Origin of the sequence: Rhodococcus baikonurensis, from assembly GCF_040489275.1 — a bacterium.
Classification (GTDB): domain Bacteria; phylum Actinomycetota; class Actinomycetes; order Mycobacteriales; family Mycobacteriaceae; genus Rhodococcus_F; species Rhodococcus_F baikonurensis.
Genome location: NZ_JBEUOQ010000016.1, coordinates 1 through 57,671, shown reverse-complemented (window position 1 = coordinate 57,671; position 57,671 = coordinate 1). Strand labels below are relative to the sequence as shown.

At 61.8% G+C, this 57,671-nt stretch carries 52 protein-coding genes and 3 tRNA genes (1 of these 55 running past the window's edge); 28 read left to right on the top strand and 27 right to left on the bottom strand.

Annotated features, from left to right (window positions below):
- The 5 genes from ABWI03_RS27680 to ABWI03_RS27660 all read right to left on the bottom strand — a co-directional run.
- On the bottom strand, nucleotides 1-10 hold the beginning of the coding sequence (locus ABWI03_RS27680; protein WP_007729135.1) for a hypothetical protein. It extends 674 nt beyond the left edge of the window; the window shows 10 of its 684 coding nt (coding positions 1-10); the start codon lies at nucleotides 8-10; its stop codon lies beyond the left edge, outside the window.
- A 255-nt stretch (nucleotides 11-265) separates the two neighbouring features.
- Nucleotides 266-1,306 carry a ParB/RepB/Spo0J family partition protein gene (locus tag ABWI03_RS27675; protein ID WP_124566987.1) on the bottom strand — a complete coding sequence of 347 codons (1,041 nt, stop codon included), beginning with the start codon at nucleotides 1,304-1,306 and terminating at the stop codon, nucleotides 266-268.
- 1 nt (nucleotide 1,307) lies between these two features.
- Complete coding sequence (locus tag ABWI03_RS27670) at nucleotides 1,308-2,309, bottom strand: ParA family protein (protein ID WP_003942510.1); 1,002 nt, start codon at nucleotides 2,307-2,309, stop codon at nucleotides 1,308-1,310.
- An 81-nt stretch (nucleotides 2,310-2,390) separates the two neighbouring features.
- Nucleotides 2,391-3,071 carry a 16S rRNA (guanine(527)-N(7))-methyltransferase RsmG gene (rsmG, locus tag ABWI03_RS27665; protein WP_019746204.1) on the bottom strand — a complete coding sequence of 227 codons (681 nt, stop codon included), beginning with the start codon at nucleotides 3,069-3,071 and terminating at the stop codon, nucleotides 2,391-2,393.
- A 1,031-nt stretch (nucleotides 3,072-4,102) separates the two neighbouring features.
- Nucleotides 4,103-4,285 (bottom strand): hypothetical protein, encoded by a 183-nt coding sequence (locus ABWI03_RS27660; protein WP_298774787.1) that lies wholly within the window; start codon nucleotides 4,283-4,285, stop codon nucleotides 4,103-4,105.
- A 147-nt stretch (nucleotides 4,286-4,432) separates the two neighbouring features.
- Between ABWI03_RS27660 and ABWI03_RS27655 the strand changes: the two genes are divergently transcribed.
- Nucleotides 4,433-4,579 (top strand): hypothetical protein, encoded by a 147-nt coding sequence (locus ABWI03_RS27655; RefSeq protein WP_298774785.1) that lies wholly within the window; start codon nucleotides 4,433-4,435, stop codon nucleotides 4,577-4,579.
- 8 nt (nucleotides 4,580-4,587) lie between these two features.
- Here ABWI03_RS27655 and ABWI03_RS27650 read toward each other — a convergent pair whose 3' ends face one another.
- The 6 genes from ABWI03_RS27650 to rpmH all read right to left on the bottom strand — a co-directional run bounded on the left by ABWI03_RS27650 (nucleotide 4,588) and on the right by rpmH (nucleotide 8,320).
- Nucleotides 4,588-5,520: a GNAT family N-acetyltransferase gene (locus ABWI03_RS27650; protein ID WP_298774783.1), complete on the bottom strand. Its 933-nt coding sequence runs from the start codon at nucleotides 5,518-5,520 to the stop codon at nucleotides 4,588-4,590.
- A gap of 177 nt (nucleotides 5,521-5,697) precedes the next feature.
- Nucleotides 5,698-6,261, bottom strand: a complete 564-nt coding sequence (locus ABWI03_RS27645; RefSeq protein ID WP_003942504.1) for a Jag family protein — start codon at nucleotides 6,259-6,261, stop codon at nucleotides 5,698-5,700.
- A gap of 20 nt (nucleotides 6,262-6,281) precedes the next feature.
- A complete protein-coding gene (yidC, locus tag ABWI03_RS27640) occupies nucleotides 6,282-7,388 on the bottom strand; it encodes a membrane protein insertase YidC (protein WP_003942570.1) in 1,107 nt (368 codons plus the stop codon).
- Between the two features lie 4 nt (nucleotides 7,389-7,392).
- Nucleotides 7,393-7,773 carry a membrane protein insertion efficiency factor YidD gene (gene yidD, locus ABWI03_RS27635; RefSeq protein ID WP_007729147.1) on the bottom strand — a complete coding sequence of 127 codons (381 nt, stop codon included), beginning with the start codon at nucleotides 7,771-7,773 and terminating at the stop codon, nucleotides 7,393-7,395.
- A complete protein-coding gene (gene rnpA, locus ABWI03_RS27630) occupies nucleotides 7,770-8,150 on the bottom strand; it encodes a ribonuclease P protein component (protein WP_003942450.1) in 381 nt (126 codons plus the stop codon). Before rnpA ends, yidD begins: the two co-directional genes overlap by 4 nt.
- Before the next feature lie 26 nt (nucleotides 8,151-8,176).
- On the bottom strand, nucleotides 8,177-8,320 hold the full coding sequence (gene rpmH, locus ABWI03_RS27625) for a 50S ribosomal protein L34 (RefSeq protein WP_003942540.1): 144 nt from the start codon (nucleotides 8,318-8,320) through the stop codon (nucleotides 8,177-8,179).
- Between the two features lie 780 nt (nucleotides 8,321-9,100).
- On the opposite strand from rpmH, the gene dnaA reads away from it, so the two are divergent.
- From dnaA to ABWI03_RS27545, 16 genes are all read left to right on the top strand, one after another.
- Nucleotides 9,101-10,663 (top strand): chromosomal replication initiator protein DnaA, encoded by a 1,563-nt coding sequence (gene dnaA / locus ABWI03_RS27620; RefSeq protein ID WP_003942491.1) that lies wholly within the window; start codon nucleotides 9,101-9,103, stop codon nucleotides 10,661-10,663.
- Nucleotides 10,664-11,247: 584 nt separating this feature from the next.
- Nucleotides 11,248-12,432: a DNA polymerase III subunit beta gene (gene dnaN / locus ABWI03_RS27615; RefSeq protein ID WP_007729165.1), complete on the top strand. Its 1,185-nt coding sequence runs from the start codon at nucleotides 11,248-11,250 to the stop codon at nucleotides 12,430-12,432.
- Between the two features lie 44 nt (nucleotides 12,433-12,476).
- Complete coding sequence (gene gnd, locus ABWI03_RS27610) at nucleotides 12,477-13,385, top strand: phosphogluconate dehydrogenase (NAD(+)-dependent, decarboxylating) (RefSeq protein WP_095969314.1); 909 nt, start codon at nucleotides 12,477-12,479, stop codon at nucleotides 13,383-13,385.
- Nucleotides 13,386-14,615: a DNA replication/repair protein RecF gene (recF, locus tag ABWI03_RS27605; protein ID WP_124566983.1), complete on the top strand. Its 1,230-nt coding sequence runs from the start codon at nucleotides 13,386-13,388 to the stop codon at nucleotides 14,613-14,615. It begins immediately after the preceding gene.
- A complete protein-coding gene (locus ABWI03_RS27600) occupies nucleotides 14,608-15,153 on the top strand; it encodes a DUF721 family protein (RefSeq protein WP_003942471.1) in 546 nt (181 codons plus the stop codon). The genes recF and ABWI03_RS27600 overlap by 8 nt, the downstream gene beginning before the upstream one ends.
- A gap of 124 nt (nucleotides 15,154-15,277) precedes the next feature.
- Nucleotides 15,278-16,189, top strand: a complete 912-nt coding sequence (locus tag ABWI03_RS27595) for a metal-dependent hydrolase (RefSeq protein WP_003942578.1) — start codon at nucleotides 15,278-15,280, stop codon at nucleotides 16,187-16,189.
- The gene (locus ABWI03_RS27590; RefSeq protein WP_095969667.1) at nucleotides 16,189-17,310 is read left to right on the top strand and encodes a PDR/VanB family oxidoreductase; all 1,122 of its coding nucleotides are present in this window, start codon (nucleotides 16,189-16,191) and stop codon (nucleotides 17,308-17,310) included. The genes ABWI03_RS27595 and ABWI03_RS27590 overlap by 1 nt, the downstream gene beginning before the upstream one ends.
- Before the next feature lie 27 nt (nucleotides 17,311-17,337).
- Nucleotides 17,338-18,261 (top strand): alpha/beta fold hydrolase, encoded by a 924-nt coding sequence (locus ABWI03_RS27585; protein WP_298774766.1) that lies wholly within the window; start codon nucleotides 17,338-17,340, stop codon nucleotides 18,259-18,261.
- Nucleotides 18,262-18,458: 197 nt separating this feature from the next.
- Nucleotides 18,459-20,495 carry a DNA topoisomerase (ATP-hydrolyzing) subunit B gene (gene gyrB, locus ABWI03_RS27580; protein WP_054832234.1) on the top strand — a complete coding sequence of 679 codons (2,037 nt, stop codon included), beginning with the start codon at nucleotides 18,459-18,461 and terminating at the stop codon, nucleotides 20,493-20,495.
- 86 nt (nucleotides 20,496-20,581) lie between these two features.
- Nucleotides 20,582-23,113, top strand: a complete 2,532-nt coding sequence (gene gyrA / locus ABWI03_RS27575) for a DNA gyrase subunit A (protein ID WP_095969316.1) — start codon at nucleotides 20,582-20,584, stop codon at nucleotides 23,111-23,113.
- Nucleotides 23,113-24,480 (top strand): DUF3566 domain-containing protein, encoded by a 1,368-nt coding sequence (locus tag ABWI03_RS27570; protein ID WP_298774763.1) that lies wholly within the window; start codon nucleotides 23,113-23,115, stop codon nucleotides 24,478-24,480. The genes gyrA and ABWI03_RS27570 overlap by 1 nt, the downstream gene beginning before the upstream one ends.
- Nucleotides 24,481-24,555: 75 nt before the next feature.
- Nucleotides 24,556-24,629: transfer RNA gene (locus ABWI03_RS27565), tRNA-Ile, on the top strand.
- A 176-nt stretch (nucleotides 24,630-24,805) separates the two neighbouring features.
- Nucleotides 24,806-24,878: transfer RNA gene (locus tag ABWI03_RS27560), tRNA-Ala, on the top strand.
- Nucleotides 24,879-25,159: 281 nt separating this feature from the next.
- A complete protein-coding gene (locus tag ABWI03_RS27555; protein WP_298774760.1) occupies nucleotides 25,160-26,269 on the top strand; it encodes a baeRF11 domain-containing protein in 1,110 nt (369 codons plus the stop codon).
- A gap of 62 nt (nucleotides 26,270-26,331) precedes the next feature.
- A complete protein-coding gene (locus ABWI03_RS27550) occupies nucleotides 26,332-27,996 on the top strand; it encodes an alpha/beta hydrolase (protein ID WP_298774757.1) in 1,665 nt (554 codons plus the stop codon).
- 127 nt (nucleotides 27,997-28,123) lie between these two features.
- The gene (locus ABWI03_RS27545; protein ID WP_298774754.1) at nucleotides 28,124-29,401 is read left to right on the top strand and encodes a lipase family protein; all 1,278 of its coding nucleotides are present in this window, start codon (nucleotides 28,124-28,126) and stop codon (nucleotides 29,399-29,401) included.
- Nucleotides 29,402-29,458: 57 nt separating this feature from the next.
- On the opposite strand, the gene ABWI03_RS27540 is transcribed toward ABWI03_RS27545, so the two are convergent.
- Complete coding sequence (locus ABWI03_RS27540) at nucleotides 29,459-29,911, bottom strand: hypothetical protein (protein WP_206029279.1); 453 nt, start codon at nucleotides 29,909-29,911, stop codon at nucleotides 29,459-29,461.
- A gap of 90 nt (nucleotides 29,912-30,001) precedes the next feature.
- Here ABWI03_RS27540 and ABWI03_RS27535 point away from each other — a divergent pair, with 90 nt between their 5' ends.
- On the top strand, nucleotides 30,002-30,529 hold the full coding sequence (locus ABWI03_RS27535; RefSeq protein ID WP_007729190.1) for a peptidylprolyl isomerase: 528 nt from the start codon (nucleotides 30,002-30,004) through the stop codon (nucleotides 30,527-30,529).
- A gap of 17 nt (nucleotides 30,530-30,546) precedes the next feature.
- Nucleotides 30,547-31,491 (top strand): rhomboid family intramembrane serine protease, encoded by a 945-nt coding sequence (locus tag ABWI03_RS27530; RefSeq protein ID WP_124566976.1) that lies wholly within the window; start codon nucleotides 30,547-30,549, stop codon nucleotides 31,489-31,491.
- A gap of 50 nt (nucleotides 31,492-31,541) precedes the next feature.
- Here ABWI03_RS27530 and ABWI03_RS27525 read toward each other — a convergent pair whose 3' ends face one another.
- On the bottom strand, nucleotides 31,542-32,069 hold the full coding sequence (locus ABWI03_RS27525; protein ID WP_298774750.1) for a lipoprotein LpqH: 528 nt from the start codon (nucleotides 32,067-32,069) through the stop codon (nucleotides 31,542-31,544).
- 304 nt (nucleotides 32,070-32,373) lie between these two features.
- Here ABWI03_RS27525 and ABWI03_RS27520 point away from each other — a divergent pair, with 304 nt between their 5' ends.
- On the top strand, nucleotides 32,374-33,717 hold the full coding sequence (locus ABWI03_RS27520) for an MFS transporter (protein ID WP_298774747.1): 1,344 nt from the start codon (nucleotides 32,374-32,376) through the stop codon (nucleotides 33,715-33,717).
- Here the strand turns inward: ABWI03_RS27520 and ABWI03_RS27515 are convergent.
- Nucleotides 33,708-35,573 carry a helix-turn-helix domain-containing protein gene (locus tag ABWI03_RS27515; protein ID WP_298774745.1) on the bottom strand — a complete coding sequence of 622 codons (1,866 nt, stop codon included), beginning with the start codon at nucleotides 35,571-35,573 and terminating at the stop codon, nucleotides 33,708-33,710. The genes ABWI03_RS27520 and ABWI03_RS27515 overlap by 10 nt on opposite strands.
- A 113-nt stretch (nucleotides 35,574-35,686) precedes the next feature.
- Here ABWI03_RS27515 and ABWI03_RS27510 point away from each other — a divergent pair, with 113 nt between their 5' ends.
- Both ABWI03_RS27510 and ABWI03_RS27505 read left to right on the top strand, forming a co-directional pair.
- A complete protein-coding gene (locus ABWI03_RS27510; protein WP_024487653.1) occupies nucleotides 35,687-37,054 on the top strand; it encodes an FAD-binding oxidoreductase in 1,368 nt (455 codons plus the stop codon).
- Between the two features lie 109 nt (nucleotides 37,055-37,163).
- Entirely contained in the window at nucleotides 37,164-38,012 is an 849-nt protein-coding gene (locus ABWI03_RS27505) for a TauD/TfdA family dioxygenase (protein ID WP_298774742.1), read from the top strand.
- A gap of 7 nt (nucleotides 38,013-38,019) precedes the next feature.
- Here the strand turns inward: ABWI03_RS27505 and ABWI03_RS27500 are convergent, their stop codons facing one another.
- Together ABWI03_RS27500 and crgA are read right to left on the bottom strand one after the other, a co-directional pair.
- Nucleotides 38,020-38,511 (bottom strand): PH domain-containing protein, encoded by a 492-nt coding sequence (locus ABWI03_RS27500; RefSeq protein WP_298774740.1) that lies wholly within the window; start codon nucleotides 38,509-38,511, stop codon nucleotides 38,020-38,022.
- A 107-nt stretch (nucleotides 38,512-38,618) separates the two neighbouring features.
- Nucleotides 38,619-38,882: a cell division protein CrgA gene (gene crgA / locus ABWI03_RS27495; RefSeq protein WP_003942576.1), complete on the bottom strand. Its 264-nt coding sequence runs from the start codon at nucleotides 38,880-38,882 to the stop codon at nucleotides 38,619-38,621.
- A 102-nt stretch (nucleotides 38,883-38,984) separates the two neighbouring features.
- Between crgA and ABWI03_RS27490 the strand changes: the two genes are divergently transcribed.
- Nucleotides 38,985-39,698, top strand: coding sequence for a DUF881 domain-containing protein (locus tag ABWI03_RS27490; protein ID WP_020967993.1), 714 nt, complete (start codon nucleotides 38,985-38,987; stop codon nucleotides 39,696-39,698).
- A gap of 22 nt (nucleotides 39,699-39,720) precedes the next feature.
- A complete protein-coding gene (locus ABWI03_RS27485) occupies nucleotides 39,721-40,386 on the top strand; it encodes an aminodeoxychorismate/anthranilate synthase component II (protein WP_003942537.1) in 666 nt (221 codons plus the stop codon).
- Nucleotides 40,387-40,443: 57 nt separating this feature from the next.
- Here ABWI03_RS27485 and pknB read toward each other — a convergent pair whose 3' ends face one another.
- The 7 genes from pknB to ABWI03_RS27450 all read right to left on the bottom strand — a co-directional run bounded on the left by pknB (nucleotide 40,444) and on the right by ABWI03_RS27450 (nucleotide 50,132).
- Nucleotides 40,444-42,369 (bottom strand): Stk1 family PASTA domain-containing Ser/Thr kinase, encoded by a 1,926-nt coding sequence (pknB, locus tag ABWI03_RS27480; RefSeq protein WP_166810384.1) that lies wholly within the window; start codon nucleotides 42,367-42,369, stop codon nucleotides 40,444-40,446.
- Nucleotides 42,366-43,724, bottom strand: coding sequence for a protein kinase domain-containing protein (locus tag ABWI03_RS27475; protein ID WP_095969327.1), 1,359 nt, complete (start codon nucleotides 43,722-43,724; stop codon nucleotides 42,366-42,368). The genes pknB and ABWI03_RS27475 overlap by 4 nt, the downstream gene beginning before the upstream one ends.
- Nucleotides 43,725-43,727: 3 nt before the next feature.
- Nucleotides 43,728-45,194 (bottom strand): peptidoglycan D,D-transpeptidase FtsI family protein, encoded by a 1,467-nt coding sequence (locus ABWI03_RS27470; protein ID WP_003943415.1) that lies wholly within the window; start codon nucleotides 45,192-45,194, stop codon nucleotides 43,728-43,730.
- Nucleotides 45,191-46,642: an FtsW/RodA/SpoVE family cell cycle protein gene (locus ABWI03_RS27465; RefSeq protein ID WP_007735775.1), complete on the bottom strand. Its 1,452-nt coding sequence runs from the start codon at nucleotides 46,640-46,642 to the stop codon at nucleotides 45,191-45,193. The genes ABWI03_RS27470 and ABWI03_RS27465 overlap by 4 nt, the downstream gene beginning before the upstream one ends.
- The gene (locus ABWI03_RS27460; RefSeq protein WP_298774735.1) at nucleotides 46,642-48,066 is read right to left on the bottom strand and encodes a PP2C family protein-serine/threonine phosphatase; all 1,425 of its coding nucleotides are present in this window, start codon (nucleotides 48,064-48,066) and stop codon (nucleotides 46,642-46,644) included. The genes ABWI03_RS27465 and ABWI03_RS27460 overlap by 1 nt, the downstream gene beginning before the upstream one ends.
- Entirely contained in the window at nucleotides 48,063-48,527 is a 465-nt protein-coding gene (locus tag ABWI03_RS27455) for an FHA domain-containing protein FhaB/FipA (protein ID WP_003943418.1), read from the bottom strand. The genes ABWI03_RS27460 and ABWI03_RS27455 overlap by 4 nt, the downstream gene beginning before the upstream one ends.
- Nucleotides 48,528-48,713: 186 nt before the next feature.
- Entirely contained in the window at nucleotides 48,714-50,132 is a 1,419-nt protein-coding gene (locus ABWI03_RS27450) for an FHA domain-containing protein (protein ID WP_020905627.1), read from the bottom strand.
- 254 nt (nucleotides 50,133-50,386) lie between these two features.
- Here ABWI03_RS27450 and ABWI03_RS27445 point away from each other — a divergent pair.
- A tRNA-Leu gene (locus ABWI03_RS27445) sits at nucleotides 50,387-50,472 on the top strand.
- 53 nt (nucleotides 50,473-50,525) lie between these two features.
- Here ABWI03_RS27445 and ABWI03_RS27440 read toward each other — a convergent pair.
- Together ABWI03_RS27440 and ABWI03_RS27435 are read right to left on the bottom strand one after the other, a co-directional pair.
- Nucleotides 50,526-50,867, bottom strand: coding sequence for a hypothetical protein (locus ABWI03_RS27440; RefSeq protein ID WP_298774731.1), 342 nt, complete (start codon nucleotides 50,865-50,867; stop codon nucleotides 50,526-50,528).
- A gap of 432 nt (nucleotides 50,868-51,299) precedes the next feature.
- A complete protein-coding gene (locus tag ABWI03_RS27435) occupies nucleotides 51,300-51,701 on the bottom strand; it encodes a recombinase family protein (RefSeq protein ID WP_435054155.1) in 402 nt (133 codons plus the stop codon).
- Nucleotides 51,702-51,879: 178 nt separating this feature from the next.
- Between ABWI03_RS27435 and ABWI03_RS27430 the strand changes: the two genes are divergently transcribed.
- Nucleotides 51,880-52,233, top strand: coding sequence for a histone-like nucleoid-structuring protein Lsr2 (locus ABWI03_RS27430; protein WP_298774727.1), 354 nt, complete (start codon nucleotides 51,880-51,882; stop codon nucleotides 52,231-52,233).
- 85 nt (nucleotides 52,234-52,318) lie between these two features.
- Here ABWI03_RS27430 and ABWI03_RS27425 read toward each other — a convergent pair whose 3' ends face one another.
- A complete protein-coding gene (locus ABWI03_RS27425) occupies nucleotides 52,319-52,447 on the bottom strand; it encodes a hypothetical protein (protein ID WP_298774725.1) in 129 nt (42 codons plus the stop codon).
- A gap of 370 nt (nucleotides 52,448-52,817) precedes the next feature.
- Nucleotides 52,818-53,084 carry a hypothetical protein gene (locus ABWI03_RS27420; protein WP_298774722.1) on the bottom strand — a complete coding sequence of 89 codons (267 nt, stop codon included), beginning with the start codon at nucleotides 53,082-53,084 and terminating at the stop codon, nucleotides 52,818-52,820.
- 532 nt (nucleotides 53,085-53,616) lie between these two features.
- On the opposite strand from ABWI03_RS27420, the gene ABWI03_RS27415 reads away from it, so the two are divergent.
- Nucleotides 53,617-56,418, top strand: coding sequence for a DUF1156 domain-containing protein (locus ABWI03_RS27415; protein ID WP_298774720.1), 2,802 nt, complete (start codon nucleotides 53,617-53,619; stop codon nucleotides 56,416-56,418).
- On the top strand, nucleotides 56,415-57,404 hold the full coding sequence (locus ABWI03_RS27410) for a PGN_0703 family putative restriction endonuclease (RefSeq protein ID WP_298774718.1): 990 nt from the start codon (nucleotides 56,415-56,417) through the stop codon (nucleotides 57,402-57,404). Before ABWI03_RS27415 ends, ABWI03_RS27410 begins: the two co-directional genes overlap by 4 nt.
- Nucleotides 57,405-57,671 lie beyond the last annotated feature (267 nt).

Below are 57,671 nucleotides of genomic sequence, written 5' to 3'. Positions count from 1 at the left end.
GAGTCGACACTGACTAACTCACTCTCCGTAGGTCCCCTAAGCGGTTTCGATGCTCGCCCGCCGCTTTTTTCTTCTCCAGGATAGGCCAGCTGTACCGAGTCGGCAGTGGCGCGAGAGTTGATCGCTCTAATGTATTGCTGTTCAACATCTTTCGTCCCGGTTCAAGATTTCGAGAAGCTCGGACCACCTAAATTCGTCACAGTGACGAAAATAGGTGGTGTGCCCGGTCATCGTCATTACGTCACCAAACGGGCGTCCGAGTTCACTACGTCGATTTCTGCGCTTCCATCATTCCGACGATGCGTTGTAGGTCGTCGACCGAGCCGAATTCGACCACAATCTTTCCCTTCCGCTTGCCCAGACTGACAGTCACCCGGGTGTCGAACGAGTCCGACAAACGTTCGGCCACATCCTGCAGACCCGGCATCACGATGGGCTTCCGCTTCTGCGGGGGAGCGATCTCATTGTCCGCCCGGTTGGCAAGAGTGACGGCTTCCTCCGTCGCCCGAACCGACATTCCTTCCGCGACGATGCGCGCCGCCATGACTTCCTGCGCGTCGGCACCCGCCTCGAGGGACAGTAGCGCGCGAGCATGGCCGGCCGAAAGTACGCCGGCCGCCACACGGCGCTGAACCGCCACCGGCAGCTTCAGCAGACGAATCATGTTGGTCACGACGGGACGCGAACGTCCGATCCGATTGGCCAATTCTTCGTGCGTTACTTCGAACTCCTCGAGCAGCTGCTGATACGCCGCTGCCTCCTCGAGGGGGTTCAACTGCACTCGATGGATGTTCTCGAGGAGCGCGTCGCGCAACATCGAGTCGTCATCGGTTTCACGAATGATCGCCGGAATCTTCTCCAGCCCGGCTTCCTGGCTCGCACGCCAGCGACGCTCACCCATGACAAGTTGGTACTTGTCACCGTGACGACGGACCACGATCGGCTGCATCAAGCCGAACTCGCGGATCGAGTGAACCAACTCCGCGAGTGCTTCCTCGTCGAAAACGCTGCGAGGCTGCTTCGGGTTCGTCTCGATCAGGCTCGGTTCGATCTCGAGATAGACCGCGCCGGTCGGCTCGAGTTCGGTCTCCGGCTCCGCTTCGACGGCGGCCTTGGCAGCCGTCGCCTTGGTGGCTTTCGGCGTTTTCGGGGCGGCCTTCGTCGGTGGGGGAGGGGAGGGGTTGCGCTTGTCGACGCCGATTACGACGTCCGCTGCAGCCGATCCCAGACCCGGCGCCGTTGCCGGCCCAGTGGGAATGAGAGCAGCCAAGCCGCGGCCCAATCCACCTTTGCGTGCTTGACTCATCTCACTGCTCCTGGGTCGTCGTGGTGGCAGAGCGGGCGGCAAGTTCGCGTCCGGCGTCGAGGTAACTCATGGCGCCACGTGAACCTGGGTCGTAATCGAGAACTGTCATTCCGTATCCAGGAGCCTCGGAAACCTTCACGCTGCGCGGAATCACTGCGCGCAGGACGGCCTCACCGAAGTGTTTCCGTACTTCTTCGGCGACCTGATCGGCCAGCTTGGTGCGCCCGTCGTACATCGTCAGTAGGACGGTGGAGACATGCAGATCCGGGTTCAGATGAGCCTGGACGAGTTCGATGTTGCGGAGCAGCTGACCGACCCCCTCGAGGGCGTAGTACTCGCACTGGATCGGGATCAGAACTTCCTTGGCAGCGACCATCGCGTTGACGGTCAGCAGTCCCAGCGAGGGTGGGCAGTCGATGAGGACGAAGTCGACGTCGAGCTCTGCGAGCACCTTGTCGTTGAGCGCGCCTTTGAGTCGATTCTCGCGGGCAACCATAGAGACCAATTCGATCTCGGCGCCTGCCAGATCGATCGTCGCGGGAATGCAGAGAAGCCGCTCACTGTGCGGGCTGGTCTGGATCGCCTCTGGGGCCTTCACTTCGCCTATGAGCAACTCGTAGCTCGACGGGGTGCCCGAGGTATGGACGACGCCCAGCGCCGTGCTGGCGTTGCCCTGAGGGTCCAAATCGACTACCAGGACCGTGAGTCCTTGAAGAGCGAGCGCCGACGCAAGGTTCACTGTGGTCGTCGTCTTGCCGACGCCACCCTTCTGGTTCGCGATGGTGATCACGCGACGGAATGCCGGTTTCGGCAGTGTCACCGAATGTGGATGAAGCACCTGGCTCGCTCGATGCGCGGCCGCCCCGATGGGAGTCTCCTCCGAAGAGATCGCCGCGTAGGGGGCGGTGAAATTGTCGTCGTCGTTGACAATCTGATCCGCACCCGCGCTCGTGTGCTGCTTCGGTGTTTCACGTGAAACGGCGGATTCAGATCGACCCGACATTGACTGCTCCTTCGATTGGGAATCGATCACTAGGTGCTCTCATCATCTGTACATTGCTCTCGATTGCATGCGTGTAAATCATCAACGCTGGCGACGCTTCGGGAGACGTTCGGCCTTCACCACTACGGTGGGGGTGCGGAGAATCTTGGCTCCACATTCGAGTATTTCCAACTTACCTGCGCCCAATTTGGTGAGCGCCGTTCGGTCCCGCTCGATCTCCTCGGCGGCGCTCGAGCCCTTGAGTGCCAGCATCCGACCGTGCTCGTGGATGAGCGGAAGGGACCAACGTGCGAGCTTCTCCAGAGGCGCCACGGCCCGCGAGGTGACCACGTCCGCACCGCCTGCTTCCTTCACGACACCCGATTCCTCGGCTCGCCCGCGGACAACCAGTACGTCCAATCCGTTCGACTCGATGAACTCCGCGAGGTACACCGAACGTCGAAGCAATGGTTCGACGAGAGTCACCTTCAGGTCCGGGCGGGCGATCGCGAGAGGGATGCCAGGTAGGCCGGCACCGCTTCCTACGTCCACAACCGACTCACCTTCGGCGATCAGTTCACCGATCACTGCGCAATTGAGAAGGTGGCGCTCCCACAGTCGAGGAACCTCACGGGGACCAATGAGCCCGCGCTCGACACCATCCGTCGCAAGGGATTGGTAGTACCGTTCCGCGATCTCGTATCTGTCACCGAACACTGCGCGCGCAGTCTCTTGTTCGTCCCAGTCAACCGACGCCGCACCATTCTGTTCCACGTGAAACATCCTCCCGCGTAAACCGCGAAATCAACAATCAAGACCGAAATCATTATCCGCTCTGAAGCCGACATGTGTTCGCTTCTGCACACCGACTCGCTGTGAGTCTGCCGACTCGTTCATTCTTTGGGAAGTATTCAGACCAAAATTCAAGCGGGGGAGGGGAGGGGTTCACGTTCCACGTGAAACATCGCGCTGAGAAATCTTGCAATCTGACGAGTTTCACGTGAAACATACTCGGGCGATCGAAGGCAGATAGGAGCGCGATTCTTTGTATCATCACAGTGACGAAACTGCCATGGGTAGTTACATGGATGGAATTCTGACCCAAAATGGGCAATTTTCAACGAAAAAGTGGTTGCAGAAAATCGCGGGCGTCGGGCTGCCGAGCCGACTCGGTCAGTCTGACGCAGTCCATCTTTTGACGCGGATGTTCTTCGGTACCAAGTCTCGGACAGTTCCGATATCTCATCGCCGGTTGCAGCGAGCCATTCATCCGTCGGCTTGACTCGCCCGCTGCGGGGGACCGGAGACTTGGCATCACAAACCGCGAATCAATCCACAGAGCTCCGCAACACATATTGCGCATCGGAGAGTTCACCCTTGCCTCTGGAGTGACAGTGAAAGCACCCGCAACGACGGCCTCGCCCTCGACACCGTCGTAGAGCATCGAGCAACCCGCACTACATAAATTCCTTCATCGAAGCACCGAGCATATGTCGCTGACGAACGCCCGCGACGAGACGCCGACGCAGCGCAAGGGTCCGCATCGATCGACTCACTTGAACTCAGCTACACCGTGCACCGTCGTTCCACGCCGGTTCGACACTGGGTTGAAATCCAACACGAGATCCGCCAGTTGGCATCTCCGAAACCATCGTCGAATCCGGCACACCCGAAGCCATTGCACTCGTGATCGCCATCCAATAGGTATCCATTGCTAACCGGAGGATGGAGATCGAGGGCTCGGGGCAACAACCATCGATCCGGTTTCACGTGAAACGAAGGGCCGACTATTCCGGCTGGGGGAGGGGAGGGGCTCACGTGTAGTACGGCATGTTGTCGATCGAAAATCCGAACATGCACAGTGCGCAGCCGACAGCCAGGAAGGCAATGGTGAAGCTGAGCATGACTGCCCTCCCGGATCCCCATGCCAGTGCAAGTGGAATGAATACGACGGCGACTACTCCCAGCGGCAACAACCACCAGAGCCGATACTCCACACCACCCGGCGGGCAAGAGTCGAATTTCCATTCTCTGCTGCAGTTCGAAGACCACGGGCAAGTAGCTCGGGCACACACGAGCATCCAATGGTTGCACTTCCGCGACCGGGTGAACGGATCTGGAGACCTCCATTTCGTACGACACCGGTGAAGCAGGGTATGTGGGCCGAGTTGGAACCTGGCCGCCCGAATCTCCTGGTACTCGGCGATCTCCGCGTCACCGCTAAACCGTCGGACAAGCTGGACAGAAAGGCCCGCGCCGGCGCGACCGGCGACGGCAGAACCTTCGGTTGACGCCCGACTCAGCCCGCCGGGGCCTCGAACACCATCCTGACCTCGGTCACCTGGTAGTTCGCCCGCTTGAACGCCGCGGCCATGGGCGTGTTGGGCACGTCCGTGGTCGCGGTGATGCAATTGGCGCCATCGGCTGCGTGAACGCGGGTGATCTCGCAGAGGATGTCGTCCACGTAGCGGCACCCGCGCAGCTCGGGCACTACTCCGAGGTATCCGACGTTGCGGTGGTAGGGCGTCGCGGACGGGATCGCGAAACCGACCAGCGTCCCGTCCACGGTCTCCGCCAGCCGCCACCACGACCGTTCGCCGGGGCACGACCGGTAGAACTCGAGATCGTCCCGGGCCTGGCTGACGATGTCCGTGGCCGCGATACCTCGTTGCGTGGCGATGTCCAGGCTGCCGATAGCGACCCGCTGGAACACCGCGAGGAACTCCTCATCGGAGGCTGGACGGAAAATCAGACGTTCGGAGGGGGCGGGCACACCAGCCGCAGGCGTCCACTCGAAACGCAGCCGCTCGATGATCTCGGTCAGTCCGGCCGCCTGGGCCGCCTCCCGACGCCAGGACACGGCGTCTGCGACGGCGGAATCCGCGTCCTGCCCGGCGGTCGGCATGACCAGTACATACTCAGGCTTCGCATGGAACTCGCTGTGCGCCCGCGACATGAGTTCGGCGGCAAGCGCGGCACGATCCGGCACGTCAGCCAGCACGTGTAGGAAATCAAGGGCGAGCGGGTGCTCGCTGTCCTCACGCCCCCACCACAAAGCACGCGCGACGATCCTGGAGCCGTCAACGGCAAACCAGCTCCATTCCGGACGAAGCCGTCCGGCCGCCACCTCTTCCCGGAGCGAGTCGGGGTCGATGAACCCGACCGGATCGTTCACCGCGAACACCACGGGCTCTTCCAGCTCGGCCCGTGTCGCGGGTCGAATCAGCACCATTGCTTCCCTTCATGACGCTTCATTGACGACTGGTTCCGAAATAGAGGTGGGACATGTCGACAACGATAGGCACCCGACCTTCACCGTGCCGAGGGCTTCGGTTTCACGTGAAACACCTCTCGGACACAAAAAGCGGGCCCCGGAATATCCGGGGCCCGCATTCGATCAAGGGGAGTGTCAGTCCTTGAGGACAACCACTCGGCGAGACGGCTCAGCGCCTTCGCTCTCGCTGGAAACACCGGCGACCTTGGCGACGGCGTCGTGCACGATCTTGCGTTCGAACGGCGTCATCGGAGCAAGCTCTTCGCGCTCACCGGTCTCGAGAACACGCTGTGCAGCTTCCGCACCGAGAGCACTGAGTGCCTCGCGGCGGCCCGCACGCCAGCCGGCGATGTCGAGCATCAAGCGGCTACGTTCTCCGGTCGACTGCTGAACGGCCAGACGAGTCAGCTCCTGAAGAGCATCCAGAACCTCACCTTTGCGTCCCACGAGCTTGGTCAGGTCGTCGCCGCCGTCGATGCTCACGATCGCCCGATCGCCCTCGACGTCAAGGTCGATGTCTCCGTCGAAATCGAGAACGTCGAGCAACTGCTCGAGGTAGTCGCCGGCGATCTCGCCCTCTTCGATCAAATCGTCATCGGAATCGTCGATGTCTACATCCACATCGGTAACCGGCGCAGTGGTCTCGGTGCTCACGTCTGCGTTCTCTCCATCCACAACGATGTCAGCTTCACTGGACATTGGTCGTTCTCTTTCCTGGATCAGCGCCGTTTATTGCGCTTGGGGGAGTTGCCGCGGTTGCTCTGTGGCCGGTTCTGTTTCGGTTTCGACGTGGAACCACCACTGGAACCCGAGGGCTTCGGCTGTGGCTTCTTGAGCGAAACTTCCGGGGCATCGCCGTCGTCGTCGGCTGAATCCGCGGTCTTCAGCGCAGCCGGGGATCCCTTCTTCTTACTGGGATCGGGACGGGCACCAGGCTTGGGCGCATTGTCGTTGCGACGGGTGATCGCTTCCTGCTTCTTGGCTTCTTCTTCGGCGTCGATCTTGCGGAAGACGAGGTGCTGCTGACCGTAGGTCCAGATGTTGTTCGACACCCAGTACAGGAGGATCGCGATCGGAAGGAACGGTCCACCGACCAGAACGCCGAGCGGGAAGACGTACAGCGCGAGCTTGTTCATGATCGCGGACTGCGGGTTCGCGGCAGCTGCTTCGCTCTGACGTGCAACCGAAGCGCGGGAGTTGAAGTGCGTCGCGATGCTGGCGATGATCATCAGCGGAGCTGCCACGAGAATGATGTTCAGGCGTGACGGAAGCTCGGGAACATTCTCGGTGACGTAAGCCTGGAGCTGCGCAACCGGCGTCGTGATTGCCGCCGAGATGGGTGCGCCGAACAGACGGGCATCCAGGAACGACTGGACGTCAGTGGCCGAGAAGACGTAGTTCGGGGTGTTGAGGTTGTCCTCGGCGCTCATGCCCAGCTGGCCCATGCCGGTGCCGGTGCGGTTGAACGAGCGCAGGACGTGGAACAGACCGATGAACACCGGTGCCTGAGCCAGGACCGGGAGACAGCCCATGATCGGGTTGAATCCGTGCTCCTTCTGGAGCTTCTGCATCTCGACGGCCTGGCGCTGACGGTCGCCCGAATACTTCTTCTGCAATGCCTTGATCTGCGGCTGCAGTTCCTGCATCTGGCGGGTCGTGCGGACCTGCTTCACGAACGGCTTGTACAGAACCGCACGCAAGGTGAACACCAGGAACACCACGGAAAGCGCCCAGGCTATTCCGTTGTCCGGGCCGAGAATGAACCCGAAGACCTTGTGCCAGACCCACAGAATCGCGGATACCGGATAGTAGATGAAATTGAGCACGGCTCTAAGTACTCCTCTGTTCGTCCGTCGGACTGTGACACGCTGCGCGTGCTTCCGGACAGCTATGGCGGCTACCCGCATCACGGTCACGACGGGCAGGGACAGGGTCCCACCCTCCAGAATGCCAGGGGGCACACTTCGCCAACCGCACCACAGTCAAGAAAAGGCCTTTGATCGCCCCGTGAGTGCGCAGCGCTTCGACTGCGTATTCACTGCAGGTGGGGGTGAACCGGCAGGTCGGCATCCTCAAGGGCGACACATACGTCCGGTACAACTCGATACAGAAGATGAGAACAGTGGCGGGAGCGCGACGCACAGCCTTCAACACCGTGATGACACGGGAGGCTCTGGGAGTCTCGATCTGCTCAGAGAGCGGAGTACTCATGGCTCTTCACTTACCGACACCAATAGGTTCATTTTGGTCAGGCCCCCACGCAACTGCTTGGCCAGTTCAGCTGAACTGGCGGTAGCTGCGCCCGGAAGTGCGCGGATCACCACGTCCGTCTCCGGTGAAACCTGTCCGACGAAATCTGCACAGATATGACGAAGCCGGCGTGCGACTCGATGTCGAATCACCGCCGGCCCGACAGCCTTGCTCACGATCAGCCCGAAACGGGGACCGTGATTTGTTACTACCAGCGCCTCTACTTGCTCGCGATCGAACGCGTGCACGACAAGGTCGCGTCTTCCCATACGACGCCCACGTCGCACCGCCACGGAGAAATCCGCGTGGCGACGCAACCGGAACGGCTCAGGCAACACCCCGAGCTCCTGAACTCGAAATCAGATCAGGCGGTGAGGGAATCGCGGCCCTTACGGCGACGCGCCGAAACGATTGCACGACCCGCACGGGTACGCATACGAAGACGGAAGCCGTGAACACGCGCGCGGCGGCGATTATTCGGCTGGAACGTCCGCTTGCCCTTGGCCACGGTCAACACTCCTCGAAGTTCATTGACGCCTCCCGGCGTCATTCAGTGATCGACGCCTTACGGCGTCTTTGGATCCAACAGGTACAGAACAATCAACTTCACTCGTTGTGGCTTGGAAGACCGATCCGACCTGACACATGTAGCCAGCACGAAGCGATCACCACCAGCGGGTGACCGTTCGAGGTTACTTACCACCGTTGCCAAGGTCAAACCAGCCCGATTCGGAGCCCTTCCGCGGCAACTGCGGCGACACGCCGACACTTCCATTATTCCGCAGATTCCATTCTCGGTGTGCATACGGCCGTGACCTCGAGCGAGGCAGCAAGTGTGACCTTGGCAACAGTTCCGCTACGGACCGCAGGTGGCCTGCAGGCAACCCGGACAGTTCCACCTGCGCGTGCTCTCGACAAGGCCTCATCAGCACATACGGGGATGAGCGCCGGACGCGATCCCGAATCCCGAGTTTCCACATTCATCCACAGGGCTGTGAGTGTTGACGCATCCCCGACACCAAGTGGCGAACGCCTCGAGTTCCAGCAAAGTTGCAGGTAGATCAATTTCTCGATCACTTTGACGAATTTGGTTGACGAAAAAACCGACTCAGTGCAGGTTTGTCCACATCTGTGGATAATTGTGTGGAAACACAGCCCAGGTGGCATATTCGTAGCCTGTTACGGGGTTCTCACCCCGGGTGGTAATCCACCGAATCATTCGACGCCGCAGCCATACGCTCGGCAGCTGCAGCACACCCACTGTCGGCGAAACACGGGAAGGAACCACGTGAACGACGATCCCAACGCGCTCGCACGGGTCTGGGTCGACGTGGTTGCAGAACTCACGAGTGATGACCCCGGAAGTAATCTTCCGGCTTTGAGCAGCAAGCAGAAGGCATTCGTCCGTCTGGTGAGGCCTCTCACACTTGCTCAGGGTTTTGCACTCCTCTCGGTTCCATCGCCATTTGCTCAAGAGACGATCGAGCGCGATCTCCGCGAGCCGATCCTGCAGGCACTCGGACGCCACCTCGGCGGCCAGGTCGAGGGACTCGGTGTCCGCATCGCACTCGAAGACGATGCCGACGCACCCGCCGAACCGGTCGAGGAGCGCACGGGCAGCCGTCAGTTCGAGTCGGTCAACTCATCGGGCGCATACCGTCGGCGCAGATTCACCGAAGGCGACGGCGAACCTTCGGACTCCGAGACTGCCGAGACCGAAGAAGTCGACGACGACCGCGAAGCACTCGCGAGCGTTCACGAATCGTGGCCGTCGTACTTCACGAAGCCGCCCGCTACTCCTTCTGCTTCGGGGTCCGGCGCGAACAGTCTCAACGCGAAGTACACCTTCGACACTTTCGTGATCGGATCGTCCAACCGATTCGCTCATGCCGCTGCGGTCGCGATCGCGGAGGCCCCGGCGCGTGCGTACAACCCGTTGTTCATCTGGGGAGCTTCGGGACTGGGCAAGACCCACCTTCTTCACGCCGCCGGCCACTACGCGCAGCGACTGTTCCCCGGCATGCGGGTCAAGTACGTCTCGACCGAAGAGTTCACCAACGACTTCATCAACAGTCTTCGTGACGACCGCAAGGTCGCGTTCAAGCGTCGATACCGGGAAACGGACGTCCTGTTGGTCGACGACATCCAGTTCATCGAGGGCAAGGAAGGTATCCAGGAGGAGTTCTTCCATACCTTCAACACCTTGCACAACGCGAACAAGCAGATCGTCGTCTCCTCGGACCGTCCGCCAAAGCAGTTGGCAACCCTCGAGGAGCGTCTGCGGACGCGCTTCGAGTGGGGCCTGATCACCGACGTTCAGCCGCCTGAGCTCGAGACGCGCATCGCGATTCTGAGCAAGAAGGCGAGGATGGATCGCCTCGAGGTCCCGCACGACGTCCTCGAGCTGATCGCCAGCCGTATCGAGCGCAACATTCGTGAGCTCGAGGGCGCGTTGATCCGCGTGACGGCTTTTGCCTCGCTCAACCGTCAGCCGTTGGATCTGACGTTGGCCGAGGTGGTCCTGCGAGATCTGATGCCCGATTCGTCGAGCCTCGAGATCAACGCGGCGACGATCATGGCGGTGACGGCCGAATACTTCAACATGTCGATCGACGACCTGTGTGGGCCGGGTAAGGCCAGGCCGCTCGCTCAGGCCCGCCAGATCTCGATGTATCTGTGCCGTGAGCTCACCGATTTGTCATTGCCGAAGATCGGTCAGACGTTCGGCCGTGACCACACGACGGTCATGTACGCCGACAAGAAGATCCGTAAGGAAATGACGGAACGCCGCAAGGTGTACGACCAGGTTCAGGAGTTGACCGCAAGGATCAAGCAGCGCTCCAAGCGTTGACCTGTACTTATTTCGATCGATGCCGCTCGAGGCAAAGGTTTCCCTCGAGCGGCATCGGTGTATTCGAAGGGTTCCACATGCGGTCCCTCGAGGGCGGTTGTCCACCTCGAGGGACGACACGCCGGAGTCGGACACGCCGATGAGAACAAACTCTTCGTTTCTTGTGAAAAGTATTCACATCTGTGGATAACTGTGTTGATAACTCTCAAAGTCTGTGGAGTTCTCGAGGAGGAATCCGAAAACTTTCAGAGAGTGCACAGAGGGGGTCGATTGGTCCTCGAGTCTGTCCTCGAGAAGTGCACAGGCCCTCGAGGGGACCTACCAGCGTCGACAACCGTTGCTCCACAGATTGCACAGGACTTATTACTACTACTGAGAATTTCCTAGGAAAAGCTCTTTGAAAATAGTTCTGGGGACAACTCCTGTTGAGAACCTCGCCTCAGGCTGCGCTCGTCCCGGCTTCGGCTTTCCACTTGCGCCCTCGAGGGCATACGGTGGGCATCGCTTGGTCTGTGTCAGACTTCAAGTGAGCTGATGCAGATCCGCAGCAGACGAACATGCCTACCGAGAGGAATAACCCGGCGATGGAGCTTGGAAGCCTGAAGTTTCGCGTTTCCCGGGAAGAGTTCGCTGATTCAGTAGCGTGGGTTGCTCGTAGCCTGCCCTCGAGGCCGCCTGTGCCGGTTCTCGGCGGAGTTCTTCTCGATGCAACCGAAGCCGGCCTCACCGTTTCCGGGTTCGACTACGAGGTATCTGCGCAGGTCCGCGTCTCGGCAGATGTCACAACTGCAGGTCAGGCACTCGTCTCCGGTCGCCTCCTTGCCGATATCACCAAGTCGCTTCCCAACAAGCCAGTGGATGTGACCCTCGAGGGCACTCGCGTGCTCATCTCGTGCGGAAGCGCCAAGTTCTCCCTGCCCACGATGCCGGTCGAGGACTACCCCCAGCTTCCGACGCTTCCCCAGCAGTCCGGGTCCATTCCCGTCGACCTGTTCTCCGAAGCCATCAGCCAGGTAGCCGTTGCAGCCGGCAAGGACGACACCCTTCCGATGCTCACGGGTATCCGTGTCGAGATCGAACAGAATTCGATCGTCCTCGCCGCTACCGACCGTTTCCGGCTCGCCGTGCGTGAACTCGAGTGGACTCCGGCAAATCCCGACGTCCAAGCAGCTGTTCTCATCCCGGCCAAGACTCTGTCGGAGTCCGCGAAAACGCTTGCCGGCAATGCAAATTCGCCGGTCGAGTTGGCTCTCGGTTCCGGCACGACCATCGGAAACGACGGACTTCTCGGCATCGTCAACGACGGACGCCGCACCACGACGCGTCTCCTCGACGCCGAGTTCCCGAAGTTCCGTCAGCTGCTGCCCGCTCAGCACACCGCGATGGCAACCGTCGAGGTCACGCCTCTCATCGAGGCCATCAAGCGTGTGGCACTCGTCGCCGAGCGTGGTGCACAGGTTCGCATGCAGTTCTCCGCTGACGGCCTGCTCCTCTCCGCTGGTGGCGACGACGCCGGCCGCGCGGAAGAGACGCTCAACGCGTCGTTCCAGGGCGAAGCACTCACCATTGCGTTCAACCCCGGTTACCTGATCGACGGGTTGAACTCGCTTCACAGCGAAAACGTTCTGTTCGGCTTCACCACTCCCAGCCGCCCGGCTGTTCTTCGCCCGGCGGCCGAGGAAGAGCCCACGGCAGACGAGTCCGGTAACTTCGCTGCGCCCTCGAGCGAATACACGTACCTGCTGATGCCGGTTCGCCTTCCGGGCTGAGTGGTACCCCGCACTTCAGTTCGCGCCTGACCAGGGAGAACAGTATGAAGATCGGACTCGTAGGTCTCGGCAAGATGGGCTTCAACATGCGTGAGCGCTTGCGCGCGCATGGCCTCGAGGTGATCGGATACGACCCTCGACCTGAAGTCACCGACGTCGGGTCTCTTGCCGAACTCGCTGCTTCCCTCGAGGGACCTCGAGTCGTGTGGGTGATGGTTCCTGCCGGCGAAATCACTCAGAGCACCATTGCCGAACTGGCGGATGCCCTCGAGGGCGGTGATCTGGTCATCGACGGTGGAAACTCTCGCTTCACCGACGACGCCGTTCATGCCGAGCTGTTGGGCGCCCGTGGGATCGGTTTCCTCGACTGCGGTGTCTCCGGTGGCATCTGGGGCCGTGAGAACGGCTACGGCCTGATGGTGGGCGGATCCGAGCCCGACGTGGCGAAGGCAATGCCGATCTTCGACGCTCTTCGCCCCGACGGCGACGCGGCCGACGGCTTTGTCCACGCCGGCCCGGTCGGTGCTGGTCATTACGCGAAGATGGTGCACAACGGCATCGAATACGGCCTGATGCAGGCGTATGCCGAAGGGTACGAGCTCCTCGAGGCGGAAAGCCTGATCGCGGACGTTCCCGGTGTGCTCCGAGCCTGGTCGAAGGGAACCGTCGTACGTTCGTGGTTGCTCGATCTGCTTGTCGACGCCCTCGAGGAGGATCCGGAGCTTGCGCAGATCACGGGCTATACCGAGGATTCCGGCGAGGGCCGCTGGACCGTCGAGGAAGCCATCAAGCACGCTGTGCCCGCTCCCGTCATCTCCGCTGCTCTGTTCGCGAGATTTGCTTCACGACAGGATGATTCACCGGCCATGAAGGCTGTGTCCGCCTTGCGCAATCAGTTCGGTGGTCACGCGGTAAAGAGCGCTTCGCCCAAGAATTCGGCTTCTGGAAGCTAAGTGTTCGTTCGTAGATTTTCGCTGCGGGACTTCCGATCCTGGGATTCGCTGACGCTTGACCTCACACCGGGAACAACCGTATTCCTCGGTTCGAACGGGCACGGTAAAACGAACGTCCTCGAGTCACTCGGGTATCTGTCGACGCTGTCGTCTCATCGAGTGTCCACGGATGCACCGATGATCCGCAGCGGTTCCGCTAGTGCTTTTGCCGGTGCAACAGTGGTCAACAACGGGCGCGAACTGACCATCGACGTCGAACTGATCGAGGGAAAGTCCAACCGCGCCAGGATAAATCAGTCTCCGACGCGTCGCCCACGCGAAGTGCTGGGGATTTTGCAGTCGGTGATGTTCGCGCCGGAAGATCTGTCGTTGGTACGTGGTGATCCTGGTGATCGTCGACGCTATCTCGACGAGTTGTTGACGTCGCGGATTCCCCGAATGGCTGCTGTCCGTGCGGATTACGACAAAGTTTTACGCCAGCGTTCGGCGCTGCTCAAAACTGCCGGTGCGGCTTTGCGCCGCGGTTCTCGTGGTGGCGAGTCGGACAACGTCCTCTCCACCCTCGAGGTGTGGGACGGGCATCTGGCCGCTCACGGCGCACAATTGTTGGCCGGGCGCCTCGAGTTGGTCCACGATCTGGCGCCGCACCTGGCGGAGTCGTATCGTTCCATCGCACCCGAATCCCGGCCGGCCTCGATTCGATACAAGAGCAGCCTGGGTGCGTCGTTGGATCCCGAATTCACCGACCCTGCAAGGATTTCCGGTATCGACGACGTTGCGTACCTCGAGGAGCGATTCCATCTCGAGTTGGCGCAGATGCGTTCGAAGGAAATTGATCGCGGAGTGTGTCTGGTCGGTCCGCATCGGGACGACCTGGAGCTGATTCTCGGCGACAGTCCGGCGAAAGGCTTTGCCAGTCATGGTGAATCGTGGTCTTTCGCGCTTTCGCTGAGACTGGCAGGTTTCGCCCTGCTACGCGCCGACGGCAGCGACCCGGTATTGATGCTCGACGACGTGTTCGCGGAATTGGACCGTCGTCGGCGTCGTGCGCTCGCCACCGTTGCCGCCACCGCAGAACAGGTGCTGATCACGGCCGCTGTTCCCGAGGACGTGCCGGACGAACTCGAGGCGACCAAGTTCGGCGTCGAAGCTTCCGATACCGGAGACGGTCGGATATCGCGGATAGTGCCCGTAGGCTCGACGGATCAGGAGGTCGAGATCGATGACTGAAGACAGCAGCGCGGCTCCGGAGCCCGAGCTCAAGGGGATCGATCTGGCGCGCCGTGCCCTCGAGGAGGCGCGCGCGACAGCCAAGGCCAACGGCAAGGCCGTCGGGCAGGGGCGTTCTTCGCCCAAATACGGAAGCGGCCGCCCGCGTCGGCGCAGCGGTTGGTCCGGCCCCGGCCCGGATGCGCGGGACCCTCAGCCGTTCGGTGCTCTCACCAGCGCTATCTCCAAGTCGCGTGGGTGGTCCCCCAAGGTGTCCGAGGGCACGGTCCTCGGTCGGTGGCCGCAGGTCGTCGGTGAAGACATCTCCGCGCACGCCGAGCCGATTTCTCTGAAAGAAGGTGTTCTCAGTATCTCCGCCGAGTCGACGGCATGGGCTACTCAGTTGCGCATGATGCAGTCCCAGATCCTGGCCAAGATCGCTGCTGCCGTCGGTGACGGTGTCGTGAAGACGCTGCGCATCACCGGTCCGAGCGCGCCTAGCTGGCGCAAGGGTGAAAGGCATGTGAAAGGCCGCGGACCTCGCGATACGTACGGCTGAGGAAAACTCAACCAGGCCCTGGTTCTACCTATTACTTCGTGTTACAGTTAAAACTCGCTAGTGAGTGAACTGTGTCACAAGGCTGTCGTTCCCTACCGATCGGCAGGCATGAAGGAGTAGCTAGATGTCGCAGAAGATATCGACACCCGCTTCGTCGTTCGCCGAGCCGGATCACATCCTGTTGCAGGCTCGCAATGTCGAGTTCGACTGGTCCGATCTGCCCATGCACTGGATTCCGGGCGATCCGTTCAGCACACACGTTCTCAACGTGCTCCATCTTCTCCTCCCTGCCGGTGAGGAATGGTTTGTCGAGACCTTCAAGGAAGCTCTTCCTCTCATCGAGGACGAGAAACTCCGTGAAGACGTCGTCGGATTCATCGGCCAAGAGGCGATGCACTCCAACGCGCACTCGGGCGTTCTGGTCCATCTCAAGGAAAACGGGCTCGATCCGACGCCGTACACGCAGCAGATGGAGTGGACATTCTCGAAACTGCTCGGACCGCGTCCGATGACAGGACTGCGTGCCGAGAATCATCTGGTGGAGCGCTTGGCGATCATCGCGGCCATCGAACACATCACCGCTTTCCTCGGTGACTGGGTGCTCAACGCCAAAGGACTCGACAAAGCCGGCATGCACCCGACCATGCTCGATCTGCTCCGCTGGCACGGCGCCGAAGAGGTCGAACACCGCTCCGTCGCGTACGACGTGATGCGTTACTTCGACAAGCGCGAGACACGCCGCATCCGAACGCAGATCGTCGTCACGCCGGTACTGGTGTGGCTGTGGATTCGCGGCACCAGGTTCCTCATGCGCAACGATCCCGAACTGGCCGCTCAGGCTCCCAGCCGTCGACGCCCTCACCTGTCCGATTTCATCGCGGCGGGTAAGCGAGGCACAGTTCCCACGTCGTTCGAGCTGGCCAAGCGGATGTCGACCTACTTCAGCAAGTCGTACCACCCCAGTAAAGAGGGCTCGACCGCCCAGGCGGTGCAATACCTCGCGTCGTCACCCGCAGCCCAGGCGGCCGCACGGTGATTTCACTCTCGAGGGTCAAGGACGTCATCTCCGGGCACGACGGGTTGCCGCGTTTTCCGGCGCCACCCGATCTGTCCGGCAAGAGCCGTCCCGACCGTGCCATGCGCATCACGGAATTGTTGGCGGACAAGTACCTTCGGGTGTTGACGGCCTACGACTACAACCCTGAGATCGCGGGCCACAACCCCGACACGGCCATGACCATGGTGGTCACCACGCGTGAGGTGGTGGCCACCGACGAGAACGTCGTTCGCCTGCGTTTCGAATCTGCCGACGGTTCAGCGATCCCGCAGTGGCATCCGGGTTCGCACTTGGACTTCCATCTACCTTCGGGTCTGCGGCGGCAGTACTCGCTGTGCGGCGACCCTGCCGATCGCACGGGATACAGCGTCGCGGTGCGCCGAATCCCCGACGGCGGTGGCGGTTCCATCGAGATGCACGCTCTGCAGCCCGGCGAGCACGTCACTGTTCGCGGCCCTCGTAACGGATTCCCGTTCGTCGGAGAAGGTAGCGCTCTGTTCGTTGCCGGTGGCATCGGCATCACGCCGATCATCGCAATGGTCCGTGCAGCAAGAGAATTGGGAATGGACTGGTACTTCGTGTACTCGGGCCGCTCCCGTGAATCCATGCCGTTCCTCGACGAGATCGCAACCTGGGATCCCGAGCGTGTCTTCGTGCGTCCGGACGACGAGTTCGGATTGCCCACCACCGCAGACCTTCTCGGGCGAGCACCGGTCGGCGGCGCCGTGTACTGCTGTGGCCCGACGCCCATGCTCGACGCCGTCCGCCGCGGTTTCCGCGATACACCATCCACTGCTTTGCATTTCGAGCGGTTCGGGGCTCCGCCGGTGATCGACGGCAAAGAATTCGAAGTGCAGCTGGTCAATTCGGGACAGGTGCTCACCGTGCCCGCCGACGAGTCCGCGCTCGACGTCATCAAGAAGACGTTGCCCGGTGTCGGGTACTCGTGTCAGCAGGGTTTCTGCGGAACCTGTCGCGTGAAGGTGCTCGCGGGTAAACCCGATCACCGCGAAAGGCGTCTGACCGACACCGAACAGGAAACGGAAATGCTCATCTGCGTATCCCGTTCCGACGGTGGACGTCTCGTTCTCGATCTCTAGATATTCCCGACTCCGAAGGGTTCGACAATGTCGAAGCACTCTCCTGTCCATGCCGTGACCGCGCGTCGTGTGACCAACGGTTCCGTCAGCCTGGCCGTGTTCGAGCAGGGCAAAGCGGACGGCGAGACCATCGTCCTGGTGCATGGTTGGCCCGACACCCATGAATTGTGGAACCGCATCGTGCCGTTGCTGGCAGACGATTTCCGCGTCGTCAGCTACGACAGCCGCGGGGCCGGCGAGAGCACGATCCCCTCGAGGGTGCAGGACTACCAACTGAGCGCACTGGCCGGCGATCTGTTTGCCGTCATCGACGCGGTCAGCCCCGGCAAGCCGGTGCACGTCCTGGCGCATGACTGGGGGTCCGTCGAAACCTGGGAAGCGGTCTGCGAGCCGGGCGCCGAGGAGAAGATCGCGTCGTTCTCGTCCATCTCGGGCCCGAATCTCGATCATCTCGGCAAGTGGATCCGGGCGAGCGCGTCCAAGCGTCGTTTCCTCGGCCCGGCGGCGCAGGGAATCGCGTCGGCCTACACCGTTCTGTTCCAGATTCCGGGCCTCTGCACGCTTCCGTTGCGTCTGTGGTTCTCCAAGCACTGGCCGGCATTTCTGGGCTTCTTCGACGGTCTGGACCCCCGTGTGGTCAACACCGCGCCCACCATCGCGGACGACATGGTGAACGGACTCAAGCTCTATCGCGCGAATATCCGGCCGTCTCTCGGCAAGCCGCGGGATCGGTACACGGACGTGCCTGTTCAGCTCATTTTGAACAAGCACGACAAAGCCGTTCGTCCGGTGGGATACGAAGACACCGAAAAATGGGTCTCCGACCTGCAGCGACGTGAAATTGCCGCGGGACACTGGTCACCGTTTTCGCATCCGGGCGAGGTTGCCGAACATGCGCGGGCATTTATCGCGAGCCTGAGAGAGCGTCGCTCGGAGAAGCAAAGTTCCTAGCGTTTCACCTTCAGGGGATCGTAAAAATCTGTCTGCGGCGCAGCCAGGGGTGTCATTGGCCGCTTCTAGTCGGTGCTTACCAGTAAGATGGTCAACGGTAACTAGCGGCAACATTCTCGAACCCGCTCCGACGACACCCGCAAGGGCTTGCTGACGGCTGCGCTCGAGTATTGACGGAGAAGGAGAGCTACCCACCCGTGGCTGCCCAGAAGTCAGATACAAGCACTTCCAGCAAGGACTACAACGCGTCGTCCATCACCGTCCTCGAAGGACTCGAGGCGGTACGTAAGCGTCCAGGCATGTACATCGGTTCCACCGGTGAACGCGGCCTGCACCACCTCATTTGGGAGGTCGTCGACAACTCGGTCGACGAGGCGATGGCCGGACACGCCACCAAGGTCGAGGTCACCCTCCTCGAAGACGGCGGAATCCGCGTCATCGACGACGGCCGTGGCATCCCGGTCGGCATGCACGCCTCCGGAGTCCCCACCGTCGAGGTCGTGCTGACCCAACTGCATGCCGGCGGCAAGTTCGACTCCGACTCCTACGCTGTCTCCGGTGGTCTGCACGGCGTCGGTATCTCGGTGGTCAACGCGCTTTCCACCCGGCTCGACGTCGACATCAAGGTCGACGGCTACCGGTGGCAGCAGACGTACACCGATTCCAAGCCGGGAGAGCTCGTACAGGGCGACCCGACGAAGGAGACCGGCACCACCGTCAGTTTCTGGGCCGATCCCGAGATCTTCGAGACCACCCGCTACAACTTCGAGACCGTTGCGCGTCGTCTGCAGGAAATGGCCTTCCTCAACAAGGGCCTGACCATCACGCTGACCGACGAGCGCGCCGAGGTCATCGACGACGAAGCTGCCGAGGTGGCCGAGGCTCCCAAGTCTGCTGCCGAAGAAGCCGAAGAAGCTGCTCAGGCAGCGCCGCGTAAGTCCAAGACCCGGGTCTACCACTACCCCGGTGGACTCGAGGACTACGTCCGGCACATCAACAAGAGCAAGACCCCGATCCACAACTCGGTCGTGGGCTTCACCGCCAAGGGCACCGGCCACGAGCTCGAGGTCGCAATGCAGTGGAACTCCGGCTACTCGGAGTCCGTGCACACCTTTGCCAACACGATCAACACCCACGAGGGTGGCACCCACGAAGAGGGCTTCCGCGCCGCACTGACCGCAACGGTCAACAAGTACGCGCTCGAGAAGAAGCTGCTCAAGGACAAGGATCCCAAGCTCACCGGTGACGACATCCGTGAGGGACTCGCGGCCATCATCTCGGTGAAGGTCGGTGAACCCCAGTTCGAGGGTCAGACCAAGACCAAGCTCGGCAACACCGAGGTCAAGTCCTTCGTGCAGAAGGCGTGCAACGAGCACCTCGCGCACTGGTTCGAGGCGAACCCCGCCGACGCGAAAACCATTGTGAACAAGGCTGTTTCGTCGGCGCAGGCCCGCGTCGCCGCACGTAAGGCGCGTGAGCTGGTCCGTCGTAAGAGCGCGACCGACCTCGGTGGCCTGCCAGGCAAGCTCGCCGATTGCCGCTCCAACGATCCGGAGAAGTCCGAGATCTACATCGTGGAGGGCGACTCCGCAGGCGGCTCGGCCAAGTCCGGCCGAGACTCGATGTACCAGGCGATCCTCCCGCTTCGCGGAAAGATCATCAACGTCGAGAAGGCGCGTATCGATCGCGTCCTCAAGAACACCGAAGTCCAGTCGATCATCACCGCGTTCGGCACGGGCATCCACGACGAGTTCGACATCGCCAAGCTGCGCTATCACAAGATCGTGCTCATGGCCGACGCCGACGTCGACGGTCAGCACATCGCAACGCTGCTGCTCACGCTGCTGTTCCGCTTCATGCGGCCGCTCGTCGAGCACGGCAAGGTCTACCTCGCGCAGCCGCCGCTGTACAAGCTCAAGTGGCAGAAGGGTGCGCAGCCGGAATTCGCGTACTCCGACCGCGAGCGCGACGCGATGGTCAAGGCAGGCCTCGAGTCCGGCAAGAAGATCAACAAGGACGACGGCATCCAGCGCTACAAAGGCCTCGGCGAGATGAACGCCAAGGAGCTGTGGGAAACCACGATGGACCCGACGGTGCGCGTTCTGCGTCTCGTCACGCTCGACGACGCGGCTGCTGCCGACGAGCTGTTCAGCGTGCTGATGGGCGAAGACGTCGAAGCACGACGCAGCTTCATCACCCGCAATGCCCGGGACGTTCGTTTCCTCGACGTGTAGGCCTGCGGCCCTGTGAGCGGTTTCGGAGTCCCCGGACTCCTTTTCCGCGCACAGGGGCTTGCCCCCTCTTTTAAGAAAGTGAGCTCATGACCGACACCACGTTGCCACCGGACGGTCCGCAACACGACCGGATCGAACCGGTCGACATCCAGCAGGAAATGCAGAACAGCTACATCGACTACGCCATGAGCGTCATCGTCGGTCGCGCTCTGCCGGATGTCCGCGACGGACTGAAGCCGGTGCACCGCCGCGTGCTCTACGCGATGTACGACAACGGATATCGTCCGGACCGCGGATACGTGAAGTCTGCCCGACCGGTCGCCGAGACCATGGGTAACTACCACCCCCACGGCGACTCCTCGATCTACGACACGTTGGTCCGTATGGCCCAGCCGTGGTCGCTGCGTTACCCGCTCGTCGACGGTCAGGGGAACTTCGGCTCCCGCGGCAACGACGGCGCAGCCGCCATGCGTTACACCGAGTGCAGGCTCACGCCGCTCGCGATGGAAATGCTGCGCGAAATCGACCACGAGACAGTCGATTTCACTCCGAACTACGACGGCAAGACGCAGGAACCGACGGTTCTGCCCAGCCGTATCCCGAACCTTCTGATCAACGGTTCCAACGGCATCGCCGTCGGTATGGCCACCAACATTCCGCCGCACAACCTGCGTGAAGTTGCCGAGGCCATCTACTGGGCGCTCGACAACTTCGAAGCGGACGAGGAAGCCACCCTCGCGGCCGTCATGGAGCGCATCAAGGGACCCGACTTCCCGACGCACGGGCTCATCGTCGGTGGACAGGGCATCCAGGACGCCTACACCACCGGCCGTGGCTCCGTTCGTATGCGCGGCGTCGTCGAGATCGAAGAAGATGCCAAGGGCCGCACCACAATCGTCATCACCGAGCTGCCCTACCAGGTCAACCCGGACAACCTGATCACCTCCATCGCCGAGCAGGTTCGTGACGCCAAGATCGGTGGCATCTCCGACATCCACGACGAGTCCTCGGACCGCGTCGGCATGCGCATCGTCGTCACCGTCAAGCGTGACGCCGTTGCCAAGGTCGTGCTGAACAATCTTTACAAGCACACCCAGCTGCAGACCAGCTTCGGCTGCAACATGCTCTCCATCGTCGACGGAGTGCCGCGCACGCTGCGCCTCGACCAGATGATCCGTCTGTACACGGCGCATCAGCTCGAGGTCATCGTTCGTCGTACCAGGTACCTGCTTCGCAAGGCGCAGGAGCGCGCCCACATCCTGCGCGGTCTGGTCAAGGCCCTCGACGCTCTGGACGAGGTCATCGCCTTGATCCGTGCGTCGCAGACCGTCGACATCGCTCGCGCCGGATTGATGGAGCTCCTCGACGTCGACGAGATCCAGGCCGACGCCATCCTCGGCATGCAGTTGCGTCGTCTGGCCGCCCTCGAGCGTCAGAAGATCGTCGACGAGTTGGCCGAGATCGAACTCGAAATCGCGGACCTCGAAGACATTCTGGCTCGCCCGGAGCGTCAGCGCGCGATCGTTCGTGACGAGCTCAAGGAAATCGTCGACAAGTACGGCGACGACCGTCGTACTCGCATCATCGCCGCCGACGGAGACGTCAACGACGAGGATCTGATCGCCCGCGAAGACGTTGTCGTCACGATCACCGAGACCGGCTACGCCAAGCGCACCAAGACCGATCTTTACCGCTCGCAGAAGCGCGGCGGCAAGGGTGTTCAGGGTGCCGGCCTCAAGCAGGACGACATCGTCTCGCACTTCTTCGTCACCTCTACGCACGACTGGCTGCTGTTCTTCACCACGAAGGGCCGCGTCTACCGCGCGAAGGCTTACGAGCTGCCCGAGGCGAGCCGTACCGCTCGCGGCCAGCACGTTGCCAACCTGCTGGCCTTCCAGCCGGACGAGCGCATCCAGTCCGTCATCCAGATCAAGACGTACGAAGACGCGCCTTACCTGGTGCTCGCCACTCGCAACGGCCTGGTCAAGAAGTCCAAGCTCACCGACTTCGACTCCAACCGCAGCGGTGGCATCGTCGCCATCAACCTGCGTGGTGAGGACGAACTGGTCGGCGCTGTTCTCTGCTCCGCCGACGACGACCTGCTCCTGGTCTCGGCACAGGGCCAATCGATCCGCTTCTCTGCCACCGACGAGGCACTGCGTCCGATGGGCCGCGCCACTTCCGGTGTCCAGGGCATGCGTTTCAACGGCGACGACGAGCTGCTTTCGCTCAACGTCGTTCGTGAAGGAACGTTCCTCCTGGTCGCCACCTCGGGCGGTTACTCCAAGCGAACCGGCATGGAGGATTACCCGGTGCAGGGTCGCGGCGGCAAGGGCGTACTCACGATTCAGTACGACAAGAAACGTGGCACTCTGGTCGGTGCGCTCATCGTCGACGACGACGACGAGCTGTACGCGATCACCTCGGGCGGCGGCGTCATCAGGACGGCTGCCAAGCAGGTTCGTAAGGCGGGACGCCAGACCAAGGGCGTGCGTCTGATGAACCTCGGCGAAGGCGACACACTGCTCGCGATTGCGCGCAACGCCGACGAGCCCGAAGAGCTCGCTGCAGAGACCACCGACAACGCAGACAATGCCGATGGAGCTAAGGAGTCCTAGTGAGCACTCCCAACCAGCCGGGCAGTGACCGGAAGAGCGAAAGCCCTTCAGGTCAGGTGCCACCGAAGCCGGAGCAGGCAACTGCTCCGGCGGGGCCGCAGACCTCGAAACCTGCAGCTCCAGCGGACGGCGGACCCAAAGCTTCCGAGGCAGCTCCGGCGCCCAAGGCACCGGAGCCGCCTCGCGGCCCGTCGGATTCGGCTCAGAAGCCGGCGGCTGCGGCTCCCGAGGCCGCGGGTGCGGGTGCGGCCAAGGGACAGGCTCCTTCTGCTCCTTCTGTGGCTCCGGCTGCGCCGGTAACTCCGGCGAAGGGTGATGGTCAGGCTCCGCCGCAACCGGTTGCCAATCAGGCTCGTGGCAGCCAGGCACCGCCGTGGCAGCGCGGACCCCAGCCGTCAGGCCAGCCTCAGGGTCAGCCGTCTCAGGCGCCGAAGGCTCCTGCTCAGAACCCGAGTGCTCAGAACCCGGCTGTTCAGAACCCAGTCAAGGCTCCGGCACCGCAGAACCAGGTTCCGCAAAGTCAGCCGCAGACCAACATCACGCGCCCTGCCGGCGCTGGTGCCCCTGCGGGTCGACCGGCAGCTCCGGCCGGGGGTAAGCCGCCTACGGGTCCGCAGCGTCCTGCCGCGGCCGGTCCGGCGCAGGGTGGCCAGGCTAAATCTCCCGCACCGAAGGGACAGCCGCAATCGGGCCGACCCGCCGGTGCGCAGCCGGCACGTCCCGTCGTGACAGGAACAGCAGCGGCTGCAGCTACCGGTGGTATCGCCGGTGCGGCAGCAGCCAAGAGCAACGCACCGACCGTCGCAGCCAAGGCAGTTGCACCCGCGGGCGCAGATCCGAGGGCTGCAAATCCGAAAGCAAAAGCCGCAGCGATCGACGGGCCCACCCGGCACATCGATCGCAAGGATCTGCCGAAGGACATGCCTGACCTCTCCGAGGCCAAGCATCCGTTGCCTGCTGCGGTGAAGGGTGAGAAAACTCACGCCGGACCGGCTTCGGTCGTCGACGGTGCGCCGCTGCGCGCAACGGTCCAGATCCGTCGTATCGACCCGTGGTCCACGCTCAAGATCACCTCCGTGATCTCGGTGTCGCTGTTCTTCGTGTGGATGGTGGCCGTCGGACTGCTCTACGTCGTTCTCGATGGTATGGGTGTCTGGGATCGCCTGAACAACGCGTTCACCGACATCGTTGCCGACGGCGGCTCGGACGGTCTGGTGACGGCCGGCCAGGTGTTCGGCTACGCCGCGCTGATCGGTATCGCAAACATGGTGCTTTTCACGGCGCTCGTCACGATCGGATCGTTCATCTACAACCTCTGCAGCGACCTGGTTGGTGGCGTCGAGGTAACTCTCGCCGACCGCGACTGACCTGCGAAAACATTGCTCCGCCGGGCCCGTTTTGGTGTCAGCGGCCCGGTGGGGTAATCTTTGGAATCGGTTCAGGGGCCTATAGCTCAGGTGGTTAGAGCGCTTTACTGATAATGAAGAGGTCGGAGGTTCAAGTCCTCCTAGGCCCACTCCCATGTGCCGAAGAAGGGTTGCTGGAATGAAGGTTTTCCTGCTTGTCGGGGCCGGAATTCTGGTAGCTCTCGGGGTCACCAAGCTGATCAAAAGTCAGCGCGGAGACAAGGTTTGGCACGATTTGGAAACAGGATAGAACCTAGGTACTCTGACTCCGGTCAGAAAACCGAACGGGGCCTTAGCTCAGTTGGTAGAGCGCTGCCTTTGCAAGGCAGATGTCAGGAGTTCGAATCTCCTAGGCTCCACAGTAAGAAAACACCCTCCCGGGATCCGGGAGGGTGTTTTTGTATCTCCACCCACCGTTTGTCGACCCGACGTTTTGCCCCGCCGACGCTCTCGTGGCCCTCCCCTTTTTGAGCGAACGGCACTTTCGGCGCACTGGAGGCGATGAACATGCCGTTCGCTCGGAGTGGGGTGGCTAGAACCGCGCCCACTATGGACCGTTCGTCCCGAATTCTCCGGAAAGTCTAGTGGTCATAACCAGCCGGGCGTAGCGTGAGGAGAACCCAATTTCAGGAGGTTCGTAGTGCTTCACAACGACATTCCCAGCCACGGTGAAATTGCCGCACTCGCGGAGGTGGAAGGGCCCACCTGCATCACCATCGTGACTCCGACTGAAGATGCGCCGCAGGATCATGACAAAGCGCGCATCGCCTTCAAGGACCAGGTCCGCTCGGCACTCGCATCGGTGGAGGATCCGGCCGAGCGCAAACTGTTCGAGGCCGAATACGCAGAGCTCGACGACGACGACGATTTCTGGCGCTTCCAGTCGCGCTCATTGGTCACGTACGCGACGCCGGAGCGTCTGGTGACCTTCCGCCTCCCCAACCGTCTGCAAGCGCTCGAAACGGTCAGCGATCGGTTCCATCTCAAGCCGCTGCTTCGTTCTGTGACCTTCCCCCAGACGGCGTTCGTTCTCGCTCTGGCAGAGGGGTCGGTGCGACTGATCGAGATTGCCGCCGATCAGCCCGCCGACGAGGTTCGTGTCCAGGGAATGCCGAAGAACGCTGCGGATCACGCGGGCAAGTCCTCGATCAACAGTCGCACCGAAGCGGGTCGACTGTCGGGGTCGGACAGCCGAAAGTTGCGCGTCAATCAGTACGCCCGCGCAGTCGATCACGAGGTTCGTGGTGTCCTCGCCGGCCGCGACGTCCCCTTGATCCTGGCTGCCGCGGAACCCATCGCATCGGTGTATCGCTCCGTGAATTCGTACCGCCACCTGGTCGACAAAACCGTCGAGGGAAACCCGGAAGCCTTGTCGACGCAGGAAGTGGCGGACGGTTCGCGTCCTGCGCTCGACGATTTCCACGCCGAGCAGCTCGCGGCGGTGCGTGACACCTTCAACGTGCGCACCGAACAGGGACGCACTCAAACCGACGTCGCCGACGTGGCCACCGCCGCGACCTACGGCCAGGTCGACACCGTTTTCATCGACATCGATTCCGTCGTACCCGGAAGTCTCGATCCCCTGACGGGCGCTCTCACGACCGGCGAGTCGACCAACGGAAGCACCTACGGGGTCGTCGACGAGATCGCTCGTCGTGCGCTCCTGACGGGTGCTCGGGTACTCGCTGTACGCGCAGAGGACATTCCGGGCGGCGGCGCAGTTGCCGCGATTTTGCGCTTCGCCCCGTAAACAGACTGGACGCGTGTGCGCCTCGTGACCTTATTCGGGCACGGGGCGCATACGATTCCGGCATGAAACGTGTGTGGGAACGGCTGCGCCTCTATTGCAAGACGCTGCATCCGGTCGGGCTTGCCTTTGCTCTGGTCTTCTTCACCTGGTCGATGAGTCCCTCCCTGTTGCCGCGCGCGTGGTACCTGCAGGGCGTTGCGACAGGCATCTCGCTCGCGATGGGATACGGCGTCGGCGTGACGGTTGCCTGGATGATCCGCAAGTGCGGCGTCGAACCGCAGTGGTCGGATCGCACCAAGAAGATCGGCTGGCGAGTCCTGTTGGCTGCGGCCGTCATTCTTGTTCCGACGTTCTTGGTCCTCGGTTCGTGGTGGCAGCAGATCGTCCGGGATCTTGTCGAAGCTCCCCGCACCAATCAGGCGAATTACCTTCTGGTGCTGATGATTTCACTCGGCATCTGGTTCATCCTGCTCGAGGCCGGTCGCGGTCTTCGTTTCACCACCAACAAGCTCACCGCAGTCGCACTTCGGTTCGTTCCCCTCGAGGCGGCGAAGGTCGGCAGCTTGATCGTCATCTTCGCCCTCGGCATCTTCATCGTGAACGGTGCGCTGTACAACGGGTTGATCGCGTTCGCGAACTGGAGTTTCTCCGGTGCCGATCACGAAACACCGGACGGCATCGAGCAACCCATGATCGCCGAGCGCAGTGGTTCGCCGATGTCGGCGGAAGCCTGGGATTCCCTGGGCCAGGAGGGGCGCACCTTCATGGGCAGCGGTCCCACCGCAGCCGAGATCTCTGCGCTGACCGGACGTGAAGCGAAACAACCCATCCGCGTGTACGCCGGACGTGAATCCTCGGACTCGATCAACGGTGTTGCAGAGCGCGTCGTCGACGAGTTGGAGCGCACCGGCGGCCTCGACCGCGGAACTCTCGCAGTCGTGACGACCACCGGTCGTGGTTGGGTGAACGAGGACGTCGCGTCGGCATTCGAGTACGTCGAGGGCGGCGACACGGCGATCGCGTCGATGCAGTACTCGTTCCTTCCGAGTCCGTTGGCCTTCATCGCAGACCGCGAGACGCCGATGATCGCCGGGCGGGCACTCTTCAACGCGGTCTACGCCAAGTGGATCGACCTGCCCGTGGAGACGCGTCCCGAACTGGTTGTCTTCGGTGAGAGCCTCGGCTCCTACGGTGGTCAGGCAGCGTTTGCCGGCGCCCAGGACATGATGACGCGCGTCGACGGCGCACTGTGGGTCGGAACTCCCAACTTCACTGCCCAATGGCAGGAAATCACGGACAGTCGCGACTCGGGGTCGAAGGAAATTCTGCCGGTGATCGACGGTGGACGCGCCATTCGGTTTGCCGGTGATCCGGAGGATCTGGAGCTGAAGTCGGATTGGGACGACGATCGCATCGTGTACTGGCAGCACGCCAGCGACCCGATCACGTGGTGGTCCTTCGACCTGCTGCTCAACAAGCCTGATTGGCTCAAGGAACCGCTGGGCCGCGACGTGGATCCGGGAATGACGTGGGTGCCTCTCGTGACCTTCTGGCAGGTCACCCTCGACATGGTCTTCTCGGCGGACGTCCCGTCCGGGCATGGTCACAATTACGGCGAGGATGCAGCGGACATGTGGGCCAAGATCCTGCATCCCGAGGCCTGGACCTCGGCTGATACCGACAAGCTTCGTGCGCTGCTGACCACCAATCTGGAGCCCACGAAGTAGTCGTAAACGGTTGTAATACAGCCTGTTGAGGCGAAAACCTCACGAAAAAGTGTTACGTGAGGTATGTGTTACTCTGCGTTCGCTGTGTGCCAAGCCACAGCGGAGGCGAACGTGGGGAGATCGAAACGTGAAGAGCAGAGCATGGTGGGCGGCCGGGGTCTCCGTCGCAGCACTGGTCATGGGTGCTGTGACGGCCCCCGCCGCAATGGCTGAACCGGCGGATTTCTACACGCCGCCGTCCGAACTACCGGACGGTGCCAACGGAGATCTCATCAAGAGTGAGCCGTCACCACTGCTGCTGAGCGTGCCCGGATCGAATGGTGCATGGCCGGCAACCGCCACCAAGATCATGTACCGAAGCGAGGACGCCAAGGGTGCCCCCGTTGCCGTGACGGGCACCTATCTCGAACCGTCGAATCCGTGGACCGGGCAGGGGGCGCGTCCACTGGTTGCCGCAGCGGTGGGAACGCACGGACAGGGCGATCAGTGCGCACCGTCCAAGCTGTTCAACACCGGCATCGAGTACCAGTTCCCGACGGACGTCATGGTCGGCTACGAGTCCATCTGGGTGAACACGTTGCTGCTCAACGGCATTGCCGTCGTAGTCACCGATTACGAGGGCCTCGGGACTCCGGGCGATCACACCTACGTCAACCGTGAAGCCGAAGCACATGCGGTTCTGGACTCGGTGCGCGCCGCTCAGCAACTCCCGAACACGAGCATTCCCGCCGACGGCCCCGTCGGACTGTGGGGCTACTCGCAAGGTGGTGGAGCTGCCGCTGCCGCAACGGAATTGAAGCCGTCGTACGCTCCCGAGCTTGATCTCAAGGGCACCTACGCAGGTGCACCGCCCGCCGATCTGGCGGCGACGCTGCAGCAGGTCGACGGCACGTTCCTCACCGGAGTGATCGGCTACGCGCTCAACGGGATCCTTGCGCAGTACCCCGAGGTTCAGCCGCTGCTCGACGCCGAGATCAACGATCGTGGCCGACAGATGTTGGCCGCCACCAAGAACCAGTGCGTCGCCGAAAGTGGATTGCAGTTCGGCTTCCAGCAGTCGTCGAGTTTCACCAATTCCGGTGAATCACTGTCCGCGGTTCTGGCCCGTCTGCCCATGGCGCAGGCGATCCTCGACGAGCAGAAGATCGGCAAGCTGACGCCGGAGTCGCCCGTGCTGATTCAGCATGGCCGCTCCGATGACATCGTTCCGTTCGGTCAGGGACAGCAACTGGCGCGAGACTGGTGCGGTAAGGGCGCAACGGTGCAGTTCTCCGTCAACGAACTGCCCCCGATCATTCCGGGCATGGCAATCAATCACGCGACGCCGTACCTGGTGGGCACCCCCGAATCCGTCGGGTACATGATCGATCGCTTCAACAACGTCCCGGCACCGTCCAACTGCTGAACGTGAACATCGAAAAGCCCCGGAACGCAATATGTTCCGGGGCTTTTCTCATGTCGACTAAGCGGTCTTTTCGGCCGAGTTCTCCTCGAGGCGAGGGGGTGCGGAAGCGACCGGCGGATGTTCGCGTCGGCGGCTCTTGAAGAACACCGCGCCGCCGATCACCGCGACACCGGCGATGACGAACACGGTGACGCGCTTGCGGCCGCGAGGCTTCTCGGTGCGTTCCGCGGACTTGGCGGGGATGGCCTTGGCGCGCTCGACGCCCTTCTTGGCGAGGACTTTGCCCTGGCGACCCAGGAACAACCCGACCTGCCCGGCGCCGCGAGCAACCGAAGTGGCGACCACCGCGGCGATGCGGCGAGCGTTGTCGGCTGCCTCGGACTCCTTGATACGAGCCGCTGTCTCTTCGAGGTAGGCGGCAGTCTCGTCGAAGGTGTCTTCGACGCGGGCGCGCGCGTGATCGAAGGTGTCGGGCAACTGCGTGCTGAGGGACTCGGTCACTCGTGTCATGACTTCACTGTGCCATAACAGGGAGGCGGGGACAGGGAGAGTTTTGCGGGGCGACATCCGCGAGAACGTCGGCAATGGCACGATGGTGGTGTGACTTCAACTCATCAGACCGCAACCGCAACGCTGCACACGAACCGCGGCGACATCAAGATCGCTCTGTTCGGCAACCATGCGCCGAAGACCGTCGAGAACTTCGTCGGCCTCGCCGACGGCTCGAAGGAGTACACCACCGCAAACGCCGCCGGCACCAAGACCGGCCCGTTCTACGACGGTGCCATCTTCCACCGCGTCATCGACGGCTTCATGATCCAGGGTGGCGACCCCACCGGCACCGGCACCGGCGGCCCGGGCTACAAGTTCGGTGACGAGTTCCACCCGGAACTGCAGTTCGACCGCTCCTACCTGCTGGCCATGGCCAACGCAGGCCCGGGAACCAACGGCTCGCAGTTCTTCATCACCACCGGCCCGACGCCGCACCTGAACCGTCGCCACACCATCTTCGGTGAGGTTCTCGACGACGATTCCAAGAAGGTTGTCGACGCTATCTCCTCGACCGCCGTCGATCGTGGCGATCGTCCGGTCGAGCCCGTCGTGATCAACAGCATCACCATCTCCTGAACAGGTAAAACAAGCAGATGACGAACCCCGGTTGGGGCGGCGGTGCGAGTGAGGGCATCCCGCCCCAACCGCGGTGCGTCCGCCATCCAGATCGACCTACCGCACTTTCCTGCAATCGTTGTGGACGCCCGGCGTGCCCGGACTGCCTTCGCGAGGCGGCGGTGGGATACCAATGTGTCGACTGTGTAGCTGCCGGTCAACGCGATGTCCGTCCCGTTCGGGGCGTCGCCGGAAACACCGTGAGCCCCACCCGCGCGGTCCCAGTCGTGACGTACACCTTGATGGGGCTCAACGTCCTGGCGTTCCTCGCGACCTTCGCGCAGTCGCGAAGCATCATGAACAATCAGGTCGGCTCGTCGATCTTCGCGAACTGGGCACTCAATCCGGGTCTGGTCGCCAGCGGTGACTGGTTCAGACTCATCGGCTCCGGGTTCCTGCACTTCGGCATCCTGCACCTTGCGGTCAACATGTACGCGCTTTACATCCTGGGGCGCGACACCGAAATCGTGATGGGCCGCTCCCGGTACATCGGCATCTACCTGGTTTCGCTTCTCGGCGGTTCCGCCTCGGTGATGGCCTTCCAGCCGGTGTTCTCTTCGCTCACTGCCTTGTCCTGGACTGCTGGGGCGTCGGGTGCGATCTTCGGCATCATGGGTGCACAGGCAGTTCTTCTCCTGCGTTTGCGTCGAAGCCCGGTCCCGATCATCTCGGTGATCGCGATCAACGTGATCATCAGCATTTCGCTGCCCGGGATCTCGTTCTGGGGTCACGCGGGAGGCCTGGTGGCCGGTGCCGCAACGGCAGCTGCCTTCCTGTACGTCCCACAGTGGTTGGGCGCCGGCGAGAACCGAGTGAAAGCAGTGCGGATCGGCTGGATCGCTTTTGGTGCCGTCACCGTGGTGACAATCGGAGTCATCGTGCTCCGCGTCGTCCAACTGCGCGAACAGTTGGGGATCAGCTAGCAAGAATCGTGCACCTGAGTACAGGTGCACGATTCTCCTGCTTCTATCGTTCAGCCGCCGATGACGGACTCGCAGGCGAACGTGATCTCGAAGCTCGACGTCTCCGTCGGGTTGCTCCCGTCCCGGGCGCCGATTCCCTCGCCCGTCACCACGAAGGTATTGCCGTCCTGCTTGGCACTGGCCGACCCGCCGGGCAGACCCGGTGCGAATCCGGCGGTGTACGGCAGACCGTTCGATCCACCCTCGCTTCCGGCGATTCCAGCAGTCTGAACCGTGCCGGATTCATCGATGATGGCCGAGACGGTCAATACGCCGTAGGTCGCATTTTCCGCGTCGAGCAGTGTCATCACTGTCGTGCCGCCGTCCTTTGCGCACTTCGTCTCGAATTTGGCGTCAAGTGCCTTCCCACCGACGCTGACCGAGGACATAGCGGACGAAGCGCCGGTAGCGGTCTTTTCCGAGTCAGTCTTGTCGGAGTCGCTGCCGCAGGCGGCGGTGAAAAAAGCGACCGCCGCGATGGTGGCAGCGACTGCGGTGGAGGACCGGCGGGTCATCGTGGTCCGAACCAACTTCGTCATGTTCTGTCCTTCAAGTCATGCGGTGCGTGCGCACTTGCTCCGGCTATTTCGCCGACAACACTAGCCACTGACTCGATGCCAGTAGCTCTAAACCCGCAGCTCAGACGGTTTTGTCGCGTTCGACTGGTCAAGGACGTTCGTCGGGCTGCCGGGAATCATTTGCCGGATCGTCGGGAGTAATCGCACATGCGGGGACGGCTTCTGTAGAGATTGTCCACATAGGTTGAGCTCGGTAGTGCTTCTACTGTGGCTTGAGTCACTTCGTTGATAGCACCGCTGACCTTTTCCGAGGAGTACCCCTGCCATGACCTCCACCGATAGCACCACCACTGACGGTGGGGTTACACCGAGCGAGATCGAATCTCGCGTGGTGAAGAAGGTAGCGCGACGGCTGATCCCCTTTCTGATCCTGCTCTATTTCGTGAACTATCTGGATCGTACGAACATCGCCTTCGCGAAGCTCACCATGAGCGCCGACCTCGGGATGACCGAGACCATGTTCGGCCTCGCCTCCGGGCTCTTCTTCGTCGGCTATCTACTGTTCGAGGTGCCGAGCAACCTGGCCCTGCACCGCTTCGGCGCCCGGCTGTGGATCGCGCGCATCATGCTCACCTGGGGCATCCTCGCCGCTGCGCTGGCATTTGTGCCCAACGTGGGCAGCCTCTATTTCCTCCGCATTCTGCTGGGAATCGCCGAAGCCGGCTTCTTCCCCGGAGTTCTTCTCTACCTGACCTTCTGGTTCCCGAAGAAGTACCGCGTACGCCTGATGGGCTTGTTCCTGCTGACGCTTCCGCTCTCGTCGGCGCTCGGCGCCCCGCTCTCGGCCGCCATCATCCAGTACGGCGACGGTCTGTTCGGCCTGGCCGGATGGCGCGTGATGTACCTGATCGAGGGTCTGCCCGCCGTGATCTTGGCGTTTGTCGTCTGGTTCTACCTCACCGATCGTCCCGCCGACGCCAAGTGGTTGACCCTCGAGGAGCGCACGTGGCTGATGAAGTCCATGGCCGACGAGGAAAAGGAACTCGGCGACGCCGGTCACCAGTCTGCCGGCAAGACCCTGCGTGATCCCCGCGTCATCGGGTTCGGTCTGGTCTACTTCGGAATCACCTACGGCCTCTACGCTTTGAGCTTCTTCCTGCCGAGCATCGTCGCGGGATTCAAGCAGACGTTCAATACTGATTTCTCGCTCGTCGAGACGGGTCTGATCGTGGCCGTCCCCTACGCGATCGGCGCTGTCGCGATGGTGCTGTGGAGCCGCCATTCCGACAAGACGGGTGAACGAATGTGGCACGTTGCAGCACCGACGCTCCTGGGTGCGGTATCCATTCCGATTGCGCTGTATCTGGATTCACCGTTCACCGTCATGATTGCGGTCTCGCTCACGGCCGTCGGCGTCCTGTGCGCGCTCCCCGTCTTCTGGTACCTGCCCACCACGTTCCTGACGGGCGCCAGCGCGGCTGCGGGTATCGCGATGATCAACTCGATCGGCAATGCGTCGGGCTTCGGCGCTCCGTACATCACCGGCTGGCTCACCGATGTGACCGGAAATGCCAAGGCAGGTTTGTGGGTGGTGGGCGCCGTGATGCTCTGCGCCGCAATCCTTGTAGTGGTTCTGGCAAAGCGATCGAGCAAGCCCGCTCAGATCTGACCGAGTTTCCCCGCACTGGCACGCAGCCGGATCAGGAGCGCAAGATCGAGCGCCTGGTCCGGCTGACGCCACTGTGTCCCGATCAACCGGTCGATCGATTCGAGGCGTTGGTACAGGGTGTTGGCGTGAATCGCGAGCGCTGCGGCGGTCGCAGAATGTTTGCAATTGTGCGACAGGTACGACGCGAGGGTGTCCAATAGCGGAACGCCGCGTCGCTGCTCCTCCTCGAGGAGTGGGCCGAGGGACCGCTGCGTCAGTGCTTCCAGTTCTTCGCGGCCGGTGCGGCTGAGCAGAATTCGGTAGATGCCGAGTGAACTTGCCGGTTCCACGTGTGAGGCCCGCCCGAGCGTCTCGAGGACGTCGACAGTGTGCTGCGCCTCGACATAGGCTCGCGCCAGACCTTCCGCTCCCACTGCGGGATCGGCGATTCCGACGGTCGGGTTCTCCGCCGGCTGCACCCATGCCGCCGCAACCTCTGCCGGTGACATTCCGGGAATCAATGCGATGACCCGTGAACCATGCTCGGCAACAACAGTTCCCGAGGGAAATGCAATTTCCTCGATACTGCGACGAGTACGGTCGACGGCGTCTGCCGGGCGGGCCACCACGACAGTGTACGAGCGGTCGGGGTTGAGCCCGGCCAGGCGGAACTGGCCGTTGACCTCGGCCGGCGTCGGCGCTGGCCTGGTGATCAGATCGACCAGAAATGCGTCGCGTGCTCGACGGGTGGCTTCCCGGGCCGCCCGTTCGCCCACCAGCGCAAGCGCAATGGCCGGGGCCGACCTTTCGAGTGCCAATCTCATGGCGGCGGTGGGTTCTCGGCGCGAGAGCAGGAACAGAACCCCGAGTTGGTCACCGGCGCTGCGCACTTCGGTGGCGAAGAGGAACTGCTCACCGACGATGAGCGTCACTTCCTGCTCGCGTCTGTCTGCAGCGAAGATGTCGAAAACTCGACGAACACTCTCGCTCACCCGTTGCAATCCCGGTGGAATCTCGGATGTTCCGGTCACGAAGAACACCGGCGAACCCGTCGACGCCGAGGTTTCTTCCACGAGTTCACGGACTCCACCGCCGCGCAGGACAACTTGTGTGAGCGATCGGTCCCAGGTCAGTGTCTGTTCGAGAAGTGCTGTGCGCTCGGCAAGTTCGGTGTTCGCTGCATTCACTTCTGCAACCGTCGCGCGATAGCGTTCGAGAGAGCGGGCATTCTCGATCGCCACCGAGGCATGAGCTGCGAGGGCGGACAGCAACGCAACTTCCTCGTTGCCGAATCGGCGCTCCTGACGTTTGCACGCGCACAGAGCACCCAGAATTTTGCCGTTCAACGTCAGTGGCACGGCCAGCAGGCCGCGCATGTTCTCGGCTCGTGCTGCGTCGTCGGCGGGCCCGATGTGTGCAAACGAGGGATCGTTTCGATAGTCGGGAGACCAAGCAGGAGAGGAGTTCTCGACCACGCGACCGATCAGACCTTCGCGGAACGGAACCGTGAGGCCGAGCAGTTGCGACGTATACGCCCCGCTCGTCACTTCGATGATCAAGATGTCGTCATGAATGAGAGCAAGGTACGAAAGGTCGACGCCGAGCAGTCGTTTGGCCTGATCCACGATCTCCTGCAGGAGGGCGTGGTGATCGTGCATCGTGGTGAGCAGCGACGCGATGTCGTTGAGCGCCCCCAGTTCGGTGGCGCGCTGTCGGCGCTGAGCCAGGAGACTTCGTAGTTGAAGCGCCGATCGGGCTTCTCGCTCGATCTCGGCAGCGGCCTCCGGGGCTGACCCGGCGGCCAACTGATCGCGATGCTCGATCAGTTCCTCGGTGGATGCCTCGGCCAGGAGAAGCTGCAGCCAGTTCTCGTGCATCGGCACTCCCTTGTCAGACGAACGGCGAGTATGGAGAGAATGCCCATACGGTTTCCGGTTTCTCGGAGTAAATCTACATGGGGTGGTGTAGCCGCCGTCACTATCGTGGAGGCATGACACTCCTCGAGGCGCTCGGCTCGCAGATCGATGCGGATCGACTGATCACCGACCCCGACATCATGGCGAGCTACATCCACGACGATGCCGAGTGGGCTCCCTACGAGATGCCCGTAGCGGTGGTCCGTCCGCGCACAGCCGAGCAGGTACAGACAGTTGTGCAGGCGTGCATCGCCCACGGTGCGCCCGTCGTCACGCGCGGCGCCGGCACCGGTCTGTCGGGCGGAGCCAACGCGGTCGCCGGCGGCGTCGTGATCGCCTTCGACGCGATGAACGCCATCAAGGAGATCAACACCCTCGAGCGTTTGGCCGTGGTCGAACCCGGAGTGGTCAATGATCACCTCCGCGACGCCTGCGCCGAGCACGGCCTCTGGTATCCGCCCGATCCAGCCAGCGCGCCCTGGTCGACGATCGGAGGCAACGTCGCGACCAATGCCGGCGGCCTGTGCTGCGTCAAGTACGGCGTCACCAAGGATTACGTGCTGGGCATGCAGGTGGTCACCGGAACCGGTGAGTTGGTTCGGCTCGGGCGTCGAACTGCCAAGGGAGTGGCAGGATTTGATCTCTCGGCGCTCATGGTCGGCTCCGAAGGCACTCTCGGCGTGATCACCGAGGTGACCGTCAAGCTTCGTCCTCAGCGCGATCCCGAACGCACCATCGTCGGATACTTCGACTCCATCGTCGCTGCGGGCAAGGCCGTCGAAGCCGTAGCTGCCGACGGTCTCACGCCGTCTGCCCTCGAGTTGATCGATCGACAGTGCCTGCTTGCCGTCGACGCCTGGAAGAACATGGGCCTCTCGGCCGACGCCGAGGTTGTCCTGCTCGGCCGCATCGACACACCGGGCGAGATCGGTGACGCCGAAGCCGAGCGAATGTTGGCCTGTTTCAACCGTTCCGGGGCAACCTGGAGCGCCAGGTCCACCGATCAGGAGGAAGCCGACGCCCTGTTCTCCGCCCGGCGTCTGGCGTACCCCGCCCTCGAGCGGCTCGGCCCGGTGCTCACCGAGGACATCTGTGTTCCCAAGGCGGCGGTTCCGGAGATGTTGGCGCGCATCGAGGCCATCTCGGCCAGGCACGACACGCACATCGCGAACATCGCGCATGCGGGTGACGGCAACCTGCATCCGCTGCTGATCACGCCACACGACGACGAAGCGGCGCGGAGGCGCGCTCAGGCCGCTTTTGCCGAGATCATCGACAACGCCCTCGAGTTGGGCGGAACCGTCACCGGTGAACACGGCGTCGGCCTGCTGAAGATGGGCGGCCTCGCGCAAGAACTGTCGCCGGCCGTCGTTGCGATGCATCATGCAATCAAGGGCGCACTCGACCCCCACGGAATCATGAACCCCGGCAAGGTGATCTGAAGGAAGGCTAGCTCCGTAACCGAATCGGTTTCCGGGGTTACGCCGTCGAAATGACGAGTTCCTACGCTCGAGTTGAACCGTTTGGCCAACTCGACGTATGGAGTCATGAATGTTCTCTTCCGAATTGACGCTGGCAAGTGTTGTTCCGCGGCGCGTGGACACGGTCGAGGCCGTCCGGGCGGGAATCGCTCTCGACGGCGCCGCGGTCTTCGGTGGGCTGCACACCGAGGAAGATGCCATTGCATTCGCGTCGAAGTTGCTCGGTGAGAAGTGCATTCGCGTCGGCCGCCAGTTCGAGGCTAGCGCCAGAAGTCAGGATGCCGAAGCCGCCGTCGTCGACACCCAACCGGTGGACGAACGCGGGCGCAAGCGCTCGTTCGGTATCTCCGGCGAGCGGATGACCGCCCACAACGACGGGTTTGCTTTCGGTGATTACGCGCCCGACTATCTATTTCTGTGGTGCAAGCGTCCGGCGTACCCGAGTGGCGGCGACTCGTTTCTCATCGATGCGGTCAAGCTGACGCAATTGCTCGCCTTCGATCCCGCAACAGCGGAACTGGCCGAATTCTGTTGGATCACAGACATCGACCATTCGGAACCGAACTTCCCGCAGAACACCTTCGCGCCGATCGCCCGGACTGTGCCGAGTGGACGCAACCAGGTTCGGTACCACCCGTACCTCGCGCCGATCGCCGGTGAATCGGAGGAAGCGCAGTGGCCGCTGGTGAAGCAGTGGAGTGAGGCCGTGATTCACGTGCGAGACAGCGGGCCGATGTTCCGTGCCGAAGCCGGCGAGATGATCTGCATCGACAATTACCGGGTGCTTCACGGCCGCGATGGATATACCGACCCCGGCCGCGAGCTGTACTCGATCTGGGGATGGTCGAGCGACGCCGTAGCGGTGCCGCAGCAGGCCCTCGACATCGTGCAGCCGGACCTCGCGGCACTGGCCATGTAACCCGCGCTTACTTCTCCGGCGGCACCAAACCGTGGACGGCGAGCACGTCCAAGACATCCTCCGGCGACGTGCCGAGATCCCAGCGTCCGAAGATCAACAGCTTCTCCGTGTCGGTGGGCCGGTCGACGATGTCGATCTCGAGCATCGGGACGCGTCGGCCCAGACGCGGGTAGCGGACAAGCCGCACGCGGTCGATCTGTTCGCGGGTGAACTCGTGGCGGGCGCGCAATCGCTGCACCGCGATCGACTTGATTCCCGCGTCTTCGATCACTGCCAGGCGGGGACGCTGACGCAGGGCGAGTCCGCCCATCACGAACAGCCCGATCACCGCGAGGGCGAGCAGGAAGCGTCCGGCAGGCTCGGTGGGCGCGATTATCGAGGCGATCGCGAGGGCAATTCCGCCGCCGAACATCGCGTAGACAACACCCATCGGAGTGGCCCACGAGACGACCTCCGTGGCGTTGTCACGAGGCTGTGGATGAAATTCATCCTCGAGCATGTGGATAACTTCCTAGGTTGTCCACAGGAGTTATCCACAATGGGGATGAATGACACCCATGTAATTGAATGACGGTCACGATCCGGGTCGAATCAGATACTTGCTGGTCAGCGCCATCTCATGGTCATCACAAGGCCCACAACCATGAAGCCGAAGCCGACGAGGAAGTTATAGTTTCCCAAGTCGTTCATCCACGTGATCGAATCCGCGGCCAAGTAGTACACAATCAGCCATGCCAGGCCGACAAGCATGAATCCGAGCATCACCGAGACGTACAACGTGCTCGACGGACCCATCTTCACCTTCACCGGAGTGCGGTTTGCCGGGTTGACTGTGTAGTCGTTCTTCTTACGGACCTTCGACTTGGGCATGACGTCCTCGCTCTACGGTGTGACCTGCATGTGTTACCTACACGCTAACGTAGCTGTGTCCAGTTGGTCACCGGCCGACCTGCACAATCCGGGAGGAGCCACGTGTCTTCGGGTGAATCTTCACGAACCGTCTGGCACATCGGTGTACTTGCCGTCTGCCTGGTAGCCGGTCTGATGGTCGCCACGGCGCAGAGATCCGCCGAGGAAAATCAGCTCCAGGTCACCGAAAGCACCAGGCTCTCCGATCTGGTCCGGAGCGCCCAGGCCAATGCCGAGAAAGTTTCGGCCGACCGGGACGAACTTGCCGCTCAGCTCGATTCGCTGCAGGAAGACGCCGCTCGGTCCGACGCCGGCGTGGCAGCGGCTCTCGGTGACATCAAGAACATCTCCGCCGATGCAGGACTGACGGAGATGACCGGCCCCGGTGTCGTGGTCACCATGACGGACGCTCCGCGCAACGCCGACGGCAAGTATCCGGTCGACGCCACCCCGGACGACCTCGTCGTGCATCAGCAGGACGTCCAGAGCGTCCTGAACGCACTGTGGGCGGGCGGGGCCGAAGCGGTGGGCATGCAAGACCAACGGATCATCAGTACGTCCGCGCCGCGATGCATCGGAAACACCCTCCTTCTTCACGGCCGTACCTACAGCCCGCCGTACGTGATGAGCGCGATCGGCGATGTTGCGCGCCTCGAGGCGGCACTCGCCGCCGAACCGGGCATTCGGATCTACAAGCAGTACGCGACCCGCTTCGGCCTCGGGTACACGCAGGCGACGCCGTCGCAGATCACGGTCCCCGCCTATACCGGCGGATAGCACGGGCGTTTACCCTGCTCTCATGAGGATTCTCGTCGTCGACAACTACGACAGCTTTGTGTTCAACCTGGTGCAGTACCTCGGCCAGCTCGGAACCGAAGCCGTGGTCTGGCGCAACGACGATCCACAACTGACGGCAGACCTCGAGGGTGCAGTAGCGCAGTTCGACGGCATTCTCCTGAGTCCGGGCCCCGGAACTCCGCAGCGCGCGGGAGCGACGATGGATCTGGTGAAGGTCTGCGCCGACACCAAGACCCCGCTGCTCGGCGTCTGCCTCGGACACCAGGCGATCGGTGCGGCTTTCGGCGGAACCGTCGACCGCGCGCCCGAACTGCTTCACGGCAAGACGAGTCTGGTTCACCACAAGGACGTCGGCGTCCTGGCCGGGCTGCCCGATCCGTTCACCGCTACCCGCTACCACTCGCTGACGGTTCTCGAGGACACCATTCCCGAGGAACTCGAGGTGACCGCACACACCGAGAGCGGCGTCGTGATGGCGATGCGTCACCGCGAACTGCCGATTCACGGCGTCCAATTCCACCCCGAGTCAGTCCTCACCCAGGGTGGGCACCGGATGCTCGCGAACTGGCTCGCAGTCTGCGGTGAGGCGCCCCCGGAAGGACTCGTCGCAGCCCTCGAGGCCGAGGTCGCGTCGGCGCTCGGCGGCGCATTGCCCGCAATTCTCTGACATCTGTCCACAAAAAAGTGCCTCCCGGAAATCTCCGGGAGGCACTTTTTCAGTTTGCTAGCGGCCGGGGATTCCGAGCGCTCCGACGCTGACGGTGATCACCGCGTCCTTGGAGATCTCCGATCCCGGAGGCTGCGTCTGCGAGACGATCTTGCCCACCATCTCCGGGGTGAGCGTCGTGCTCTGGTTCTGCACCAGCTGCGATGCAGTTCCCGCCCAACCGGCTGCGCGAAGCGTGGTCAACGCCTCGGACACCGTCTTGTTGGTCAGATCAGGCATCGCAACCTGGTTGCCGTTGGATACTCGCAGCGTCACGGTCGAACCCTTGGTGGCCGACGTGCCACCGGTCGGGTCGGTCGAAACGACCTGTCCCTTCGGCAGTCCCGAATCGATCTCCGTGATCTGGACGACGAACCCGGCACCTTCGATGTTGGGCCTCGCCACCTCTTCACGCTGACCGGTGACATCCGGGACACGAACCTGCTCCGGTCCGGTGCCGACGGTGATCGAGACCGCGGAATCGAGAACCACCGATACGCCGACGGCCGGGTCCTGATTGACGATCTTGTCGACCTCGGCGACGGTCGATGCCGCCTTGCCGATGGTCGGATCAAGTCGGAGACCGACGGAGTTGAGCTTCTTCTCGGCGTCGTCCTGGCTCAGCCCGGTCAGGCGCGGGATCGCGACCTGCTCGGGTCCGGTGGACACGTCGATGGTGACGGTGCTGCCCTTCTCGATGCGCACCCCGGCAACCGGACGCGTCGTGATGACGTTTCCGGCAGCGATCACCTTGTCCGTCTTCTGCTGACGCTCCACCTGGAATCCGGCGTTGGTCAGCGTCGCCTCGGCGACGTCGGCGGGCTGGTTGGTCAGGTCGCCCGGAACGGTCACCATCTCGACCTTCGGCGAGTTCACCCGAATGAGGAAGAACGTCACCAGACCGATCACCAGAAGCGCCGCGATGCCCATCAGGGCGTAGCGTCCGCCCTTCTTCTTGGCAGGCGGCTCGGCGGCGCGAGTAGTCCGCGCAGGAACCGGCTCGACCGGATCAGGCGCAGTGCGGTAGTTCCCGGTGTCGGAGCCGACGGCGCCGAGGATGGTGGTGCGGTCCTCGTCGTTCATCACCATCGGCGCACTCGGACGCTGACCGCCCAGAACGCGTACCAAGTCGCTGCGCATGTCGCCGGCGCTCTGGTAGCGGTTGGCCGGGTTCTTGCTCATCGCCTTGAGAATGATCGAATCCAGCTCGCGCGGAATGTCCGGATTGATCTCCGACGGCGTCTGCGGATCTTCACGAACATGCTGGTACGCCACAGCGACGGGTGAATCACCCTTGAAGGGCGGCTCTCCCGTCAGAATCTCGAACAGCACACAACCGAGCGAGTAGACGTCCGAACGCGCGTCCACCTGCTCACCTCGCGCCTGCTCCGGCGAGAGGTACTGAGCGGTGCCGATCACGGCGGCCGTCTGCGTCATCGGGCTCGACGCGTCGGAAATGGCACGGGCGATACCGAAGTCCATCACCTTCACGGCGCCGGCACGGTTGATCATGATGTTGGCGGGTTTGACGTCGCGGTGCACGATGCCGTTGCGGTGGCTGAAGTCCAAAGCGGCACAGACGTCCGCGATCACTTCCATCGCCTTACGCGGAGCCATCGGCCCGGTGCTGCGCACGATGTCACGCAACGTGTCGCCGTCGACGTACTCCATGACGATGTACGGCAGCGGCCCGGCGTCGGTCTCGGCTTCACCGGTGTCGTAGACGGCCACGATCGCCGGATGGTTCAGCGCGGCAGCGTTCTGCGCCTCACGACGGAACCGCAAGTAGAACGTGGGGTCGCGCGCGAGGTCTGCACGCAGCACCTTGATCGCGACGTCGCGGCTGAGTCGGAGGTCGCGCGCCAGATGAACCTCGGACATTCCGCCGAAGCCGAGAATCTCACCCAGCTCGTAGCGGGAGGAGAGATTGCGGGGTGTCGTCATTGGTCTTGTCCTAGCGGTTCTTCAGCGTCTCCGGGATCCGCCAACGGCTCAGTGGTCGTTGTGGTCGTCGTTGTCGTCGTGGTGGTGGTTGTGGTCGTCGGAGTTGTTGTTGTCGTGGTCGGCGTTGTCGTGGTGGTTGTCGGCTCGGTCGTGGTTGTCGTCGGCCGAGTCGTCGTTGTTGTCGGCTCGGTGGTCGTCGTCGTCGGCCGAGTCGTCGTCGTGGTGGGCTTGGTCGTCGTGGTGGTCGGCAACGTCGTGGACGTGACGACGGGCGGCGTCGGGTCGCTCGGACCGTCGGTCGCGATCCAGACTCCGCCGATGATCAACGCCAACAAGATCAATCCGCCGCCGGCCCATGCCACGGCCTTCTGCCCACTGGTCATTCCGCCGGCTGCCGCGTCGTCCGCTGCGGCTGCGCCCGTCACCGGGCCCGCGTACGTCGGCGGCATGACCTGCGTGGCACCTGTTGCCGGCAACGCGCTCGCGGCACCGGTGGCGAGCAGACCGGGCGGCGGTGGACGCCTCCCTGCCCGAACGGCTGCAACGGCGTCGGCGAACTCACCGCCACTGGCGTAGCGGCCGGCCGGATCCTTGGTCAACGTGATGTCGATGAGCTCGCGGATGTTCGGCGGCAGGTCGGCCGGCATCGGTGCCGGGGTTTCCTGCACGTGCTTCATCGCGACGGTCAGCGCGCCGTCACCGGTGAACGGGCGTCGACCCGAAAGTGCTTCGTATCCGACGATTCCCAGCGAGTACACGTCACTCGCCGCGGTCGCGTCCTGACCGAGGGCCTGCTCGGGCGCGATGTACTGGGCGGTGCCCATCACCATTCCCGTGCGCGTGACAGGTGAGTTCTCGACGGCCTTGGCGATGCCGAAGTCCGTGATCTTCACCTGACCAGTAGGCGTGATGAGGATATTGCCCGGCTTCACGTCGCGGTGCACGACACCGGCGTCATGTGCGACCTGCAGGGCGCGGCCGGTCTGCTCGAGCATGTCGAGGGCATGCGGAACCGCCAGGCGGCCGACGCGTGCCAGGACGGCGTTGAGCGGTTCACCGTTGACGAGTTCCATCACCAGATACGCCGTGGAATCGCCCGAGCTGTCACGGGTCTCGCCGTAGTCGTAGATTCCGGCGATACCGGGATGGTTGAGCTGCGCGGTGGTGCGGGCCTCGAAGCGGAAGCGCTCCAAGAACTCCGGATCGGAAGAGAACTCGGACTTGAGTACCTTGACGGCGACGCGACGGTTGAGCCGGGAGTCGGTGGCTTCCCACACCTGACCCATCCCACCGGTGGCGATGAGACGGATCAATCGGTAACGATCGGCGATCAAAGCGCCGTTGTTCAACGCCACGGTTCAGCCCCCTTGGATTCCGGCTGCGATGACTGCACGACCGATCGGCGCAGCAACCGAGCCACCGGTAGCGGCAAGTCCGCGGTCACCACCGTTCTCGACGATGACGGCCACGGCGACCGTCGGATTCTGCGCCGGTGCAAAAGCGATGTACCAGGCGTGCGGCGGAGTTTCCCGCGGATTCACGCCGTGCTCGGCGGTACCGGTCTTGGACGCGATCTGAACGCCGGGGATCTTGCCGTCGCCGCCGGTGAAGTTCTCCGAGCCGATCATCAGATCGGTCAGCGTGGCCGCAACTGCCGGCGAGATGGCCTGACCCATCGACACCGGTGACGGCGTACTGAGATCGGTCAGATCCGGTGCCTGCAGCTGGGAGATCAGGTTGGGCTGCATGCGCACACCGCCGTTGGCGACGGTCGCGGCGATCACTGCGTTCTCCAGCGGGGTCACCGCGACGTCGCGCTGGCCGATGCTGGTCTGGCCGAGAGCCGCGTCGTCGGAGATGTCGCCGACGGTGCTGTCAGCAACGGGCAGCGGGATCGCTGGAGTGTTGGGTCCGATGCCGAAGGCGCTGGCTTCGTCCTTGATGGCGTCGGCGCCGTCCTTGATGCCCAGTTCGACGAAAGCCGTGTTGCACGAGCGCGCAAACGCGTCGCGCAACGACGCCGTCGGGTTGGGGCCGCACGTGCTGCCGTTGTAGTTCTCGAGGGTCGTGTTGGTGCCGGGCAGCGTGATCTGCGGAGCCGCGGTCAGCTGGTCGTCCGGCGTCGCACCGTTGCCAAGAGCTGCGGCAGTGGTGAGCACCTTGAACGTCGAGCCGGGCGGGTAGGTCTGCGAGATAGCGCGGTTGACCAACGGATCGTTGGGATCGGCGTTGAGCTCATCCCACGCTTTCGTGGTTTCGGCGCCGTCGTGGCTGGCAAGCAGGTTCGGGTCGTAACTCGGGGTGCTGACCATCGTCAGGATGCGTCCGGTGCTCGGCTCGATCGCGACGACGGAACCGGTGTAACCCTTGCTGGTCAGCTGGTCGTACGCCACCTGCTGCATGGCCGGATTGAGCGTCGTGACGACGTTGCCGCCGCGCGGATCGCGTCCGGACACCAGGTCGAAGAAGCGCTGACTGAACAGCCGGTTGTCCGAGCCGTTGAGAATCGGATCCTCGGTGCGCTCGAGGCCGGCGCTGCCGTACTGCATCGAGTAGAAGCCCGTGACCGGTGCGTACGGGTACGGATTCGGATACTCGCGCAGGTACTTGTACCGGTCGTCGGTGGCGCGGGAGGCGGCAAGCACCTGACCGGAAGCCGAGATCTGACCTCGCTGGCGTGAGTACTCGTCGAGCAGCACCCGCGAGTTGCGCGGGTCGGCTCGCAGGTCGTCAGCCTTGATGACCTGTACGTACGTGGCGTTGGCGAGGAGCGCGACGACCATCACCATGACGGCCATCGCGACGCGGCGCAGTGGAGTGTTCATACGCGCGGCATCATCTCGGTATTGGCGTCAGCGATTGGGGGCGGACCTTTCTTCTTCGTCACTACCGGCGCACGAGCCGCGTCCGAGATCCGGACGAGGATGGCCAGCAGTAGGTAGTTCGCGAGCAGCGACGAGCCGCCGTACGACATGAACGGTGTTGTCAGACCCGTCAGCGGGATCAGCTTGGTGACGCCGCCGACGACAACGAAAATCTGGATCGCGATGGTGAACGACAGACCGGCGGCCAGCAGTTTGCCGAAGCTGTCGCGCACTGCCAACGCCGTACGCAGGCCGCGCACGATGAGAAGCAGGAACAGCATCAGCACAGCGGCCAGGCCGATCAACCCGAGCTCTTCGCCGATGGTCGCGATGATGAAGTCCGTCTTCGCGAACGGCACCTGGTTGGGTCGACCACTGCCCAGACCTGTTCCGGCGATACCACCGGTGGCCAGGCCGAACAGCGATTGCGAGATCTGATACCCGGTGTTGGCGTAGTCGCCGAGCGGGTCCAGCCAGGTGTCGACGCGTACGCGGACGTGACCGAACATCTTGTAGGCGAAGAAGAATCCGATGGCGAGCAGTCCGCCGCCGATCACCAGCCAGCCCACACGTTCGGTCGCGATGTAGAGCATCACCAGCACGGTGCTGAAGAGCAGCAACGACGTACCGAGGTCCGTTTCGAAGACGAGCACGCCCACCGAGACGATCCAGGCGAGCAGGATCGGGCCGAGGTCGCGGGCACGCGGAAAGTCCATGCCCAGGAAGTGTTTACCGGCCGAGGTGAACAGGTCGCGCTTGGCGACGAGCACGGACGCAAAGAAGATGATGAGCAGGATCTTCGCGAACTCGCCTGGCTGAATGCTGAATCCGGGCAGGCGAATCCAGATCTTCGCGCCGTTCACGCTCGAGAACTTCGCCGGCAGAATCGCGGGAATCGCCAGGAAGACCAGGCCCGCGAGGCCGAGCGTGTAGCTGAACCGCGCCATCAGGCGGTAGTCCTTCAAGAACACCAGCAGCAGCACGAAACCGGTGATCGCCAGCGCAGTCCACATGACCTGCTGGTTCGCATCCGGAGACGGTGCCTCGACGCCGTTGTAGAGCGCTGTCTGTTCGTCGGCGAGGTCGAGTCGGTGGATGAGCACCAACCCCAGGCCGTTGAGCAGGGCGACGATCGGCAGCAGCAGCGGATCGGCGTACGGCGCATACCGTCGAATTGCCAAGTGCGCGATCAGGAACAAGCCCGTGTACGCAAGCGCGTACTTGGCGAGGTCCAGAGTGATCTTCTGTTCCTGGCTCGCCTCGACGAGCAGAAGCGAGACCGTCGTGATGATGACGGCAAAGCCCAGGAGCAGTAGCTCCATGTTCCGACGGGTCGACTGGACCGGCGCCGGGGCAAAACCTCCGGGCGGACTCGGAAAAGCCGTCCCCGCAGCTGCGTTGGACGACATCAGTTGACCGTCCTGCAAGTCTGACCGGGAATGTCGGTCGGCGTAGGCGTAGTCGTGGGTGCTGCAGTCGTCGGCGTGGCCGGCTCCGCGGGCGGTACGGGGGGCGGCGTGGTCTCCGGTGCCGGCGGGGGAGTGGGCGCGGCCGTCGTCGTCGGAACCGGCTCACAACGAGGCAGCAGATCGCCGCCGATGAGACGGATCATCTGGCTCTGCGCATCTTCACGCTTGCCGGACGGCAACCCGGCGCGCACCTGCTCCTGCGCTGACGGCTGCAGATCGGTGACCTCGAGGATGTTGCAGTTGTTGGGAATCGCGTCGGGGGAGACGAGGGTCAGGACGTCGTCGTCGCCGACGCAACCGACCAGATCCGCGTCTTGCAGCGAGTAGCCGAGCACCGAACCGGGGATTCCGCGCAGCACCGTCACGCGGCCGTTGTCTTCGCCGACGTAGTAGTTGTTGCGGATGACGGCGCGGCCGATCACGGCGCCGACGCCGACCAGTGCGATCAGCACCACGGCGAGGACCACCCACCACAACCGGTTCCGCTTCTTCTTCGGTTCCGGTTCGGGTTGTGAGACAACTCGCTTGGGCGTCGCGCGCGGCGGACGCATGGCAGCGGCGCGGCCGGCAGCGGTGTTGGGGGGAGGGGCGTCCTCTTCCTCTTCCGTCGACGCGGCGCCCGCGACGATGGGATGTGACTGGCCGTAGTCGAGGTCGATGACATCGGCGACGACGACGGTGACGTTGTCAGGACCGCCGCTGCGCAGCGCCAATTCGATGAGACGATCGGCGCACTGCTCCTGCGAGCCCTCGCGCATCGTGTTCTCGATGGTCTCGTCGCTGACCACGTCGGAGAGGCCGTCGGAGCAGAGCAGGTAGCGATCGCCGGCGCGGGCTTCGCGCACGGTGAGCGTCGGCTCGATCTCGTTGCCGGTCAACGCCCGCATGATCAGGGATCGCTGCGGGTGAGTGTGTGCCTGTTCGGCGGTGATCCGGCCCTCGTCGACCAGCGACTGAACGAACGTGTCGTCGCGGGTGATCTGCGTCAGGTGGTCGTCGCGCAGCAGGTAGGCGCGCGAGTCGCCGATGTGCACGAGACCGAGTTTGCTGCCGGAGAAGAGGATCGCGGTGAGCGTGGTGCCCATGCCGTCGAGTTCGGGTTCTTCCTCGACGTGATCGGCGATGGAATCGTTGCCCTCACGGGTGGCTGCCTCGAGCTTGCCGAGCAGATCCTCGCCGGGCTCGTCGTCGTCGAGATGCGCCAGAGCGGCAATCATCAACTGCGACGCGACCTCACCGGCCGCGTGTCCGCCCATACCGTCGGCCAAGGCCAGCAGACGGGCTCCGGCGTACACGGAATCTTCGTTGTTGGAGCGCACGAGACCGCGGTCGCTGCGCGCCGCGTAGCGGAGAACAAGGGTCACGGGCGTAGCTCGATTACCGTCTTGCCGACGCGAACCGGGGTGCCCAGCGGGACGCGCACCGCAGTGGTGACCTTGGCGCGGTCCAGATAGGTGCCGTTGGTCGAACCGAGATCCTCGACGTACCAATCAGCGCCACGCTGCGAGAGCCGCGCATGGCGCGTCGACGCGTAATCGTCGGTGAGAACGAGCGTCGAATCGTCGGCTCGGCCGATCATGACTGGTTGAGAACCCAGGGTGATGCGGGTGCCGGCGAGGGCGCCCTGCGTGACCACCAGGTACCGAGGCACCTTCGCCTTGCCCAGCGAGGGCAGGACCTTTCCGGCGCGGGTGTACCGCGGCGGAACCCTGACCCCGGAGCCGGCATAGATGTCGGAGCGGAGAGTGCGGAGGACTGCCCAGACGAACAGCCACAGTAGGAGCAGGAAGCCCGCCCGTGTGAGTTGCAGAATCAGGCCCTGCACGGCTGTCCACCTCCTTCTATGGCTCGAGCCCCGCCGCAGCGGGGTTCGAGCATTGTCGACTGGCAGCATCATAGGGGGCTCTGGGCCCCGAAGATCACGATACTGACAGCCGCGTGACGGCGGCGCGCCGACGGACCGCCGAATGTTCGATTGTTATCGGAAAAATCCTGGCGTCCGTTTCTCAGCTCAGAGAATGCGAACGAGAATCTCCGAGTGACCTGCACGAATGATGTCGCCGTCTGCCAGCTGCCAGTCCTGGACCGGTGCGCCGTTGACGGTGGTGCCGTTCGTGGATCCCAGATCGGACAGCATCGCGGTGCGGCCGTCCCAACGGATGTCGATGTGGCGACGTGAGACGCCCGTGTCCGGGAGGCGGAACTGAGCTTCCTGGCCGCGGCCGATGACATTGCTGCCGTCGCGAAGCTGGAAGTGACGTCCGCTGCCGTCCTCGAGCTGCAGGGTTGCCGTCAGGCTCTGGGCCGTCGGTGCGTAACCGCCCTGCGGCTGGGCGTAGCCCTGCTGCGGGTAGGCCTGCGTCTGCTCGAAGTTGCCGCCCTGCTCGTAGCCGGCCTGCTCGTACGGCTGCTGTGTGTACGCCTGCTGGTCGTAGCCGCCCTGCTGGTAGCTCTGCTGGTCGTAGCCCGGCTGATCGTAGGACTGGCCGTTGTACGGCTGCTGGTAGCCCTGCTGGTCGTAGCCGCCCTGCTGGTAGCCCTGCTGGTCGTACCCACCCTGGTACGCCTGCTGGCCGTAGCCTTGCTGGTCGTACGGCTGCTGCTGGTAACCCTGCTGGTCGTAACCGCCGCCCTGCTGGTCATAGCCCTGCTGGTCGTAACCGGCCTGCTCGTACGGCTGCTGCTGGTTCGGGTACGCCTGCTGGTCGTAGCCACCCTGCTGCTGGTTGTAGCCCTGCTGGTCGTCGCCCGTGCGGTAACCGTCGCCGCGGTCGTAACCGTTCTGGTACGGCGCTTCCTGGCCCTGCGGAGCGGCGTAACCGCCGTCGTCGTGGGAGTACCCGTTCCGTGCCGGCTGCTGCGGTTCGGGCTGGCGACCCGCCGGTTCGCGGCTTGGTTCGTAGCCTGAGTTCTGCGTCATGGGGCCGGCTCCTGGTTGTGACGGGACTGGATTGGAAACAGGGGGAACAATCGGTGCGGGTCGCTGAGGCGGCCGTTGTGGAGGCCGCGACGAAACCTGCGGAACATGCGACGGCGGTGATGCCTGCTCGGCGTCACCATCCGGGTCGACGGTTCCGCGGGTGCGGAACTGACCGGTGTGGAGCGTAGGCGAAGGCTCGAATGTGACCGAGATATCGCCGTACGTCTGCCAACCCTGATCGCGGATGAAATCCTGCAGGTGTCGGCTGAAAGCTTTTGTCGTCAGTTCGCGATCGGCGGCCAACTCTTCGTGATCGGAGTTGTTGATGGTGATCACGTAGTTGTTGGGGGCGAGAAGGATTCCGCCGCCGAGGTGCTCGACGCGGTCACGTGCCTCCTGCTGGAGCGCCGCCTCTACTTCCTGCGGCACAACACCACCACCGAAGACCCGCGCGAATGCGTCGCCGACAGCTCCTTGGAGCTTTCGTTCGAAACGCTGCACGATGCCCATCGGGCCCTCCTCTCGCCTCGCATCTACGACGGCAAAATGCTCGGCAAGTAGCGCCGGCACCGCCTTGTCGCGTGTCGTCCAAACTGCTGTACAGGTTCCACGGTACTGTCAAATGTCGCTTCGGCAGTACCTGGCCGCTGTTTCAGCATGGTATCGGTTCTGGGCTTTTGGGTGCTCGGTGTTCATCGATTCGTGCCCTGAACTGCACGAATAGAACTTTCAAAGTTTGTCGTGATAATGTTTCGGCGTTGCTCGGGCGAGTGGCGGAATGGCAGACGCGCTGGCTTCAGGTGCCAGTGTCCTTCGGGACGTGGGGGTTCAAGTCCCCCTTCGCCCACCACAAGACGAGGCCACGAACTCATAAGAGTTGGTGGCCTCGTTTTTTGTTGTCGGCTATCTGGCCGCAGCCTGGATGAAGCTCAGGACGAAGTCCAATGCGGTGCCTGCAAACGGGTCTCCGACTGGTTGAGAGGGCGCGGCGGGCGCAGTGATCTGAGGGTTCATCATCCCTGGCGGCAGTGTGCCGGGCGGGAGATTGATGATTGCGTTGATGTCGTAGATGGTGTTGTCGGGACCGTTGGTCACCGAGAACGAGATACTGCCGAAGTCGACGACTGGACTATCGGCTGATGCAGTACCCACTGCACTGCCGAAGGTGATCGCGGCAGCGAGCGCGCCGACACCGAGCGCGGCGGTGGTCCGGGACAAACGAGTAGGCGTTTCGAGTCCATTCACAGGTGTGCTCCCTTTCGTGTGTGCTCCCTTTCGTGGTGACAGCATCCGCGTGGGAACGCGGTGGAGCCACGAGATTGCAACCACTATCGAGGAAGATAACGGACATTCACTCCATGGTGGGGTGGTTCGACACGAAGTGCTTCGTCGTTTGGAGTTGTGGGGATGGACGTAGGCCACGAGAACGACAAAGAGAATCGACCATGAACGACGATAAATAAGACGCCGGCCAACTGGATCACCACGGAGCGAGGTGGAGGCATCGCGTCGAAATGGTATTGGAAGGCCGGCGAGGAGTGGATCGTAGAAGCGTTCCCTGTGTGGATGAAAAAATAGATCCTCCTTTGGTGCGATACCCCCAGGGCGAACGATGTACTGGACCTAGGACTACCGGGAGATGCGTCCGTCGAACCGCCCGGCTGAAAGTGCGCGTATCTACTTGAAGTGTCGGTACAGAGTGGTTCGTCCGACGCCGATGATTTCGGCGATGTCGATGAGTGCATTCCATATTCCCGCATACGTTGTGCCTGTGCGAGTTTCGTCGATGTCATCTTCGGGGGCCGGCCGCCGGTGCGGGCTCGTGCGGCGGCGAGGCCGACTTGGGTGCGTTCTCGGATCAGGTTGCGTTCGAATTCTGCGCGTGCGCCGCAGATAGGAGAAGATGAGTTTCCCGCGGGAGGTGATGGTGTCGATCGCTTCGGTCAACGATTTGAAGCCGACTCCGCGGGCGGCGAGATCTTCGACGGTTTGCAGCAGGTGGGGCAGTGAGCGCCCCAACCGGTCGAGGCGCCAGACGACAAGGGTGTCTCCGTCCCAAAGTTGCGACAGGAGATCCATCAGCTACGGCCGGGTGGTGGTTGCGCCGGATGCGGTTTCGACCTAGACCTTGAAACAGCCGGCAGCGCTCAAGCGTCGCTCTGCGGATCGACGCTCTGATCGGTAGTCGAGACTCTCGCGTAGCCCAAGAGTTCACCCATGAGACAGCAATTTCTAGAACTCACCGACAGGCTACATATTGAACCATCGGTTTTGGACACGAGTTTCGGAACAGATCTTCGACCAGCTCACAGAAAATTGTCACGAAGTTAACTTTTCGTATCAGGGTGCCGATTATCGGATTGATTTGCGACCCACGAATGCTGACAAGATCGAGGCGGTATTCGCGCCGTATATCAAGGTCGCAGAGAAGGTCTCCTCTGCCGGCAAGGCGCGTGCGAATACTTCGACGGCGATCAAGATATCGGGGTCTGGTCGATCCGCCGAGCAACTGAAAGCGATCCGGGACTGGGCCGGAAAGAACGGCTTCGTCGTTTCCGTGCGCGGCAGGATCAAGGCCGACGTCATCGAGGCTTCCGACGCCGCAAATTGAAGCTTGTGAACAGCATCTTTTTCACTGACATCAACGAGTGGCGTACTTCTATCCCGTGATTTTTCTCGGTGAGAGAGGGAAAGACTCAGGCGAGTTCGAGGCCACCCTCGGCAGGAAGACCAAACGGCCGTCGTCGAGGGCGATCGCCCACCGGTGCCCAGTCCCGCCCCAGGTCAGAGCTGTCGATGACGGTGTCGGCGTATTCCTCGACCACGACACCGACTTTGTGGCTCGGTATCGCCGGGCTGCGATCCGGAGGTCGGGATCACCGCGACCCGTGAACCGACCGCGATGGGATTAGCGCGTTGAGCGCCAGAATCGGACATAGGCCTGATTCTGGCAGAGAATCCGACAGGGTCACCGTCTATATCGCCATGGACGTTTGCTTGTTTCGAATTTGAGATAATCAATCACGCCGCAAACGAGGCTTGAAACTACCAACCAAGGTGTCAACGGAGCGCGCAATCATCCCCGACCTGCAGGGATGGATGTTGCGGAGAGAGTGCCGGTGGCAAGAATTCACAACCACGTGGGTTTTTGTCATCGCCGCTGTGATCGTGGTTCGATCACCCGCGGTACGGCGGCTAGGACAGGTACGGCACCAGTGGCAGGTTGAAGAACCAGTTGGCAAAGCCGACGAAGATCGGCGCGAGCCACGGCCGGATCTGCGGGCCCATCCACCAGTACGGGTCCGGTCCACCCGGCGAGGCGGCCGCGACTCCACCGCCGAGGAACAGTCCCAGGCCCACCAGGGTGACGACTATCAGTATCCGCGCTCGTGTCATACCGGAGTATCGCCCGACAGTCCCTTGACTGTTACCGGCCCACCACTGGTGTTTCGAAAACGTCATGGCCGCGATAAGGTCCGCGCGCACAGTGGGAGATGCGGGGGCGGCAGCAAGGTGTGCAGGATTATCTGATACTGCAGATAACATGAATTAGGCTTGTATCCGGCCTTCGCTGTATTCGCCAGGCTGAGCATTCATTCGCCAACTCATCGAGAATCTCGACAGAAAACCGATGCTGGAGTTGGGCCACGAAGAAGGCGTCCTCCTCTGCAAGAGGCGAAAACCCTGGTACGACGGTGCTTTTCGGGGCTTGATCAGTCCCGCCGAAGCGATCCGTGCGGGACCCTGGCAAGAAACGGCCACGACGTTTTCAGGCATGGAAGGATTGAAACCGAGACCGCAGGCCCAAGTGAAGCTGAGTATTGAGCCTTGAACAGCATCGTTTCTTGCCGGCACCCACAAGTGGAGTATTTCACTTGGCGGTGAGACTAGTCGGTGTTGATCATCTATACAGTGATGATGCTTGTAGGTAGGTATCGCAGCGTGTCGTCCGAGGTTGAAGTATGTCCATCAAGTGTGGACAGCAGGGGAGTATATGTCCGTCCAGAAGCGAAAATTGATTGAGGTTGCCCTGCCGTTGGAGGTAATCAACCGTGAATCGGCAAGAGAGAAGTCGATCCGGCACGGGCATCCTTCGACGCTGCATCTGTGGTGGGCGCGTCGCCCCCTCGCTGCCGCCCGTGCAGTACTTTTCTCTCAGCTTGTTGACGATCCGAGTTCACACCCGGAGAAGTTCCCTACGGAGGACGCTCAGCGCATTGAACGGGAGAGGCTGCACAAGATTATTGAGCGGCTAGTCGTTTGGGAGAATGTCAGTGACAAGGGATTGCTAGCTGAGGCACGCGCCGAGATTATGTCGTCGACAGACAACAACCCACCATCGATTCTCGATCCATTCGCAGGTGGCGGCACCATTCCACTTGAGGCCCAGCGGCTGGGTCTCGAGGCTCATGCATCGGATCTGAACCCAGTAGCAGTGCTTATCAACAAGGCTTTGATCGAAATTCCGCCAAAGTTTCGTGACCAGCTACCAGTGTATCCCGGTCTAGCCGGTTCTGAGATCCGCTCATGGGAGGATACGACGGGTCTCGCCGCGGATATTCGCGCCTATGGTCAGTGGATCCGAGGTGAGGCGGAAAATCGTATTGGACACCTATATCCGAAGGCGATGCTTTCGTCTGGTGTTGAGGCCGAGATTATAGCTTGGGTTTGGGCCCGCACGGTGACCTGTCCCAACCCTGCGTGCGGGATTGAAATGCCCTTAGTTCGATCATGGTGGCTGGGCAAAAAGAAAGGTAAGGAAGCGTACATCGTCGCGAGTGTCGTTGACGATGAGACGCACGCAAGCGGACTACGAGTGAAATTTACGATTGGGCGCGATGATTCCGGTCCGGAGACCGACGGAACTATGTCTGGTAGACAGGGCGCAGTTTGCATTGCATGTCAGGCGACGGTAAGCAAAGATTACATTAAATCTGAAGGTGTCGCCGGACGCTTAGGGGCTCGGTTGATGTCAGTTGTGGCAGAGGGGCGCCGGCAAAGATTATATCTCGACCCACGAGAAATTGACGAAATTGCGGCAAATATTGAACATACGGAAGATGTGCCAGTTCAGGAATTGGGTATCGATCCTCGCAATCTGTGGACACCTTCCTATGGGTTAACCAAGTTTTCAGATCTATTCACGAACCGCCAGTTGGTGGCTATGACAACTTTCTGTGATCTGGTGAAAGAGGTGCGAGAGCGTGTCATTAATGATGCGTTAGAGGCAGGGATGCCTGCAGGTGAAAGTTTGGAGGATGGTGGATCAGGAGCGGTTGCTTACGGTGATGGCCTAGCCACCTATTTGGGTATTTCCGTTTCCAGATGTGCAGACTATTGGTCTTCTATCTGTGGATGGCATAGCACTAGGGAAACGATTCGCAATGTGTTCGGTCGACAATCAATCCCAATGACCTGGGACTTTGTCGAGACAATGCCCTTGTCTGAATCGACTGGTGGATATTTCGGGCAACTTTCATGGGTGGCAAAGGTTGTAGAAAAACTTCCAGCCACTAACGCGGCATATGTGCAGCAGCAAGATGCTTCCACGCTAAATCATGCTGCATTGATCTCCACGGATCCGCCATATTATGACAACATCGCCTACTCGGATCTCTCGGACTTTTTCTACGTTTGGCAGAGACGGATGTTACGTAGTGTGCATCCGAAATTATTTAGCACAATGCTGGTACCTAAAGCTAAAGAGCTCGTAGCGAATCCGTATCGGCACAATGGAAAAGGTGGTGCAAAGACATTCTTTGAAGACGGGTTCAGGGATGTTTTTGCGCGCGCTAGAAATTCAGCGCTTCAGGACTATCCAATTGCTGTCTGGTATGCATTCAAGCAATCCGATACTTCCGATGATGGTACTTCATCGTCTGGCTGGGAAACATTACTCGATGGAATGATTCGTTCAGGTTGGTCGATTACTGCAACTTGGCCCAACCGGAGCGAACTTGGTAACCGGATGATTGCAAGCGGAACGAATGCACTCGCATCGTCGATTGTGCTCGCGCTACGTCCTCGAGCAGAGGGCGCACCTGTTACTGATCGAAGAGGATTTATAGCAGCGCTTCAGGTTGAATTACCGAAAGCGCTACGGGACCTGCAGCAAGGTGCCATCGCTCCGGTTGATCTGCCGCAGGCAACCATAGGTCCAGGTATGTCCGTATTTAGTCGCTATGCGGGAGTCATCGAAGCTGACGGAACAAAGATGACAGTTCGATCAGCATTAGCGCGAATCAATGAGATTCTTGATCAAGTTCTTAACGAGCAGGAAGGGGATTTTGATTCCGCGACTCGGTTCGCTCTCGCCTGGTATAGAAACTATGGATATTCCACGGGTGCCTTCGGTGATGCAAATAGTATCGCCAATGCGCGAAATATAAGTGTAGAGAAATTGGCGCATGATGGGGTACTTACGAGCCGTGCCGGAAAGGTTGAGCTGTTGAAGCCAGTCGACCTTTCTAGTGAATATAACGTACTTGAAGATGGTAGTACCGGCACGTGGGAAGCGCTCCACCACATGATAAGGATTCTTGAATGCGACGGTGTGGAAAAGGCCGGGGAATTCTTAGCTCAAGCGCTAATGCGGGCTGATAAAGCTATTGTGGCTGATCTCGTGAAGGAGCTCTCCTTTCTTCTTTTCTCGGTGGCTGAGAAGAATGGGTGGACAAAGGATGCATTGTCGTTCAACACATTAGCTACCGCATGGCCAGATATTGTTGATTCGTCGCGGACGAAGCGATCCGTCGAAGTGCAGTCTGCCTTTGATTTTGGCGAGGATGATCTGTGACGATTACTGCGGAAGAGAATCGAAATGGCGGCCTACTTTCGAAAATTGGTCCATTGCCAAAGTCGGATTCTGGGTTAATGAGACGGATTCGATTTCATCAAGCATGGTATCGGTCAGAGATTATGGGGATCGATATTTTTGGACAATTATTTGGATCCGGGAAACCCTGTGGATCTGTGCTTGCTGATCGGGATTCGGAACGTATGAAGAATTTCGTCGGACACGATGCAGCGCAGCATTATCAATTTCGTCGCACTCAGGGGTGGGGTGTTGATCCGGTGCGTTGCACTAAGTATATGACTTCGAGTCAGACCCTAACTTTTAATATGCTGGGTCAAGCGGTGACCCGCCCTGAACTATGTGCAGATCTCTTCAATTCTCTACTGGGAAGATCAGATCTCGTCAAACTTGAGAAATACGATTTTGAGTTTTCTCCCGCAGGCACCGAATATTCACTGGGTGACCGAACACTGATTGACCTTCTGCTGAGATTCCGGACACGCGATAATGCTCTGCAGGTAGTTGGCATCGAAACTAAGCTTGCAGATCGGTTTTCAACGCGCAGTACTGCCGCGATGGGCGGTGAACTCTACAGGCTGATTCAAGAGAAATTTAGTGTGTGGCACAATATGGTAGAAGCGCTAGCAGATAACCGAACGCGCCAGCTGGTTCGTTGCCATGCTCTTGCTCAATCAGTGCAGAGGCATGAAGACGACAAAGACCTGCGCACCGCTCGAATGATGATACTTTTGCATCCTGACGACAGGATTGGTTATGTGGCCGCTTCCGCATATAGTTCTCACCTAACGGATCCGGCAATTTCCCCTATCATAACTTGGGATGCATTTCTCGCTTGTGCTTTGGCCACAGGGGCGATTGATTACAAATTGGTTCGACAACTTTCTGATCGTTATATCGATATTTTGAGTAGTGAATCTGCATGGTCTAAATTTAACTCTCAAATATCTAACCACCTCGAAAGTTAAAGAGCGACCGATTCAGATGGTCGATCCTATCCGTGATCTCGGCGTGGCTTGGAGATTGTTGAGTTCTCTCGGCGATTTGGGTGGCCGCTGCGCTGATAGTAGCGAATAATCAGTTGATGACCGGTGACATCGATTGCTGCCGCGAAGAGGGGCCATATCGACCTCAGTTGTTTGTCGACGGCCATCGTAAGCTCCCCACTGGCGGCCATTTATGGCGCATTTTGTGGCCATGGTTTCTCCCCGCGTACGGCCAGATAGTTCCCCACC

What these genes read in the sequence shown, in the direction of transcription:
- ABWI03_RS27675 (WP_124566987.1), bottom strand. Translation starts at nt 1,306, where the DNA reads ATGAGTCAAGCACGCAAAGGTGGATTGGGCCGCGGCTTGGCTGCTCTC.
- ABWI03_RS27670 (WP_003942510.1), bottom strand. Translation starts at nt 2,309, where the DNA reads ATGTCGGGTCGATCTGAATCCGCCGTTTCACGTGAAACACCGAAGCAG.
- rsmG (WP_019746204.1), bottom strand. Translation starts at nt 3,071, where the DNA reads ATGTTTCACGTGGAACAGAATGGTGCGGCGTCGGTTGACTGGGACGAA.
- ABWI03_RS27650 (WP_298774783.1), bottom strand. Translation starts at nt 5,520, where the DNA reads ATGGTGCTGATTCGACCCGCGACACGGGCCGAGCTGGAAGAGCCCGTG.
- ABWI03_RS27645 (WP_003942504.1), bottom strand. Translation starts at nt 6,261, where the DNA reads ATGTCCAGTGAAGCTGACATCGTTGTGGATGGAGAGAACGCAGACGTG.
- yidD (WP_007729147.1), bottom strand. Translation starts at nt 7,773, where the DNA reads ATGAGTACTCCGCTCTCTGAGCAGATCGAGACTCCCAGAGCCTCCCGT.
- dnaN (WP_007729165.1), top strand. Translation starts at nt 11,248, where the DNA reads ATGGAGCTTGGAAGCCTGAAGTTTCGCGTTTCCCGGGAAGAGTTCGCT.
- gnd (WP_095969314.1), top strand. Translation starts at nt 12,477, where the DNA reads ATGAAGATCGGACTCGTAGGTCTCGGCAAGATGGGCTTCAACATGCGT.
- ABWI03_RS27600 (WP_003942471.1), top strand. Translation starts at nt 14,608, where the DNA reads ATGACTGAAGACAGCAGCGCGGCTCCGGAGCCCGAGCTCAAGGGGATC.
- ABWI03_RS27595 (WP_003942578.1), top strand. Translation starts at nt 15,278, where the DNA reads ATGTCGCAGAAGATATCGACACCCGCTTCGTCGTTCGCCGAGCCGGAT.
- ABWI03_RS27585 (WP_298774766.1), top strand. Translation starts at nt 17,338, where the DNA reads ATGTCGAAGCACTCTCCTGTCCATGCCGTGACCGCGCGTCGTGTGACC.
- gyrA (WP_095969316.1), top strand. Translation starts at nt 20,582, where the DNA reads ATGACCGACACCACGTTGCCACCGGACGGTCCGCAACACGACCGGATC.
- ABWI03_RS27550 (WP_298774757.1), top strand. Translation starts at nt 26,332, where the DNA reads ATGAAACGTGTGTGGGAACGGCTGCGCCTCTATTGCAAGACGCTGCAT.
- ABWI03_RS27540 (WP_206029279.1), bottom strand. Translation starts at nt 29,911, where the DNA reads ATGACACGAGTGACCGAGTCCCTCAGCACGCAGTTGCCCGACACCTTC.
- ABWI03_RS27530 (WP_124566976.1), top strand. Translation starts at nt 30,547, where the DNA reads ATGACGAACCCCGGTTGGGGCGGCGGTGCGAGTGAGGGCATCCCGCCC.
- ABWI03_RS27525 (WP_298774750.1), bottom strand. Translation starts at nt 32,069, where the DNA reads ATGACGAAGTTGGTTCGGACCACGATGACCCGCCGGTCCTCCACCGCA.
- ABWI03_RS27520 (WP_298774747.1), top strand. Translation starts at nt 32,374, where the DNA reads ATGACCTCCACCGATAGCACCACCACTGACGGTGGGGTTACACCGAGC.
- ABWI03_RS27515 (WP_298774745.1), bottom strand. Translation starts at nt 35,573, where the DNA reads ATGCACGAGAACTGGCTGCAGCTTCTCCTGGCCGAGGCATCCACCGAG.
- ABWI03_RS27510 (WP_024487653.1), top strand. Translation starts at nt 35,687, where the DNA reads ATGACACTCCTCGAGGCGCTCGGCTCGCAGATCGATGCGGATCGACTG.
- ABWI03_RS27505 (WP_298774742.1), top strand. Translation starts at nt 37,164, where the DNA reads ATGTTCTCTTCCGAATTGACGCTGGCAAGTGTTGTTCCGCGGCGCGTG.
- ABWI03_RS27500 (WP_298774740.1), bottom strand. Translation starts at nt 38,511, where the DNA reads ATGCTCGAGGATGAATTTCATCCACAGCCTCGTGACAACGCCACGGAG.
- crgA (WP_003942576.1), bottom strand. Translation starts at nt 38,882, where the DNA reads ATGCCCAAGTCGAAGGTCCGTAAGAAGAACGACTACACAGTCAACCCG.
- ABWI03_RS27485 (WP_003942537.1), top strand. Translation starts at nt 39,721, where the DNA reads ATGAGGATTCTCGTCGTCGACAACTACGACAGCTTTGTGTTCAACCTG.
- pknB (WP_166810384.1), bottom strand. Translation starts at nt 42,369, where the DNA reads ATGACGACACCCCGCAATCTCTCCTCCCGCTACGAGCTGGGTGAGATT.
- ABWI03_RS27470 (WP_003943415.1), bottom strand. Translation starts at nt 45,194, where the DNA reads ATGAACACTCCACTGCGCCGCGTCGCGATGGCCGTCATGGTGATGGTC.
- ABWI03_RS27465 (WP_007735775.1), bottom strand. Translation starts at nt 46,642, where the DNA reads ATGTCGTCCAACGCAGCTGCGGGGACGGCTTTTCCGAGTCCGCCCGGA.
- ABWI03_RS27450 (WP_020905627.1), bottom strand. Translation starts at nt 50,132, where the DNA reads ATGGGCATCGTGCAGCGTTTCGAACGAAAGCTCCAAGGAGCTGTCGGC.
- ABWI03_RS27435 (WP_435054155.1), bottom strand. Translation starts at nt 51,701, where the DNA reads ATGGATCTCCTGTCGCAACTTTGGGACGGAGACACCCTTGTCGTCTGG.
- ABWI03_RS27420 (WP_298774722.1), bottom strand. Translation starts at nt 53,084, where the DNA reads ATGACGTTTTCGAAACACCAGTGGTGGGCCGGTAACAGTCAAGGGACT.
- ABWI03_RS27415 (WP_298774720.1), top strand. Translation starts at nt 53,617, where the DNA reads ATGTCCGTCCAGAAGCGAAAATTGATTGAGGTTGCCCTGCCGTTGGAG.